Annotated in this window: 47 protein-coding genes, 1 tRNA gene, 1 pseudogene, 1 CRISPR repeat array and 2 other annotated features; of the genes and pseudogenes, 41 read left to right on the top strand and 8 right to left on the bottom strand. The window is 36.9% G+C overall.

The genetic code is table 11. The features are described from left to right. From KQI94_RS08135 to KQI94_RS08010, 26 genes and pseudogenes are all read left to right on the top strand, one after another. On the top strand, positions 1 to 426 hold a 426-nt coding region (locus tag KQI94_RS08135), incomplete at its 5' end, for a GW domain-containing glycosaminoglycan-binding protein (RefSeq protein ID WP_216454354.1). A 568-nt stretch (positions 427 to 994) separates the two neighbouring features. Next, positions 995 to 1,699: an IspD/TarI family cytidylyltransferase gene (locus tag KQI94_RS08130; protein ID WP_002378508.1), complete on the top strand. Its 705-nt coding sequence runs from the start codon at positions 995 to 997 to the stop codon at positions 1,697 to 1,699. Between the two features lie 13 nt (positions 1,700 to 1,712). Continuing rightward, positions 1,713 to 2,786 carry an NAD-dependent epimerase/dehydratase family protein gene (locus KQI94_RS08125; protein WP_002369104.1) on the top strand — a complete coding sequence of 358 codons (1,074 nt, stop codon included), beginning with the start codon at positions 1,713 to 1,715 and terminating at the stop codon, positions 2,784 to 2,786. After that, positions 2,773 to 3,747: a glycosyltransferase gene (locus tag KQI94_RS08120; RefSeq protein WP_002369106.1), complete on the top strand. Its 975-nt coding sequence runs from the start codon at positions 2,773 to 2,775 to the stop codon at positions 3,745 to 3,747. The genes KQI94_RS08125 and KQI94_RS08120 overlap by 14 nt, the downstream gene beginning before the upstream one ends. Before the next feature lie 40 nt (positions 3,748 to 3,787). After that, positions 3,788 to 5,218 (top strand): O-antigen ligase family protein, encoded by a 1,431-nt coding sequence (locus KQI94_RS08115; protein WP_002369109.1) that lies wholly within the window; start codon positions 3,788 to 3,790, stop codon positions 5,216 to 5,218. Positions 5,219 to 5,272: 54 nt separating this feature from the next. Beyond that, the gene (locus tag KQI94_RS08110; RefSeq protein ID WP_002369111.1) at positions 5,273 to 6,097 is read left to right on the top strand and encodes a LicD family protein; all 825 of its coding nucleotides are present in this window, start codon (positions 5,273 to 5,275) and stop codon (positions 6,095 to 6,097) included. 39 nt (positions 6,098 to 6,136) lie between these two features. Then, on the top strand, positions 6,137 to 7,108 hold the full coding sequence (locus tag KQI94_RS08105) for a glycosyltransferase family 2 protein (RefSeq protein ID WP_002369113.1): 972 nt from the start codon (positions 6,137 to 6,139) through the stop codon (positions 7,106 to 7,108). 10 nt (positions 7,109 to 7,118) lie between these two features. Then, complete coding sequence (locus KQI94_RS08100) at positions 7,119 to 8,540, top strand: hypothetical protein (RefSeq protein WP_002369114.1); 1,422 nt, start codon at positions 7,119 to 7,121, stop codon at positions 8,538 to 8,540. Between the two features lie 92 nt (positions 8,541 to 8,632). Then, a complete protein-coding gene (locus KQI94_RS08095) occupies positions 8,633 to 9,592 on the top strand; it encodes a GDP-mannose 4,6-dehydratase (RefSeq protein ID WP_002389762.1) in 960 nt (319 codons plus the stop codon). Positions 9,593 to 9,750: 158 nt separating this feature from the next. Continuing rightward, a complete protein-coding gene (locus KQI94_RS08090; protein WP_002362094.1) occupies positions 9,751 to 10,497 on the top strand; it encodes a glycerophosphodiester phosphodiesterase in 747 nt (248 codons plus the stop codon). Further along, a complete protein-coding gene (gene miaA / locus KQI94_RS08085) occupies positions 10,498 to 11,427 on the top strand; it encodes a tRNA (adenosine(37)-N6)-dimethylallyltransferase MiaA (RefSeq protein WP_002369119.1) in 930 nt (309 codons plus the stop codon). A 3-nt stretch (positions 11,428 to 11,430) separates the two neighbouring features. Then, the gene (hflX, locus tag KQI94_RS08080) at positions 11,431 to 12,672 is read left to right on the top strand and encodes a GTPase HflX (protein WP_002356926.1); all 1,242 of its coding nucleotides are present in this window, start codon (positions 11,431 to 11,433) and stop codon (positions 12,670 to 12,672) included. Between the two features lie 202 nt (positions 12,673 to 12,874). Beyond that, positions 12,875 to 13,258 (top strand): MerR family transcriptional regulator, encoded by a 384-nt coding sequence (locus tag KQI94_RS08075; RefSeq protein ID WP_002388239.1) that lies wholly within the window; start codon positions 12,875 to 12,877, stop codon positions 13,256 to 13,258. Positions 13,259 to 13,300: 42 nt separating this feature from the next. Continuing rightward, positions 13,301 to 14,641 carry a type I glutamate--ammonia ligase gene (glnA, locus tag KQI94_RS08070; protein ID WP_002356929.1) on the top strand — a complete coding sequence of 447 codons (1,341 nt, stop codon included), beginning with the start codon at positions 13,301 to 13,303 and terminating at the stop codon, positions 14,639 to 14,641. 257 nt (positions 14,642 to 14,898) lie between these two features. Beyond that, positions 14,899 to 18,630 (top strand): pyruvate:ferredoxin (flavodoxin) oxidoreductase, encoded by a 3,732-nt coding sequence (nifJ, locus tag KQI94_RS08065; RefSeq protein ID WP_002389760.1) that lies wholly within the window; start codon positions 14,899 to 14,901, stop codon positions 18,628 to 18,630. 202 nt (positions 18,631 to 18,832) lie between these two features. Next, a pseudogene (gene tnpA / locus KQI94_RS08060) lies at positions 18,833 to 19,288 on the top strand (IS200/IS605 family transposase). A 269-nt stretch (positions 19,289 to 19,557) separates the two neighbouring features. After that, complete coding sequence (gene cdaA, locus KQI94_RS08055; RefSeq protein ID WP_002389035.1) at positions 19,558 to 20,442, top strand: diadenylate cyclase CdaA; 885 nt, start codon at positions 19,558 to 19,560, stop codon at positions 20,440 to 20,442. After that, complete coding sequence (locus tag KQI94_RS08050; protein ID WP_002362088.1) at positions 20,439 to 21,602, top strand: CdaR family protein; 1,164 nt, start codon at positions 20,439 to 20,441, stop codon at positions 21,600 to 21,602. Before cdaA ends, KQI94_RS08050 begins: the two co-directional genes overlap by 4 nt. After that, entirely contained in the window at positions 21,595 to 22,950 is a 1,356-nt protein-coding gene (gene glmM, locus KQI94_RS08045) for a phosphoglucosamine mutase (protein WP_002356936.1), read from the top strand. The genes KQI94_RS08050 and glmM overlap by 8 nt, the downstream gene beginning before the upstream one ends. A gap of 229 nt (positions 22,951 to 23,179) precedes the next feature. Continuing rightward, a complete protein-coding gene (locus tag KQI94_RS08040; RefSeq protein ID WP_002356937.1) occupies positions 23,180 to 23,731 on the top strand; it encodes an ECF-type riboflavin transporter substrate-binding protein in 552 nt (183 codons plus the stop codon). Positions 23,732 to 23,831: 100 nt separating this feature from the next. After that, complete coding sequence (locus KQI94_RS08035; protein ID WP_002356938.1) at positions 23,832 to 25,538, top strand: ABC transporter ATP-binding protein; 1,707 nt, start codon at positions 23,832 to 23,834, stop codon at positions 25,536 to 25,538. Next, the gene (locus KQI94_RS08030) at positions 25,535 to 26,368 is read left to right on the top strand and encodes an energy-coupling factor transporter transmembrane component T (protein WP_002356939.1); all 834 of its coding nucleotides are present in this window, start codon (positions 25,535 to 25,537) and stop codon (positions 26,366 to 26,368) included. Before KQI94_RS08035 ends, KQI94_RS08030 begins: the two co-directional genes overlap by 4 nt. 442 nt (positions 26,369 to 26,810) lie before the next feature. Beyond that, entirely contained in the window at positions 26,811 to 28,619 is a 1,809-nt protein-coding gene (gene glmS / locus KQI94_RS08025; protein WP_002369132.1) for a glutamine--fructose-6-phosphate transaminase (isomerizing), read from the top strand. Between the two features lie 310 nt (positions 28,620 to 28,929). Continuing rightward, complete coding sequence (locus tag KQI94_RS08020) at positions 28,930 to 30,168, top strand: aminoacyltransferase (RefSeq protein ID WP_002369134.1); 1,239 nt, start codon at positions 28,930 to 28,932, stop codon at positions 30,166 to 30,168. 47 nt (positions 30,169 to 30,215) lie between these two features. After that, on the top strand, positions 30,216 to 30,506 hold the full coding sequence (locus tag KQI94_RS08015) for a hypothetical protein (protein ID WP_002359936.1): 291 nt from the start codon (positions 30,216 to 30,218) through the stop codon (positions 30,504 to 30,506). Positions 30,507 to 30,681: 175 nt separating this feature from the next. Then, positions 30,682 to 31,647 carry a hypothetical protein gene (locus KQI94_RS08010; protein ID WP_002369136.1) on the top strand — a complete coding sequence of 322 codons (966 nt, stop codon included), beginning with the start codon at positions 30,682 to 30,684 and terminating at the stop codon, positions 31,645 to 31,647. An 87-nt stretch (positions 31,648 to 31,734) separates the two neighbouring features. Here KQI94_RS08010 and KQI94_RS08005 read toward each other — a convergent pair whose 3' ends face one another. The 3 genes from KQI94_RS08005 to KQI94_RS07995 all read right to left on the bottom strand — a co-directional run bounded on the left by KQI94_RS08005 (position 31,735) and on the right by KQI94_RS07995 (position 33,848). Next, positions 31,735 to 31,914, bottom strand: a complete 180-nt coding sequence (locus KQI94_RS08005) for a hypothetical protein (protein ID WP_002383739.1) — start codon at positions 31,912 to 31,914, stop codon at positions 31,735 to 31,737. A gap of 213 nt (positions 31,915 to 32,127) precedes the next feature. Beyond that, positions 32,128 to 33,618 carry a glucosyltransferase domain-containing protein gene (locus KQI94_RS08000; RefSeq protein ID WP_002390283.1) on the bottom strand — a complete coding sequence of 497 codons (1,491 nt, stop codon included), beginning with the start codon at positions 33,616 to 33,618 and terminating at the stop codon, positions 32,128 to 32,130. Between the two features lie 157 nt (positions 33,619 to 33,775). Continuing rightward, positions 33,776 to 33,848, bottom strand: a tRNA-Thr gene (locus tag KQI94_RS07995). A gap of 263 nt (positions 33,849 to 34,111) precedes the next feature. Beyond that, positions 34,112 to 34,357: a binding site (T-box leader), on the top strand. 280 nt (positions 34,358 to 34,637) lie between these two features. After that, positions 34,638 to 34,888: a binding site (T-box leader), on the top strand. 85 nt (positions 34,889 to 34,973) lie between these two features. Between KQI94_RS07995 and KQI94_RS07990 the strand changes: the two genes are divergently transcribed. The 5 genes from KQI94_RS07990 to KQI94_RS07970 all read left to right on the top strand — a co-directional run bounded on the left by KQI94_RS07990 (position 34,974) and on the right by KQI94_RS07970 (position 40,712). Continuing rightward, positions 34,974 to 36,044 carry a methionine ABC transporter ATP-binding protein gene (locus KQI94_RS07990; RefSeq protein ID WP_002369140.1) on the top strand — a complete coding sequence of 357 codons (1,071 nt, stop codon included), beginning with the start codon at positions 34,974 to 34,976 and terminating at the stop codon, positions 36,042 to 36,044. An 18-nt stretch (positions 36,045 to 36,062) separates the two neighbouring features. Next, positions 36,063 to 36,743, top strand: coding sequence for a methionine ABC transporter permease (locus KQI94_RS07985; protein ID WP_002366918.1), 681 nt, complete (start codon positions 36,063 to 36,065; stop codon positions 36,741 to 36,743). Positions 36,744 to 36,762: 19 nt separating this feature from the next. Continuing rightward, positions 36,763 to 37,596 carry a MetQ/NlpA family ABC transporter substrate-binding protein gene (locus KQI94_RS07980; protein WP_002369141.1) on the top strand — a complete coding sequence of 278 codons (834 nt, stop codon included), beginning with the start codon at positions 36,763 to 36,765 and terminating at the stop codon, positions 37,594 to 37,596. A gap of 14 nt (positions 37,597 to 37,610) precedes the next feature. Next, positions 37,611 to 38,804: a M20 family metallopeptidase gene (locus tag KQI94_RS07975; protein WP_002369143.1), complete on the top strand. Its 1,194-nt coding sequence runs from the start codon at positions 37,611 to 37,613 to the stop codon at positions 38,802 to 38,804. A gap of 369 nt (positions 38,805 to 39,173) precedes the next feature. Next, the gene (locus KQI94_RS07970; protein WP_002362078.1) at positions 39,174 to 40,712 is read left to right on the top strand and encodes an ABC-F family ATP-binding cassette domain-containing protein; all 1,539 of its coding nucleotides are present in this window, start codon (positions 39,174 to 39,176) and stop codon (positions 40,710 to 40,712) included. Positions 40,713 to 40,766: 54 nt separating this feature from the next. On the opposite strand, the gene KQI94_RS07965 is transcribed toward KQI94_RS07970, so the two are convergent. Genes KQI94_RS07965 through KQI94_RS07955 form a run of 3 tightly spaced genes read right to left on the bottom strand, consistent with a single transcriptional unit; the run spans position 40,767 to position 43,295 of the window. Further along, entirely contained in the window at positions 40,767 to 41,693 is a 927-nt protein-coding gene (locus KQI94_RS07965; protein WP_002356954.1) for a metal ABC transporter substrate-binding protein, read from the bottom strand. Continuing rightward, the gene (locus KQI94_RS07960) at positions 41,680 to 42,549 is read right to left on the bottom strand and encodes a metal ABC transporter permease (protein WP_002369145.1); all 870 of its coding nucleotides are present in this window, start codon (positions 42,547 to 42,549) and stop codon (positions 41,680 to 41,682) included. Before KQI94_RS07960 ends, KQI94_RS07965 begins: the two co-directional genes overlap by 14 nt. Beyond that, on the bottom strand, positions 42,546 to 43,295 hold the full coding sequence (locus KQI94_RS07955; RefSeq protein WP_002369147.1) for a metal ABC transporter ATP-binding protein: 750 nt from the start codon (positions 43,293 to 43,295) through the stop codon (positions 42,546 to 42,548). Before KQI94_RS07955 ends, KQI94_RS07960 begins: the two co-directional genes overlap by 4 nt. Before the next feature lie 212 nt (positions 43,296 to 43,507). Here KQI94_RS07955 and KQI94_RS07950 point away from each other — a divergent pair, with 212 nt between their 5' ends. From KQI94_RS07950 to mnmA, 4 genes are all read left to right on the top strand, one after another. After that, positions 43,508 to 44,482, top strand: coding sequence for a ribose-phosphate diphosphokinase (locus KQI94_RS07950; protein WP_002362076.1), 975 nt, complete (start codon positions 43,508 to 43,510; stop codon positions 44,480 to 44,482). Between the two features lie 156 nt (positions 44,483 to 44,638). Further along, positions 44,639 to 45,784 carry a cysteine desulfurase family protein gene (locus KQI94_RS07945; protein WP_002360007.1) on the top strand — a complete coding sequence of 382 codons (1,146 nt, stop codon included), beginning with the start codon at positions 44,639 to 44,641 and terminating at the stop codon, positions 45,782 to 45,784. A 67-nt stretch (positions 45,785 to 45,851) separates the two neighbouring features. Further along, positions 45,852 to 46,196, top strand: coding sequence for a DUF1831 domain-containing protein (locus tag KQI94_RS07940; RefSeq protein ID WP_002356959.1), 345 nt, complete (start codon positions 45,852 to 45,854; stop codon positions 46,194 to 46,196). Positions 46,197 to 46,421: 225 nt separating this feature from the next. Next, entirely contained in the window at positions 46,422 to 47,546 is a 1,125-nt protein-coding gene (gene mnmA, locus KQI94_RS07935; RefSeq protein ID WP_002360009.1) for a tRNA 2-thiouridine(34) synthase MnmA, read from the top strand. A gap of 186 nt (positions 47,547 to 47,732) precedes the next feature. Here the strand turns inward: mnmA and KQI94_RS07930 are convergent, their stop codons facing one another. Together KQI94_RS07930 and KQI94_RS07925 are read right to left on the bottom strand one after the other, a co-directional pair. Further along, entirely contained in the window at positions 47,733 to 48,965 is a 1,233-nt protein-coding gene (locus tag KQI94_RS07930) for a multidrug efflux MFS transporter (protein WP_002369152.1), read from the bottom strand. Positions 48,966 to 48,981: 16 nt separating this feature from the next. Next, on the bottom strand, positions 48,982 to 49,497 hold the full coding sequence (locus tag KQI94_RS07925; RefSeq protein ID WP_002356963.1) for a YbhB/YbcL family Raf kinase inhibitor-like protein: 516 nt from the start codon (positions 49,495 to 49,497) through the stop codon (positions 48,982 to 48,984). Positions 49,498 to 49,629: 132 nt separating this feature from the next. Here KQI94_RS07925 and KQI94_RS07920 point away from each other — a divergent pair, with 132 nt between their 5' ends. The 6 genes from KQI94_RS07920 to cydB form a co-directional block, all read left to right on the top strand. Further along, positions 49,630 to 50,199, top strand: a complete 570-nt coding sequence (locus KQI94_RS07920; RefSeq protein WP_002356965.1) for a TetR/AcrR family transcriptional regulator — start codon at positions 49,630 to 49,632, stop codon at positions 50,197 to 50,199. A 97-nt stretch (positions 50,200 to 50,296) separates the two neighbouring features. Next, the gene (locus KQI94_RS07915; protein WP_002356966.1) at positions 50,297 to 50,662 is read left to right on the top strand and encodes a DUF1033 family protein; all 366 of its coding nucleotides are present in this window, start codon (positions 50,297 to 50,299) and stop codon (positions 50,660 to 50,662) included. 130 nt (positions 50,663 to 50,792) lie between these two features. Then, positions 50,793 to 52,874: a DNA topoisomerase III gene (locus tag KQI94_RS07910; RefSeq protein WP_002369154.1), complete on the top strand. Its 2,082-nt coding sequence runs from the start codon at positions 50,793 to 50,795 to the stop codon at positions 52,872 to 52,874. Between the two features lie 84 nt (positions 52,875 to 52,958). Further along, on the top strand, positions 52,959 to 53,822 hold the full coding sequence (locus KQI94_RS07905) for an AraC family transcriptional regulator (protein ID WP_002364371.1): 864 nt from the start codon (positions 52,959 to 52,961) through the stop codon (positions 53,820 to 53,822). A gap of 157 nt (positions 53,823 to 53,979) precedes the next feature. Continuing rightward, a CRISPR array of direct repeats spans positions 53,980 to 54,345; the repeat unit is 36 nt; unit sequence GTTTTAGAGTCATGTTGTTTAGAATGGTACCAAAAC. Positions 54,346 to 54,751: 406 nt separating this feature from the next. Then, positions 54,752 to 56,170 carry a cytochrome ubiquinol oxidase subunit I gene (locus tag KQI94_RS07900; protein ID WP_002356974.1) on the top strand — a complete coding sequence of 473 codons (1,419 nt, stop codon included), beginning with the start codon at positions 54,752 to 54,754 and terminating at the stop codon, positions 56,168 to 56,170. Beyond that, a partial coding sequence (cydB, locus tag KQI94_RS07895) for a cytochrome d ubiquinol oxidase subunit II (protein WP_216454353.1) occupies positions 56,167 to 56,616 on the top strand: 450 nt, incomplete at its 3' end. The genes KQI94_RS07900 and cydB, both read left to right, overlap by 4 nt.

Here is a 56,616-nt window from a genome sequence, read left to right as displayed (position 1 = left end):
ATTATGAATACAGCTCCTGGAATCGTTAATATCGGTATGGGAGATAAATATGCGAACCAAAGCGTTCATATCATAGGGTATGCCAAAACAAGCCGGACAGAGTTACTCCATTTTACAGTAGGTGGAAAAGATGCAGGCTGGATGGACAAACGAGCATTCACAGCTACACTAGATAAAGCCACGTATAGTAAAATGAGTCGAGGAGCCAAAATAGGCGATGCAGCAGTTTCATCGAAGCATGGATTATATACAAAACCAAATAATACAGCAGAAGATGGAGAAAAAATAGGTTTAGGCTCTCTATATGCGAATCAAAACGTGCAGATTATTCAATCCGCTAAACTATCAACAGGTGTTACGGCTTATCAATTTCAAATAAATGGTCGAACAATTGGTTGGTTGGATAGCCGCGCCTTTAAAATGTAGAATAAGTTTATAAAGGTAACGACCAAACAATCTATCGAGGTTCTTTGTCAAATAGTATTGCTAAATAAAAATAGTGAACATCGTGAAAGTCAGAGGAGAAAATCCTCTGGCTTCTTTATTTTTTATTAAGTGCTTCTTATTATGAAATTATTTTTTCTCAAACATATGGTCACGGTCTATTTAACGTATTTAAATAATAAATAGTATTTTCTGAAATACTTGTATCCGCGATAAATGGCATTGACATGCATGATATTTAAATCGATTTTTACTCACTTCTAAATACGGCTTGAGTTCTACTATTTGAATTCTACAGAATTTTGAGATGTTTTTTGTGAATCAAAAAGTATAGAGTTTTTATCGTTTGTCCGTAATTTTTTTATTAAAATAACGAACAAAAATATTTACAGTTCGATTAAGGTCTACGATAAATTATTGAAACTTACTGTTAGTTATGAGAAAATGTAAAAGATTGAATGCAGTTTTGGCTGTGTTGATGAATATATAAGTTAAACAAAATTGAAATAAAACTAGTTGTTGACTAGTTAGAGAAAGGATTTTGTATCAAATGATTACAGCTTTAATTATTGCCGGTGGGGTCGGTAAACGAATGGGGCAGGAAATTCCTAAACAATTTATTATGGTAGAGGAAAAACCGATAATTATCTACACATTGGAATCTTTTCAAAAGCATCCACTCATTGATCGAATCTTAGTTGTGTGTAAAAAAGGTTGGGAACAAACACTAGATGCCTATGCAAAAGAGTACCATATTGACAAATTACAATGGATTATTCCAGGAGGAAATTCTGGTCAAGAATCAATTAACAATGGGGTTAATTTCTTAAAAGAACATTCAAACCCAGAAGATACTATTGTTATCCATGACGGAATTCGCCCATTAGTTGATGAATTAGTTTTATCTGATGTAATTGTTAAGTGTCAAGAATACGGAAATGCAGTGACTTCGTTGCCATATAATGAACAAATTTTTGTAAAAGAAACTGAGGAAACAACTCGACAATATATTAATCGTGAAACATTACGTCGCGTGTCAACGCCACAAGCCTATAAATTTGAAAAATTAACTTGGGCTTACGAAAAAGCATTCCGTGAGAATATTGGTATTTCTGAATCGTCATATACGAATACTATGATGGTGGATTTAGGCGAAACATTGTATTTTGCTTTAGGCTCAGATAAAAACATTAAGTTAACCACACAAGATGACTTACAGTTATTTAAAGGCTTCTTGAAAATGAAAGAAGAGTAGTGGAGGGGATACCATGTTATTTACAGATGATAATTATTTATCAGACGTTGAACGAGTTTTAGAGAAGACACCAGATTGGACGAAAGTAACAAATAAATCTGTTTTTATAACTGGTGCTTCAGGCATGATTGGGACCTTTTTAATTGATGTACTTATGTACCAAAACAAAACGAGAAATGCGAATATTTCAATCTGGGCGATGGGACGAACATTGTCGCGTTTGGAAGAGCGATTTACTAGTTATTTAGAAGATCCGTTATTCCATATAGTTATCGGAGATGTGACAGAAGAAATTCAGGTAGCAGAAGCTTGTGACTATGTGTTGCATTGTGCTAGTAATACACATCCTAAATCATATGCCAGTGATCCAATTGGAACGATTATGACCAATATTGCTGGTACGCAGCATATTTTAGATTATGCGGTTAAAGCGAATAGTGAAAAAGTGTTATTTTTATCAACTGTTGAAATCTATGGAGAAAATCGTGGAGATCTTGATAAATTTACAGAAGACTATTGCGGTTATATTGACTGTAACACGCTACGGGCCGGTTATCCTGAAGGAAAACGAGCAAGTGAATCATTATGTCAAGCCTATATTCAAAAATATGGTATTGATGTTGTTATTCCAAGAATTAGTCGTACGTTTGGACCTACGATGTTACTTTCGGATAGTAAAGCTTCTTCTCAATTTATTATGAATGCAGTCCATAAAGAAAACATTGTGCTAAAAAGTGCAGGGACCCAACTATACTCTTATGCATACGTTGCAGATATTGTATCTGCTCTTCTGTTTTTATTAGTTAAAGGGCAAAAAGGGGAAGCTTACAATGTTTCAAACGAACATTGCGATATTACGTTACGTACTTTTGCGGAAACATTAGCCAATGTGGCTGGAACAAAAGTGATTCATGGTGAAGCCACCGCCCAAGAAAAACAAGGGTTTTCTAAAGCAACAAAAGCACTACTAGACAATCAAAAAATCTACGCATTAGGTTGGCGGCCACTGTACGACAGTATGGAAGAACCATTAAAACATACAATTAAAATTTTAGAAGGTAGCGGAAATTCATATGCCCAAAATTAGTATTATTGTTCCTGTATACAATGTAGAAAAATATTTAGAAAAATGTGTACGCTCTATTTTAGCTCAAACGTTTACTGACTTTGAATTAATCCTGGTGGACGATGGCTCCCCAGACAGTTCTGGAGCAATGTGTGATCAGTTTGCTGAACAAGATCAACGGGTAAAAGTTATCCATAAAGAAAATGGTGGGCTAAGCGATGCTCGCAATGCTGGAATTGAGATAGCGACAGGTGAGTATTTAGGTTTCGTAGATAGTGATGATTACATTGCGGATGATATGTATGAATTATTATATACAAATATCGTAAAAGAAGATGCCGATTTATCAATCTGTGGTATTTATGATGTCTATGAGGGGAAAGAGCCAATTGTAAAAAGTTTAATACAGGGAACTTTTTCCAGAGAAGAAGCATTATTGTTAATTTTACAAGGAAATATTATCTCCGTACATGCTGTAAATAAGTTATATAAACGAAAACTCTTTGCGGATCTAAGATATCCTAAAGGAAAGTATCATGAAGATTCATTTATTATAGTAGATTTGTTGTCTGAATGTCAGAAAGTTTCTATTGATTCAACACAAAAATATTACTATTATCATCGAATGGGCAGCATTAATACAGAAACATTTTCAGATAAACAATTTGAGTTTATAGAAGCTTGGGAGAAGAATGAACTTAAATTGAAAGGTAAGGGAGCAGTTATAGAAGAAGCTGCCCATCAAAGAGTTTGTTTTGCGAATTTTTTAGTATTAGATAAAATTTTGATTAGTAATGCTTCGAAGGAAAAAGAAACGAAACAAATTGTTCGCTATCTTCGGAAAAACTTTATTTTTATTATGAAAAATAAAGTTTTTACAAAAAGTCGTAAACTATCAATGATTTTACTTATGTTTGGTCTTCCTTTTTATAAAATACCAATTAAATTGAAAAGAAAATATATAGAAAAAACAATAGATTAACAAGTTGTAATCTAAAAGTTGTTTTAAATAATTGGAGGATATGATGATTATTAATTTATCACAGCAGATGCAAAAAATAGAAAAAAGGATAGCTATACCATATATTGTTTTTTTTGAGTTAGTTCTAATTTGTCGAATGGTTAGCATTTATTCGACTTTACCAACAAAAATAGATTCATTATTTACCTTGATAATTATGCTATTGTCAGGTGTTTACTTCATATGTCACTTCTTGCCAATTTTTATAGAAAAAAAACAAAGAAGAATAGAATACTGGCTAATTGCTTTTATAGGAATTTTATTTTTAACAACATTTATTAATCATACGTATGCTTTTTCAGAGAACATTAAGTTGATCATTTGGCAATGTATCTTTTTCTTTTCCGTTTACGAAGTAGGGCGTTCGAATGATAAATCTGTTTTTAAAGCTTTTGAGTATGTACTTTTAATTGTTTGGACTGCATTAGTCATCGTTGGGTTATACTTATTTTTTGCGCGAATCAGCTTTTCAAAACCAGTAGAGTCTTTGTATTACGGAATGAGAATCGGTTTTTTTGAAAATCGATTATATGGTGTTTTTGTGGAGCCTAACTATGCATGTACCATCTCATTAGTTTGTATTTTGGTTGGCGTGCGGAATTTTATTAATACCAATAGCAAATGGTTAAAAGTGGTTTGTGCAATGGTGATTTTTCTACAATTTAGTTATGTAGCATTGTCTGGATCAAGATCAGGAGTTATTCAGTTGATTTCAATGGTAATTTTCGGGATGTTCTTTACAATTTGGTTCTTTCAAAAAAATACATCCAAAGCAGTTATAAAAAAAGTTGTGCAAGCAGTATTAGTTTCTTTTTTCTGTGGTGCTATTGTTTTCGGGGGCTTACAGTTAATAGAAAAAGGGTATATTGCTGCTGCAAATTCAGTGAATATTGAAGTACCAAAAGTTTTAGATAATAAAGAAAATGAAATTCTAGGAAATAAGAAAATTACTACTAAGAGACCAGATGTTGAGGGGAAAGACGATATTTCAAATAGTCGATTTGCTCTTTGGCAAAGTGCGATAGATTTAATGAAATTAAATCCTATATTTGGCACTTCTCCAAAAGGTTTTGCAGATATAGCTAAAGATAAATTGCCTCAATCTCATATTGCTAAGACAGCTCAAACACCGCATAGTTTTTTCTTCTATTTATTAGCAGCTACAGGGATTTCAGGTACAATTGTATTTCTAATTTTCTTGCTATCTAAAATGTTTAACTCTGCTAAATTGCTGTTTAGCGTTCGAATTAAAAATTATATGGATTTTGTGTTAGATAACCAAATTGTGTTAGTCATTTTAATTTCTGGATTACTGATAACTGAAGTCATTTTAACAAGACGTTTTGCAACAGTTATCTTTTGGTTATACTTAGGTAAAATTCAGTATCGTACTGACATGGAAAATGATTTGATTAGAGGAAATGAGCAATGATGCTCATTTTTTCTACTCTACAATTGATTATTATATAAGTGGGAGAGTAATATCATGCAAAAACTTACGTTAAACGAAGTTCAGGCGAAGGCTGTTGAAATATTAGTGTATATCGATAATATTTGTCGATCTAACAACTTGCATTATACATTGTTTTATGGAACATTGATTGGTGTAGAACGTCATAAAGGTTTTATTCCTTGGGATGATGATATTGATATAGTTATGCCAAGGCCAGATTATGAATTGTTAATTAAAATCCTTAAAAACGATTCTAACTATCAATTACTTTCTTTTGAAACACGGAAACATTTTCGTTATCCTTTTGCAAAGTTAGTTGATCCTAATACTGTAGCTCATTCCAAACAATATTTTGGTGGAGAAGATAAGGACTTAGGAGTTTTTGTAGATATTTTTCCAATTGATGGTATCCCTGATACTCAAAAGGAGAGAAATGAACTAAGAAAGATAACGGAACAGTATCGGTTAAACTTAATGGATACTTTAGGTTTAAGCTATGCACGAAGTTTTCATCTTAGTAAGGCATTAATAAAATTAATAACTCGTTATCCTAATCATTTTAAAGTGAAAAAAGTAGGAAACAATCAATATTGGCGTGATTTATATCAAACAGAGGCAAAAAAAACCCCATTTGGAGCAACAAAACATTGTGGTTATCTAGAATGGATTCATATAGATTGGGGTGTATTTCCTAATGAATGGTTTTTGGAATATGAGGATGTAGAGTTTGAAGGACATAAATTTATGGCCATTAAAAACCGAAAACAATTTTTAACTTTACGTTATGGAGATTATATGGAAATGCCTCCAGTAGAAGAAAGAATCACTCATCATCCCTATGATTTTTACCAAAAATAAAGATTATTTATAGGTTTTTTAGAAAGAAGGCGTACTTAAATGAAGCAGCAATATACAGCAACTGTTGTTATGGCTACCTATAATGGAGAAAAAAATATCTTAGAACAGTTGGATTCCTTAAAAAATCAGTCGAAAAAAATTGATGAAGTATTAATTTGGGATGACTGCTCTACAGATTCTACAGTTAAAATAATTGAGAACTTTATTTCTGAAAATAAATTAGGTGAAACGTGGCATTTGAAAATCAACACGGAAAATTTAGGTTGGCGCAAAAATTTCTTTAATCTATTGAATGCTGCTACTAAAGAAATTGTTTTTACGTGTGATCAAGACGATATTTGGGATGCATCTAAAATTGAAGTGATGTGTGAAGCTTTTGCAAACACTGATGTTAAAGTTTTAGTAAGTGATTATACTGAATTAGTAGAACCTGGGGGATTAGCAGAGGAATTAAAAAAAATTGATTCAGTTAAATTGCCTAATCAAAAAGCAGAACAGATTATATTTAATGAGAACAATTTATTTTTACGTCGCCCGGGATGTGTATATGCAATTAGAAAGAGCTTCATTGCCAATGTTAATCTATACGCATCTGAAATGGAAAATCCTGTACATGATATGGCGATGTGGGGAAGTTCTTTATTAAGTGATGGGCTCTATATTGTTAGGGAAGAATTAATTAGATGGCGTAAACATGGACAAAGTTCCTTTAAAAAAGAAATTGATTTAGCTAAGAGACAAAATCACTTTGAGGAAAGATTGAATACTTTACGCCGGAGATTACAGCGTACAAAGGCTGCAAAGAATTATTTAAATAACCAACCACATGTTGAAGAATTTGAATATAAAGACAAAGTTCTTTCAAACTTGATTAAAGAGTTGAATATGCGAGTATCTTTATTAGAACGAAAAAAAATTATTCCGATTCTATGTGCCTTTTTTAAGTATCATCATAAATTTTATTTTAGCACAGACATCTACCATATCATGAAATATAAAATTAGAAAGTGAGCATAATGCTATGAATTCAAAAGCAAAAATGGTGGCTAAAAACCTTTATTATACTGTGGCTGCAAATTTTGCAACGTTGGGTATTTCGGTTCTCTTAAATTTATTTGTCCCTAAGTTGTTAGGCGTTACAGAATACAGTTATTGGCAACTTTATGTTTTTTATTCTTCATATGTTGGATTTCTCCACTTAGGCTGGATTGATGGTATCTATTTAAAAATTGGTGGAGAAGAATACGAAAATTTAGATAAAAGAAATCTCGGTTCTCAATTCTGGTATTTAGCGATTTTTGAATGTTGTATTTCTGCTTTTGTCATTCTTTGGGCTTACTTTTTCATGCCGAAAGAATATCAAGGGATTATTTTGATATTGACGGCCATTGTTTCAGTAATTACAATTGCAAAAACGTTTATTCTGTATGTTTTTCAGTCAACAAATCGTATTAAGGAATATGCTCAATTATCCAGAAATGATCGCTATTTATATGTCTTGTTCATTGCAATTTACTTTGCATTAGGAGGACGAGATTTTTATTGGCTAATCATTATGGACATACTTTCTAAACTGATTATTACGGTTTGGGGAATGTTTAGAGTTAAAGACATGTTGCGTGTGAACATGATGAGTTTGAAGGAAGTTACTCCTGAAATAGTTGATAATATTAACATAGGTAGTAAACTAATGCTCAGTAGTATAGCAAGTATGCTAATAATGGGAACCATTCGCTTTTTTGTTCAACAGCGTTGGACCATCGAAACCTTTGGTAAATTGTCCTTTACTTTAAGTTTATCAAATATGTTTTTAACTTTTATTAATGCTGTTGGAATTGTAATGTTTCCGTTGTTAAGACGGACAAATAAAGAGCGATTGCCGTCTTTATTTGTCACATTAAGAGGCGTTTTTGTTCCGTTGACGTATGCAATTCTGCTGTTATATGTACCCGTCAAATTTGTTTTAGGTATGTGGTTACCCGAATATAGCGAGAGTTTGAAATTTATGGGAATTCTATTTCCTATAGTTATTTATGAAGGTCGGATGTCTTTACTAATTAATACGTATTTAAAAACGTTGAGAAAAGAAAAAACAATTTTATTTGTTAACGTATTGACACTTGCCTTGTCGTTAATCCTATCGCTGTTTGTGATTTTCGTTGTTGGGAACTTGAATTTAACTGTTGGGTTGATATTAGTAAGTTTAGCATTTCGTTGTAATTTAGCGGAAATTTTTCTATGCAAAGATATGAATATTAAAATAGGAAATAGCACTGCATTGGAAACGTTGGTTACATTATTGTTTATCTTTAGTAATCTTTGGTTTGGCGGTAGTATTTATAGTTTCATTTCTTATGGAATTGTGTACATTATCTATTTCTTATTCATTCATAAGAGTTTTGTGAATAACGCAAAGAATTTAAAATATTTAGTAAAAGGTTGAGAAAGTTATTTTCTCTCCTTTTTTATTGAAAAAAACAAACGGTAGTCTTTGACACCTAAAAATGGTAAAATTAATGTATTATTTTAATTGGAGTGGGAAACTTGAGGAACTTTTTAATCACAGGCGGTGCCGGCTTTATCGGCTCAACCTTAGCAAATTATTATAGTAAAGACAATCAAGTTGTGGTCATTGATGATTTATCAATGGGTCAAACTGAAAATTTAAACACATCTGAAAATATCACGTTCATTGAAGGTAGCGTGATTGATCAACAATTAATGGAAAAAGTACTGCAAGAGTATCAGTTCGATTACATTTTTCACTTAGCCGCGATTGCTAGTGTAGCAGATTCAGTAGCACGTCCAGTGGAAACACACCAAGTGAATTTTGAGAGTGTGTTACAATTACTGGAATTAATTCGGAAATACCAGAAAGATTTAAAACGTTTGGTGTTTGCTTCTTCTGCAGCGGTTTACGGCGATGAGCCAACTTTACCAAAACAGGAAGAATCAGTAATTCGTCCATTAACGCCTTATGCAGTGGATAAATTTGCTTCTGAAAAATATGTGTTAAACTATTGTCATTTATATGATGTTCCAACAAGCGCTGTTCGCTTCTTTAACGTATACGGGCCAAACCAAAATCCTAATTCGCCTTATTCTGGCGTTATTTCGATTGTGATGGACTCTTACAAACGCTTATTAGCCAATCAAGAAGTGACATTCAATATCTTTGGCGATGGAAAACAATCTCGTGATTTTGTCTTTGTTGAGGACGTGGTTCAAGCATTGAATCTTGTCGCTCATTCTGACCAATCACTTGGGGAAGTGTATAATGTCGGAACAGGGAAAGCAACCGATTTAAATGAGTTAATTTCTTCTTTAAATGATATTATGAAAGTCGCTTTGCCAGTTGAATATAAAGAAGCGCGAGCTGGGGACATCAAAGATTCCTTAGCGGATATATCTAAATTACGTACTATTGGTTATGAACCGAAATATAGTATTCAGTCCGGTTTGGATAAATATGTTAAGTATGAACTAAAAGATTAAGAGAATAAAAAGACGAATTTGAGACTAAATTGTTTATAAGACTTAGAGAGTGGGACATCATCAGTCGCTTTGATTGATGTCTTGCTCTTTCTTTTCTTTTTCCCATATTTGAACCCACCTCACTCCAATGGTACAATAAACAAGATTGGAGTGAGAGCATGACAGATATTATTGCACATCGAGGAAGCAAAGGCACCCACCCTGAAAATACGTGTATTGCTTTCAGAGAGGCTGTTCGTGTTGGTGCTGAAGGAATTGAATTAGATGTTCACCTTTCTAAAGATGGTTATTTAATCGTTATGCACGATGAAACGGTGGATCGTACGACAGATGGTCATGGTGAAATCCAACAGTTAACATTAAACGAATTAAAACAACTAGATGCTGGAAGCTGGTTTCAGAAAAATCCTTCTGTTCAATGTGTTCCAACATTGGAAGATGTTTTAAATTGTCTTGTAGAAGAACAATTCAATGGTTTTTTGAATATTGAACTTAAAACGGATATTATCCATTATGAAGGAATTGAGAAAAAAGTCGTCCAACAAATGAAGCAAAAAAACTGGCCGTTTCGTTATTTATATTCCAGTTTTTATTTTCCGAGTTTAGTTAAATTAAAAAAAGCTGATCCTAAGACAGAAATTGCCTTTATTTATGAATCTGCAGAGGATTTAAGTCAAGCGGGACCGGCATTCGCGCTTGTCGATAGTTTACATCCAAAAATGTCTTGGGTGTTGGCTCATGAAAAAGAACTTATCGCAATTGGCAAACCGCTGCGGCCGTGGACTGTTAATCGGATGGAAGAAATGGAAAATTGTTTTCAGCTAAAATTGGCAGGCGTTCATACAGATTTTCCTGAGGAAGCAAAATTTGCTCGTCAAAATTGGCAAGAAGAAGGAGAAACATAATTGGAGAAAGTATTAGTTATTGTAGGACCCACTGCGGTGGGGAAAACAGCATTAAGTATTGCTTTAGCAAAAAAAATTAATGGTGAAATTATTAGCGGTGACTCCATGCAAGTTTATCGCTCGTTAGACATTGGCACCGCTAAAGTCACAGAAACAGAAAAAGAAGGAATTCCTCACTATTTAATTGATTGCCGTGAAGTCAGCGAAACATATTCTGCCGCTGATTTTCAGAAAGAGGGTCGTCAAAAAATCAAAGAAATTACTGAAAAAGGGAAACTACCAATTATCGTTGGAGGAACAGGTTTGTATATTCAATCACTCCTTTATGATTTTCAACTAGGAAGTCGTGAGATAGATGACTCGCCTGAAATTAGAGAAACGTATAATTTATTTGCGGAAGAAAAAGGGAATCAAGCCTTATGGCAGTTATTACAACAAAAGGATCCTCTAGCGGCTGACAGCATTCATTTTAATAATCGCAAAAAAGTCATTCGTGCGTTAGAGGTCTTTGATAAAACCGGTTATAGTATTTTGACCCCGAAGGAAAAACCAGCTCGTCTCTATGATTATTATTTGTTAGGTTTGGAAACAGATCGCGCTTTATTGTATGAGCGTATTAATCAGCGGGTGGATCAAATGATGACAGAAGGACTGTTGGAAGAAGCAAAACAGATGTTTCAGCAACCACATGCACAAGCAGCTCAAGGTATTGGCTATAAAGAATTTTTTCCGTATTTTTCCGGTGAACAATCATTAGAGATGGCGGTTGAAACAGTCAAACAGCAATCGCGGCGATATGCCAAACGTCAATTGACTTGGTTTAGAAATCGAATGGCTGCGCATTGGTGGGATTTGGTTCAACAGCCAACAGATTTGCCCAAGTTGGAAAAAGAAGTAGCGGAATGGCTACAACAGAAGGAGAGTGAGTAGGCGATGACCACTCATGAAAAAGTGATTCTAGTAGGAGTTGAAACGGAAAAAAATTATCAGACATTTTCTGCATCAATGGAAGAACTGGCAAATTTAACGGAAACCGCTAATGGAGAAGTGGTGTTTGTTTTAACGCAAAAACGACCACAAGTTGATCGACAAACCGTAATCGGTAAGGGGAAATTGGAAGAATTAATTCAATTAACAGATGCCTATGAAGCGGATCTTGTGATTTTTAATCATGAGCTCACACCGCGTCAAAATCAACTGTTATCTGAAGCATTAGCTGTGCGAGTAATTGATCGTGTACAATTAATTTTGGATATCTTTGCTTTGCGTGCGCGCTCCAAAGAAGGAAAGTTACAAGTTGAATTAGCGCAATTGGATTATTTATTGCCTCGCTTGGCTGGTCAAGGAAAACAGTTGTCACGACTTGGAGGAGGTATTGGGACACGCGGGCCTGGTGAAACGAAATTAGAGTCGGACCGCCGACACATTCGGAATAAAATCTTAGGCATCCGTCGTGAGTTAAAAGAAGTCACTGCTCATCGTGAACGAAGCCGCCAGAAAAGACAAAATTCAGAACTATTTCAAATTGGCTTGATTGGTTATACCAATGCTGGCAAATCAACCATTCTCAACATGTTGACAACAGCAGGAACTTATTCAGAGGATCAATTGTTTGCAACGTTAGATCCTTTAACCAAAAAATGGCAATTGCCTCAAGGCATGGAAGTTACTCTGACAGATACGGTTGGCTTCATTCAAGATTTACCAACACAACTGATTGAAGCCTTTCAGTCGACATTGGAAGAAAGCCGGACGATGGATTTACTGCTCCATGTGGTGGATGCAAGTGCGCCAGATCGGTTACAACATGAACGCACAGTTCAAACATTGATTAAAGAATTAGCGTTGGAAAATATTCCGTGCTTGACGGTTTATAATAAAAGAGATCAAGTGGACAGCAAAGAATTTGTCCCAACCTTATTTCCCAATGTATTGATCTCAACTAAAATTTCTGAAGATAAAGAACGACTGGTTCAAGCTATCCGTGCCCAAATGATGGAATTACTCGAGCCTTATCAATTAGAAATTAGCCCAACTGACGGACAACTATTAAGTGAACTTCGCCGGATGACACTAATGATTTCAGAAGAATATGCTGAAAATGAAAATCGGTATATCGTGAAAGGCTTTGCGAAAAAAGAGTCTAAATGGTTGGCTGAATCCGAAAAAGAATAAAAAATGGTAAGTTGATTAGAAATGATTTGTAAAAACAAATCATTTCTATTTTTTTGATTAGTAGGAGAAAATCAGCCGTGAAAAGATGGAAAAGTCCATATTTATCAGGTTTTTTGTTTTATGTTAGAAAATCTAACATAAGTTCTTGACAATTTGTCATTCTATTGTTATTCTAAGAAATAACTAAGAGAGGAGGATGGAGATGAGAGAAAAAGAGTTACGCCGTTCCATGTCAGTTTTTCCAATTGGTACAGTTATGAAACTAACGGATTTGACCGCTCGACAAATTCGCTACTATGAAGAACAGGGATTGATTCATCCAGAACGTAGTGAGGGCAACCGACGCATGTATTCTTTAAATGATATTGATGTTTTGTTAGAAATTAAAGATTATTTATCTGATGGATTGAACATGGCAGGGATTAAGCGTGTGTATGAAATGAAATTAGAGGAACAAAAAAACACCGCCGAGGCAACTCGTCCGTTAACCGATGCAGATGTTCGTCAGATTTTATACGACGAAATCCTTTCGCAAGGAGGACTTACTCAGCAAAATCCGTTCCAATCGAATGTACCAAGGCTTTAACGTTTCAGCAGCCAATAAAAATGAAGGATGGGGATCAGACCGATGACAAGAAAAGCCAAAACGGCAGAAGAGATTAAACATATTGCAGAAGAGGAAAACGTACGTTTTTTACGACTAATGTTTACCGACATTATGGGAACAATTAAAAATGTTGAAGTTCCTGTGAGTCAGCTAGATAAAGTATTAGATAATAAAATGATGTTTGATGGGTCATCCATTGAAGGATTCGTTCGTATCGAAGAAAGTGACATGTATTTATACCCTGATCTATCTACATGGATGATTTTTCCGTGGGAAAGCGACCATGGAAAAGTTGCGCGCTTAATTTGTGATATTTACAATCCTGATGGTACCCCTTTTGCCGGAGATCCCCGCGGTAATTTAAAACGCGCCTTAGCAGATATGAAAGAATTAGGCTTTACTTCTTTTAACTTAGGACCAGAACCAGAATTTTTCCTATTTAAATTAGATGAGAATGGTGAAATTACCACTGATTTGAATGATAAAGGTGGCTATTTTGATTTTGCACCAACCGATTTAGGTGAAAATTGTCGCCGTGATATTGTTTTAGAGTTAGAAAGTTTAGGCTTTGAAGTGGAAGCTTCGCATCATGAAGTAGCACCTGGTCAACATGAAATTGACTTTAAATATGCTGATGTAGTTGATGCTTGTGACAATATTCAAACATTCAAATTAGTTGTGAAAACTATTGCGCGCAAACATGGCTTGCATGCAACATTTATGCCAAAACCTTTGTTTGGAATTAATGGTTCTGGCATGCACTGCAATATGTCATTATTTAATGAAGAAGGTAATGTTTTTTATGACGAGTCAGGAGAGATGGGCTTAAGCCAAACTGCGTATCATTTCTTAGGTGGTTTATTAAAACATGCCCGTGCCTATACTGCGGTATGTAACCCAACAGTGAACTCTTATAAACGCTTGGTCCCAGGTTATGAAGCACCTGTTTATGTAGCTTGGAGCGGCAGAAATCGTTCACCACTCATTCGAGTTCCTGAATCTCGTGGTTTATCGACTCGTTTAGAGTTACGTTCTGTCGATCCTTCAGCGAATCCGTATTTAACAATGGCTGTCTTATTACAAGCAGGTTTGGATGGTATTCGTAATGAACTTACACCACCGCCAGCAGTTGATCGTAACATTTATGTGATGAATGAGGAAGAACGTCAACATGCACAAATTGAAGATTTGCCATCAACCTTACACAATGCCATCAAAGAATTACGTAAAGATCAAGTAATGATTGATGCATTAGGTCGTCACATTTTTGCCAATTTTGTAGAAGCAAAACGAATGGAATGGGCAGCCTTCCGTCAAACCGTTTCTGAATGGGAAAGAGAACAATATTTGGAGTTGTACTAAAAGCCGTTACTTTTAATAATCTTAATGTTTAGAAAGAGGGAGATAAGTCGAAACGCTTATCTCCCTCTTTCATTCTTTAGTTTGTGAACGAATAGATAATTTCTATTTCACAAAATAAAGTAATTTTAATTCAGTGAAATAGTTTGTTTATAGGGGATAAAGTGGTTTTTTCTCAATTTCTCTTTTATTTTTAAGCAAAAAAATTGACAAAATCTTTCATAATTTGTGAAATTCCGCTATAATAAACAAGAATATGCGTGCAACTATTCTATTTTTTAGATATAAAGGATGAGAAAAACATGCGGAAAATGAAAACAATGGATGGGAATGCTGCAGCAGCTTATATTTCCTACGCCTTTACAGAATTAGCAGCCATTTATCCAATAACACCAAGTTCAACAATGGCTGAGCTTGTTGATCAGTGGTCGGCCGAAGGTAAGAAAAATATCTTTGGTCAACCTGTGAAAGTAGTCGAAATGCAATCGGAAGCTGGTGCTGCCGGGGTGGTCCATGGCTCTTTAAAAACAGGCGCGCTTACCACGACCTATACGGCTTCACAAGGGTTACTTTTAATGATTCCTAATATGTACAAAATAGCTGGAGAACTATTACCATCTGTTTTTCATGTGGCGAGCCGAGCTTTAACTACGAATGCTTTAAATATTTTTGGTGATCAAGGAGACGTAATGGCCGCACGCCAAACAGGCTTTGCTATGTTGTCAGAAAGCAGTGTACAAGAAGTGATGGATTTGGCACCAGTGGCTCACTTGGCTTCGATTGAAGCGAGTGTTCCATTTATGAACTTTTTTGATGGCTTTAGAACAAGTCATGAAATTCAAAAAGTGGCAGTTCTTGACTATGAAGAATTAGCACCCTTAGTAAATCAAGAGAAATTAGCCGAATTTCGTCGTCGAAGCATGAACCCGAATCACCCTTCCGTTAGTGGAATGAACCAAAATCCAGATATTCACTTTCAACAACGAGAAACAATAAATCCTTATTATGAAAAATTACCTGGTATTGTTCAAAAATATATGACAGAAATAAACCGGTTACGGGGAACCAATTATGATTTGGTGACGTATTATGGCGCAGAAGATGCAGAAGAAGTGATCGTTACAATGGGTTCAGTTGCGCAAACAATTGAACAGACTGTTGATTATTTACAACAACAAGGAAGAAAAGTTGGCTTCCTTAATGTCCATCTTTATCGACCATTTCCAGTTGAAACATTTCTCGAAAAAATACCACAATCAGTTAAAGCAATTGCTGTTTTGGATCGGACGAAAGAGCCCGGTGCTGGTGGCGAACCGTTATTATTGGATGTCCAAAGTGCGATGTATGAAGCGGACATTCGCCCAACAATTATTGGTGGACGCTATGGTTTAGGTTCTAAAGATGTACTGCCAAATCAAATTGTTGCGGTTTTTGATGAATTAATGAAAGAACGTTCTGCCATGAAGAAGCGTTTTACAATTGGGATTGATGATGATTTAACTTATACTTCATTAGAAGTTGGCAAACCACTTGATTTGACGAATCCGAAAACCTATCAAGCTAAATTTTGGGGCTTTGGTTCTGATGGCACAGTAGGGGCGAACAAGTCAGCAATTAAGATTATCGGTGATCATACAGACAAGTATGCGCAAGGCTTTTTCTATTATGATTCAAAAAAATCAGGCGGGTTGACCGTTTCTCATTTACGTTTTGGCGAGACACCCATTCGTTCAACATACCTCATTGAACATTCTGATTTTGTGGCCTGTCATACAGCCGCTTATTTGCATACCTATGATTTAGTAAAAGGGTTAAAAAAAGGCGGGACTTTCCTCTTAAATACCATTTGGAATGATGAACAACTAGCACGATTTTTACCAAATCAATTAAAACGGTATCTAGCTGAAAATGAGATTCAGTTTTATACAATCAATGCAGTGAAATTAGCTAGTGAAGTCGGGCTAGGCGGGCGAATTAATACTGCGATGGAAACAGCTTTCTTCAAATTAGCGGAAATTATGCCTTTTGAGCAAGTGTTGCCAATTTTAAAAGAAGAAGCACTGAAAAGTTATGGTCATAAGTCCATGAAAGTTGTCGAAAAAAATATTCAAGCAATCGATAAGACCGTTGAATTGTTGCATCAGGTACCTGTTCCAGCAGAGTGGAGAACGCTTGAAGTTCAACCGCGAAAACGTTCAGAAAATGTTAGTGATTTTGTTCATGAAATTGTTGAACCGATTAATCGTCAAGAAGGCAATGCGTTATCTGTTGCGACACTAGCGAAAAATGGGATGACAGATGGGCGAATGCCTTTGGGAACTGCGGCAGTTGAAAAACGTGGAGTTGCATTAGAAGTACCTGAATGGATTAGCGATCGGTGTACCATGTGTAATGAATGCGCCTTTGTATGCCCCCATGCGGCGATACGACCATTCTTAGCCGATGAAGAAGAAATGACTGAAGCGCCAGAAGGATTCATTGTACGTGATCTACGTGGTGCCGACGGCTTGAAATATCGTATCCAAGTCTCAGTCAAAGATTGTACTGGCTGTGGTCTTTGTGTTGAAGCCTGTCCAGCTAAAGGGAAAGCTTTAGTAATGAAACCTTATGAAGAAGAAAAAGAGCAGGCTATGAACTGGGCGTTTGCTATGACGTTACGTCAAAAGGAAAACCCAGCAAAACCGAATACTGTTTTAGGTTCGCAATTTAATAAACCTTTATTAGAGTTTTCTGGTGCTTGTTCTGGTTGCGGCGAAACGCCTTATGTTAAATTATTGACGCAAATGTTTGGTGACCGAATGCTGATTGCTAATGCAACAGGTTGCTCATCGATTTGGGGTGCTGCAGCGGGTGTGACACCTTACACTACTAATGAACAAGGACAAGGTCCAGCTTGGTCAAATTCTCTTTTAGAGGATAATGCCGAGTTTGGTTACGGCATGTTGTTAGCAACGCAAGCCCGTCGCGAACGTTTAGCTAGTAAAATGACCAAAGCTTTTTCTGTAGCCAGTGACTCGTTGCGTCTATTGATGGAAGATTGGATAGCACATCTGTCCGAAAGTGAAGGTACGCAACAACGTGCAGCTAAATTACGTGCAGCTTTGCTTGAAGAAAAAACGAATCAACCTTTATTGGAAGCAATTTATGACGATCAAGATCTTTTTGTTAAACCAAGTCAGTGGATGATTGGTGGGGACGGCTGGGCTTACGATATTGGCTACGGCGGTATTGACCACGTGTTAGCTAGTGGCGCGGATGTAAATATGTTAGTTTTAGATAATGAAGTCTATTCCAATACAGGTGGCCAAACTTCCAAAGCAACTCCTGCATCAGCGATTGCGAAATTTGCTGCCAGTGGGAAGTATGCCTCTAAAAAAGATTTAGGGATGATGGCAATGACTTATGAAAATGTCTATGTCGCTCAAATTGCCTCAGGTGCAAACCAAATGCAGACGATTAAAGCTTTTGAAGAAGCAGAAAAATTCCCTGGACCATCGATTATTATTGCTTATACACCATGTATCACACATGGTTTAGCAGGTGGGATGAGTCAAACGTTGAAAGAAGCGAAAGACGCGGTTCATTCAGGTTACTGGTCTTTATATCGCTATAATCCATTATTGCGAGAAAAAGGCAAAGAACCAATGACATTGGATTTCAAAAAACCAGATTTTTCATTAATGAAAGAGTTTATGCGCCAACAAGTTCGCTTTGCATCCTTAGAATCTAGTCAACCAGATACAGCGGAATTGTTATTTAATAAAACAATTAATGATGCTAAGAGACGGTTCTATAATTATGCTCGTTTAGCTGGTCAAGAAGAAAAAATTCGAGCAAAACTTGAAAAACAAAGTGAACCAGAAATAAATACGCCAGAGAACGAGAAGCCACGAGTGAAAAAAGAACGCGTAGTTGATCCGGAAGCGGAAGCAAGAAGGGCTGCCCGCCGCGCAGAACGAGCAGCCAAGAGAAAACAACGTGAGCAAGATTAAATAGAAGTCAAAAAAACGTGTCTGAGCTTTTTGCTTAGACACGTTTTTTAGTTAATGACTTTAGTCAGTTGAAATCTCTAAAGAGATTTCGACAAAAAACCACGCGTACTGCGCGTGGAGGTCAGAGCTTTAGCGATAAAAACTCCTTTCGATATAATAGATAAAGGCTACCAACCGTTATCAAATCGAAAGGAGTTTTTGAATGTCGAACGACGATAAAAGTTTAGCACATACTCGTTGGAATTGTAAGTATTATCTTGTGTTTATACCAAAATATAGAAGAAAAGTAATCTATGGTCAATTGAGGCGAGATATAGGGAAAATACTAAGAAAATTGTGTGAGATGAAAGAAGTCGAAATCATTGAAGCGCATGCAATGACCGACCATATCCATATGTTGGTAAGAATTCCACCGAAGTTGAGTGTATCAGGTTTTATGGGTTTCTTAAAAGGAAGAAGTGCAGTAATCATTCATGAACGTCATGCGAATTTAAAATACAATTATGGAAATCGATCCTTTTGGTCAAAAGGCTATTATGTGAGCACTGTATGACTGAACCAAAAAACGATAGCAAAGTATATACGAGAACAAGAAGCAGAAGATCGAGTAAGGGATAGTATAAACAAAAGAGAGTATAAAGATCCATTTAGGAAGTAACAGCTAGATAAGAATAGAAAGGTAGCGGTTGGCGGTCTCTAAAAAAGCTCCCTTAAAGGGAGCAGCAGGTAGCGATCCCTTCTAGGGCTATTAAAAAGCCACCCGCTAGGCGGGTGGATAGTTACTAGAAATGCGATTTTTTGATGAAAAATTTCAAGTTATTTGAAAAAGTTCCTAAATTTTTTTGATGTTTCCGCTTGCGTTCTGTGATGAAAGAAAATAATGTGGTATACTTGTTAGGAAATCTTGAGAGAGAAGTGAGGGGTATGATGTCGTTTCAATTGAATCAATTATTAGATTTGAATTATTGGCAGCAAGTCATCTCAACGGATTTCTTATCTAAGGATTTTGTTATCAATATCATAGATATCCTAGTCGTATGGTACCTCGTTTACAAATTAATCATGCTTGTTCGTGGAACAAAAGCAGTCCAACTATTAAAAGGTGTCGCTGTTTTTATCATTATCCGCATTCTAAGTGAGATAATTGGTCTACATACATTATCTTGGTTAATGAATCAAGTCATCATGTATGGTGTAATCGCCGCGGTTGTTATTTTTCAACCAGAAGTGCGAAGAGGGCTGGAACATCTAGGGAGAAGTTCGTTTTTCCGCCCGAATAAAGGTGCGCAACAAGAAGATGAGCGTATTATTCAGGCCTTTGACAAAGCCATTCAGTACATGTCAAAACGGAAAATTGGTGCTTTGATAACCATTGAACGCAATACCGGTTTAGATGAATACATTGAGACAGGTATTGATTTGGATGCCGATATTACTGGTGAATTACTGATTAATATTTTCATTCCAAATACACCACTACATGATGGTGCAGTGATTATCAAAAATGAAAAAATTGCTGTTGCTAGTGCGTATTTACCGCTATCAGAGAGCAATTTAATTCCAAAAGAATTTGGAACGCGCCATAGAGCCGCAGTCGGTATCAGTGAAGTCAGTGACGCCATTACGATTGTTGTTTCTGAAGAAACTGGTGACGTTAGTTTGACGTTGAACAATGAATTAATTCCTGGACTAACGCAAGAAGAGTATTTAACAATTTTGCGTAAGGAGTTAATTTCGGAATCATCGGAAGATAAAAAAAGTGCTTTGCAGCATTTTATCGATGATGTAACAAAGGGGGTTAAACGCAAATGAGAAAAGCCTCCCAAAAAAGCTGGTTTAATGGTTTGCTTTCATTGCTGTTTGCATTGTTGTTATTTTTTAATGCCAATGCAACAGGCAATAATCCCTCCAATTCAGGTTCAAGCCAAACGTATAGTGAAACATTGAATAATATTCCTGTCCAAGTCCAATACGATAAAGACAAATATTATGTCTCTGGATTTGAAGAGAGTGTAAATGTTCATTTACGTAGTGCGAACCGCATTCAATTAAACATGGAATCAAATGCTGACACACGAAATTTCCAAGTGGTCGCAGACTTAACCAAATTGCCATTAGGGACTTCGGAAGTGCCTTTGACAGTTCGGGGACTAAGTTCAGCTGTTACAGCTGAAATTGAACCGAAAACAGTGACTGTAACGATTGAAAAGAGAGTAACAAAAAAATTCGATGTAGAAGCACAACTTTCTGATAACATTGAAAAAGAAGGCTACAAAGTAAAAAATATTTCTGTAGATCCAAAAACTGTAGAAGTAACAACTGGAGAAGAAACAGCGAAAGCAATTGACAAAGTGATTGCGCCAGTCTCAAGTGCCAAACAAACAATTGATACGATTAAACAAACGGTAAATGTTCAAGCGCTAGATGCCAAAGGTCAAGTCCTAAGTATCGAAAATCCAGCACCACAAGTCAAAGTAACAGTAGGCTTAACTGCGCCAACAAAAGATGTACCACTGAATGTTAGTATGACAGGTACGCCACCAGCTGGGATCGCTCATTACAATTATAGTTTATCAACGTACCAAGTTAGGGTCAGTGGCCCGCAATCAATTTTAGATACGCTAGAATCAATTGAGGTACCGGTAGATATTTCTGATATTCGCAAAGAAACAAAACAATCAGTGACTATTCCCGTTAATGGAGAATACGTAGTTACACCAGATGAGGTTGACGTTTCTTTGAGCCCCGTGTACAATCAACAACAGTCATCAAATACAAATGAAACTTCAGGGGAACCTGCAAGTTCAACAACGGCTGGCTCAGGTAGCCAAGCAGTACAACCAAGTACATCCAGTCAAGTAGAATCAAATACTTCTGAAACAACAAGTGAGGGATCAACAGTAGAAAGTACAACTGCTGGTTCAACTGAAAATACAGAGAATCAAGTGACTAAGGAGAATCAAAATGGGTAAATATTTTGGAACAGATGGTGTAAGAGGAATTGCAAATAAGGAGTTAACACCTGAATTAGCTTTTAAATTAGGGCGTTACGGTGGTTATGTGTTGAGTCAACATGAAGATAGTTCAAGAAAACCTCGTGTTCTCGTAGGCCGCGATACACGTATTTCAGGTGAGATGTTGGAACAAGCATTGATTGCTGGGTTATTATCAGTCGGGATTGAAGTTTTCCAATTAGGGGTGATTTCAACACCTGGTGTAGCATATCTTACTCGTTTACAAAAAGCATCCGCTGGCGTAATGATTTCAGCTTCACATAATCCTGCGGAAGACAATGGGATTAAGTTTTTTGGGGCAGACGGCTTCAAATTAGTAGACGATCAAGAAGCAGAAATTGAAGCATTGTTAGACGCAGAAGAAGACACCTTACCAAGACCTTCTGCTGAAGGCTTAGGCTCATTAGATGAATTTCCAGAAGGCTTACTAAAATATTCACAATTTTTAGTTCAAAGTATTCCTGGCGATTTAGCAGATATGACTGTTTGTTTAGATGCGGCCAACGGAGCAACTGCAACAGCAGTCAATCGTGTCTTCGCGGATTTAGAGACAGATTTCTATACAATGGGAACAAGTCCTAATGGATTGAATATCAATGATGGTGTGGGTTCCACTCATCCTGAAGCTTTGGCAGAAATGGTTGTTGAAAAAGGCGCCGATGCTGGTTTGGCTTTCGATGGCGACGGCGATAGAATTATTGCAGTCGATGAATTAGGACGAATTATCGATGGTGATAAAATCATGTATATTTGTGCTAAGTATTTAGCTGAGAAAAAACGTTTGAAAAAAGATACAATCGTTACAACGGTGATGAGTAATCTAGGTTTCCATAAAGCTGTAGAAGAAATTGGCTTAAAAGATGTGGTAACGCAAGTGGGTGATCGTTATGTTGTAGAAGAAATGCGTAAAAATGATTACAATTTTGGTGGCGAACAATCTGGTCACATGATCTTTTTAGATTACAACACAACAGGTGATGGCATGCTTTCAGGGATTCAATTGTTGAATGTTATGAAGCAAACGGGCAAAAAATTATCTGAATTAGCGGATGAAGTGACGATTTATCCACAAAAATTAGTCAATATTCGTGTCACAGATAAAAATGGTGCAATGGAAGTTCCGGCAATCAAAGCAGTTGTCGAACAAGCAGAAGCAGAAATGAATGGCGAAGGTCGTATTTTAGTTCGTCCTTCTGGAACAGAACCATTGTTACGTGTGATGGCCGAAGCGCCAACACAAGAAAAAGTTGATTATTACGTTGATAAAATTGCTGAAGTAGTACGTGCAGAAATCGGCGTTGAATAAGAACAAATTAGAAACCAGACACTTAATGCTAGCTTGCGTTAAGTGTCTGGTTTCTTTGTTGGAAATCAAAAAAAGAAAATAGCTAATAAGCTCCGTCTATCATTGACATAGAGCGGTTAAAAGGGTACTATTTTAGAAGTAAGATGCACCGCGTATCTTCTTTTTTTATTTGATAAAATCAAGAAGGGAGCGGCTGTAAATCAATGGAGTTATAGAATGGAGGAGCGAAATGAAAGAAAAAATGTCCGTCAAGACAATTGTAGCAATTGGAATTGGCTCTGCAGTTTTTGTTATTTTAGGTCGATTCGTTGTAATTCCAACTGGAATTCCTAATACGAACTTAGAAACGTCGTATCCATTTCTTGCTTTAATGTCAGTTGTTTTTGGACCAGTAGCTGGAGGGCTAATTGGTTTGATCGGTCACACGTTAAAAGATTTTACCACGTATGGTAGCGCTTGGTGGAGCTGGATTATTTGTTCAGGAATTATTGGTATTATTTTTGGCTTCGCTGGTCGTAAAATGGATCTTCAACATGGTGAATTTACAACAAATGACATGGTGCGTTTCAATATTTTCCAAGCGTTTGGTAATATCGTCGTTTGGGGCTTAATCGCGCCTAGTTTGGATATTTTGATTTATAGTGAACCCGCAAGTAAAGTGTTTACACAAGGCGTATTCGCGACTGTTTCAAATATTGTCGCTGTGGGGATTATTGGAACATTGTTGATGAAAGCTTATGCATCAACAAGAACAAAGAAAGGCAGTTTATCGAAAGATTAAGAAACTGTCGAAATAATTTAAATGGTTAAGGGTCTGCCCTAGTAATTACTTTGCTAATGCTCAGACCCTTTCTTTTATGGAGAAACTGAGGTGAGGCCGAATGAAAAAACCAATCATTACTTTTAATAATTTTTCCTTTCAATATCATAGCCAATCTGAACCGACATTAAAGGGGATTCAATTAACCATCTATGAAGGAGAAAAGGTTTTAATCGTTGGGCCTAGTGGTAGTGGTAAATCAACATTGGCGCAATGTATCAACGGGTTAATTCCCAATATTTATGAAGGTGAGATTCAAGGAACAGCTACGGTTGCTGGTAAAAATATCCAAGAAACAAGTCTATTTGATTTGTCTTTTGATGTAGGAACTGTTTTGCAAGATACCGATGGGCAGTTTATCGGTTTAACGGTTGCTGAGGATATTGCTTTTGCTTTAGAAAACGATGCAGTTGAACAAGCAGAAATGAAAAAAGCGGTCCACAAATGGTCCGAGATTGTTGAGCTGAATCAGTTATTGCAACACCGTCCACAAGATTTGTCAGGTGGTCAAAAACAACGTGTATCTATGGCGGGCGTTCTAATTAACCAATCAAAAATTTTACTTTTTGATGAACCTTTGGCTAATCTTGACCCACGAGCGGGACAAGAAACAATGACTTTGATTGACACCATTCAACAAGAAACAAAAGCGACTGTTTTAATAATAGAACATCGCTTAGAGGACGTTCTTTGCGAATCAGTTGATCGAATTATTGTCATGAATGAGGGCGCAATTATTTCTGATACAACGCCAGATGAATTGTTACGTCAAGATACGTTGACCCAACAAGGGATTCGTGAACCTCTGTACGTTACAGCCATGAAATATGCTGGGATTGATTTAACACAAGTTAGTCATTTAGACAAATTAGCCGAAGTATCAGGCGAAACGGTTTTGCCTAAAATGACACAGTGGTCTGTCCAACCTAGTTCAGTTAGTGCAGTCAAAGGAGCTGAACTATTACGTTTGGAACAAGTGTCCTATCAATATGATCGTCACGGTGAAAAAGTGTTAGATGACTTCTCAGTAACTATTCATCATGGAGAAATGATCAGCATTGTAGGAAAAAATGGTGCCGGGAAGTCTACGCTTTCTAAAATAATTTGCGGGTTCATCACGCCTCAATCGGGCAAGATTTTATGGGAAGGACAGGATTTTTCCAATTATTCAATCAAAGAACGTGCAGATAAAATTGGTTATGTGATGCAAAATCCCAATCAAATGATTTCTAAAAAAATGATTTTTGAAGAAGTAGCTTTAGGATTAGTTTTACGAGATGTGCCACAAGCAGAAATTGAGGAACGTGTGACGAATATTTTACATATTTGTGGGCTGTATCCCTTCCGGAACTGGCCGATTTCTGCATTGAGTTTTGGGCAGAAAAAACGGGTAACTATTGCATCGATCTTAGTTTTAGAACCTGAATTATTAATTTTAGATGAACCAACAGCTGGGCAAGATTTTAAACATTATACAGAAATGATGACATTTTTAGAAGAATTGAACCGCTTAGGTGTGACTATTTTAATGATCACTCACGATATGCACTTAATGTTGGAATATACAACACGTGCGTTAGTAGTTTGTGATGGACGTTTACTAGCAGATGCGACTCCAGTTGCTGTTTTAACAGATGAAAAATTAATTCAAGCAGCTTCTTTAAAAGAAACGAGCTTGTTTACCTTTGCTAAAGCGTTAGGCTTGGAAAATCCCTTGCTATTTACGGAAAAATTTGTTGCTTACGATCGTGAGGTGCGTTTTGGATGAGTGAACGACAAATGTTAGGCTATCATCCTGATTCAACCTGGATTCATCGCTTAAACGGCACAAGCAAATTAGTCTTTTTAATCGTTGTCTCTGTGGCTTGTATGACCACGTATGATACTCGTTATCTGTTAGGAATGTCTGTAGTTTCGCTTGTTTTGTTAAAATTATCAAATATTAAATGGCATCAAATATCTTTTGTTATTAAATTTATTGCTATTTTTTCTTTGTTAAATATCTTAACGGTTTACCTTTTTGCACCTGAATATGGGGTTGATTTATATCAATCACGTACCGTGATTTGGGAAGGAATCGGACGGTTTACTTTGACACAAGAAGAATTATTTTATGAATTTAATTTAGTTTTAAAATATTTCTGTACGATTCCGTTGGCATTAATCTTTTTATTAACAACAAATCCTAGTGAATTTGCCTCCAGCCTGAATCGAATTGGTGTGAGTTATCGGATTAGTTATGCAGTAGCGCTGGCTATTCGTTATATTCCCGATATCCAAGAAGATTTTTTTAATATTTCTTTAGCACAACAAGCGCGAGGTTATGAGATGTCTAAAAAGGGACGGTTAGGCCAACGAATCAAAGGCGTAGCACAAATCGTTTTACCCTTAATCCTATCTAGTTTAGATCGAATTGAAACTGTGAGTACCGCTATGGAATTAAGGCGTTTTGGTCAAAAGAAAAATCGAACGTGGTATGCGCAACAACCTTTTCATCTGCGTGATTTTTCGGTAATGATACTTGCCTTATGCTTATTAGGAATCAGTTTCTGGTTGTTCCATGTGAATGGTGGCCGGTTTTATAATCCATTCCAATAAATAACAAATTGATAAGGTTCTATAAATAGAACGGATATTTTTTTATTATTAAGAATCTAGTACTTTCTCTTACTATGAGTGTACTAGATTCTTTTTTTACAACTTTAAAGAACTAGACCAATTTTCGGTTTTTAGATTTTTGTTGACAAGTACCTACTTTTAATTGTATGATTGTTTATGTTTCTACGGAATATATTTACAAAGGAGGTATATAGACCAATATCGGATAGCGCCAGACCTGAACGTTCAGGTGACGAGGAGAGAGCTTATCGAAGATTCGGCGGGTGGCTCTAGGGACTGCACTCTACAGATAACAAAGAAAAACTAATTGTGAAGTTAGAACAAAGCGGTTATCACGCAGGTAGAAACATATAATGGGATTTGCTAGTTAAACAGGACCTAGTAAATACAGAATTTCAATTGGAAAGTAGGAATTAGCATTATGTGTGGAATTGTCGGAATGATTGGAAAAGAAAATGTCACGGAAAGTTTGATTCAAGGATTAACAAAATTGGAATATAGAGGTTATGATTCTGCTGGGATTTGTGTGAATGATCAAAGCCAACAGCCCCATGTAGTTAAGGCAGTTGGGGGCATTGCCGATTTAGCAGCAAAATTAACGCCAGAAATCGATGGAACAGTTGGTATTGGTCATACTCGTTGGGCCACTCATGGCGAACCAACTGTCGCCAATGCACATCCCCATGTTTCAAGCGATCAACGCTTTGCATTAGTGCATAATGGTGTCATTGAAAACTTTGAAGAATTAAAAGAACAATTTTTAAGTGGTGCTCACTTAATTGGTGATACAGATACTGAAATCGTCGTTCAATTAATTGCTCATTTTGCTGAAAATGGTTTTTCAACAAAAGATGCTTTTAAAGCGGCTTTAGCCGAAATTAAAGGTTCATACGCTTTTGCATTAATGGATAAAATGGACCCCAATACTATCTACGTAGCGAAAAATAAAAGCCCGTTACTTATCGGTCTAGGTGAAGGCTTTAATGTTATTTGTAGTGATGCGATGGCGATGATTAAAGAAACCAATCAATTTGTTGAGATTGTTGATGGTGAAATTGTAACTGTTACAGCGGACAAAGTAGTAATCGAAACGCCAGAAGGACAAGTAATCAACCGAGAACCTTTTGAAGCGCAATTAGATTTAAATGACATTGAAAAAGGAACATATCCGTTTTATATGCTCAAAGAAATTGATGAACAACCTGCAGTGATGCGCAAAATTGTTCAAGCGTATACTCAAGGTGAAAAAGTGACTTTTGATGAGGCGTTACTGGAAAAAATTAATCAATGTGACCGAATTTACATTATTGCTTGTGGGACAAGTTATAATGCAGGTTGGGTCGGAAAATCTTTAATTGAAACGATTGCCAGTATTCCTGTGGAAGTTCATTTATCAAGCGAATTTGGCTACAACATGCCTATTTTATCTGAAAAACCGTTCTTCATTTTCTTAAGTCAAAGTGGTGAAACGGCAGATAGTCGCCAAGTACTGGTACAGGTTAATGAATTAGGGCATCCATCACTTACATTAACAAATGTTGCTGGCTCAACATTATCACGTGAAGCGGACGATACCTTGTTATTACACGCAGGACCAGAAATTGCTGTCGCTTCCACCAAAGCTTATACTGCTCAAATCGCTGTCTTAGCTATTTTAGCAAAAGCAATTGGCGAAGAACGCCAAACATTAGCAGCCGTCTCATTTGATGTGGCTCACGAATTGAGCGTGGTAGCAGCTGTCATGGAAACCTTGATTGATGAAAAACAACAAATGAAAGCCTTGGTGGAAGATTATCTGACGTATACTCGAAATGCCTTCTATATTGGGCGAGGAGTCGACTATTATGTGTCGATGGAAGCGGCCTTGAAGTTGAAAGAAATTTCCTACATTCAAGCAGAAGGCTTTGCGGCAGGTGAATTGAAGCATGGAACGATTGCCTTAATTGAAGAAGGAACACCTGTGATTGGGATTGTGACAGATGCCAAAGTCGCAGCCCATACAAGAGGCAATTTAAAGGAAGTCGAAAGTCGTGGAGCAAGAAATATTGTGATTGCCTTGGAATCCTTGGCAAAACCACAGGACCAACTGATTATTCCGGATGTTCATCCGTTACTTTCTGCCTTAGTTAGCATTGTTCCAGGTCAATTATTAGCGTACTATGCAACCTTACAAAGAGGCTACGATGTTGATAAACCAAGGAACTTAGCCAAAAGTGTAACTGTTGAGTAAATCAAGAACCTGAGAGAAAGATGTTCAACGGGTTTTCATGAGTTTTAATATCTGAGACAAAAATCACTTTAGATTTTTGTCTCAGATATTTTTTATAAAAGAAAGATATTCAGTCAAAAATGAAAGATTCCAAAGAAATTCTTTTTTTCCGTTGAAAACTGTTTGCATTTTAGCAAAATTAGATATAATTAATAAGAACCGAAAAATAAGAATTAGCCAGTGAGGTAACTTTGTTTGAAAGAAAGCAAAAAGTAGGTTAAGCTGAAAAGTGCTAATTTATTTAACAAAAAAAGATTGTGAGTTGTTTGATATGGATCAGTTTAGTACATTAACTGAACAAGAATTTACTACCTTTGCAATGACACATCCTGCAGGTAACTTTTTAGAAACACCCGAAATGAAACATTTATTGGAACGACGTGGCTGGCATTGTGAATACGTTGGCGTCAAACGAGAAGGCCAACTAATTGCTGCGTGTATCCTAAGCAAGAAAAAAGTCAAAATTGGTTATGCTTTCGACATTGACGGCGGGATTTTGATGGATTATACAGATAAAAAATGTGTAGAAGCCTTTTTCACAGGCTTAAAAAAATATGTGAAAAAAAATGATGGCCTTTATTTAACCTTTACTCCCAATAAACAAATTTGTTTACGTGATTTTAATGGCGGTGAAGTTGAAAAGGTCAATCAAGAAACATTTGACTATTTCACATCAATTGGTTTTGAACACCAAGGGTTTGATGTGCACAATTTTGATGGCGCGCCACGTTGGCTGTTTGTCAAAGATATGGCTGGATTAACAGAAGAAGATCTTTGGAAATCTTATGGAAAAGATGCTAAATATGACATCAAGAAAACATGGGAATATGGAGTAACAACCCGAGAACTTCGTTACGAAGAGCTACCTCTGTTTAAGAAATTAACGGAAGAAACAAGTGCACGGCGTAATTTTGAAGATAAGGATTTAGCTTATTACCAAGCTGTTTATGAAGAGTTTGGCGAACGAGCGAAATTTATGGTGGCGGAACTAAACTTTGCTACTTATTTAGAAAATCTTCATGAGAAATTACGCAAATTACAAGAGACGCTCAACGAAGTCAATGAAGCGTTAATTGCCAATCCTAAAAGCCGTAAAAAAAATAACCAGAAACGTGAATTTGAAGATGAAGTTCGTACCGTGCGCAAACGGATTGACGAGGCTAAAGAAATGAAAACATCAGATGAACCTGAAATTTTAGCAGGCGCCTTATTCATTGTTCATCCACAAGAAGTGGTTTACTTGTTTAGTGGTACGTATGAAAAATATAAACAATACTATGCACCGTATTTAATTCAACATAAAATGTTAACTTACACAGTAGAAAATAACATTCCCAAATATAATTTTTATGGCGTTGACGGTGTCTTTGATGGAAGTGATGGGGTTCTTAAATTCAAACAATCCTTTGGCGGTCATGTCGAAGAATTAATGGGCAATTTCCACTGGAAAGCCAAACCGATGAAATATGCCTTATACCACGCATTAAAAACGATTAAAGAAAAAGTCTAAAATTAAAACCTAATCCTTAAAAGGAATGGACGAAGTGAGGCGTTTAAATGGAAAATCAAGTTGAGGTTATGACGTATGCACAGTTAAAAGAAATTATGCAGGCGTTAGAAGCAAACGAAGCGATTACAGAAGATACAAAAGTCTTTATTGATACAGGCTGGGATAGCGTGCAAGAAGTAGCACCAGATGCAGTCAGTATTGAAAAAGTTGCTAAATTTACAGTAGCAGATGTTTTAACAAACGAAAGTTTTGCTGGGTATAGTTTAGAAGAAAAGGCGGAGAAGATGAACGCTGAAGGCGACCTAGAAACGGCAATTATTATTCGTAATCTTTACTAAAAAAGTCCGTTTGAATAGTTAAAATCGAGGTCGGGACAGAAGTGTATAGCTCCGAGCAACGCGTAGTGTTGGTTCTGTTCCCGCTGGTTATCAGGTTTTGAGCCTGGAGCAAAAATCCAAAGTGATTTTTGTCCCAGGCTCATCTGCTTTAAATAAGAAATAAAGGAGGTTAGATATGAGTACCATTCATGAATTTCCAAAAAACTATGAACGTTTTATTGCACAAGGAGAAGAAGCACTTGTAGAACATAATCAGATCGCCGCTTTAGAAAATTTTCAACAAGCCTATCAGCTACAACAAACGCCGCCAGTAAACCAAAAAATTGTCCAATTATTGTTGGAAATGGGTGAAGCTGACGAAGCACTAGCATTGGCAGAAGCGTTCCAAGAGACTTATTTTGAGAACCTTGAAACAGCGGCAATTTATATGCAAATTTATAGTCAAAGTCGTCGCTTTATTGAAGGGTATATTTTATTGAAGCAATTACTTCAAACTAAAAAAATAACGCTAGCACAACAAAAAACGTTAGAACAGCAATTAATGCAAGTGGAAGAGGCGTATCAACAATTAGAAACGCAGCAAATTCAAGCAATTAAAAGGAACTTGTTAGTAAGCGATCAATTGCCCGTTTATCAACAATTAGCGAACATTAAAACCAGTTTATATTTGCCTAAACCAGTATTTGTGGAAGTCGCAAAAGATTTAGTTATGAACCAAGCACTTAGTTATTTTGCTCGGGAATGGTTCATTGAAGAATTAGCACTGTTGCAATTTTCAGAACCACTGACTTTTCTTTGGTATGACAATCAGCCTCAGACAGTCTTACTAGAAGGAAAAACTGGACCGTTAAATACGCCAATCTATTCCGAAATTTATACTGAACTTAGGAATCGTTTAGAAAATGATGATCCAATTATGCTGCAGCATTTGGAAGAAGAAATTCGGTTGCATCTTGCCTATTTGTATCCATTAGCAGAGAAGGTTATTTCAGATCCAACTATCTGGGTCTTGGGTTATTTGGCAACCTACTATCCTGAATATATTGAAAAAGAATTGACTGAAGCAAAAGGTCATCAAATCGATGCTGTTCAAAAAGTTCAACAGGCGATACGAACGGCTTTTACACAAATAATGCTTTAAAAAATGGCACGTCCTAAAAACGAGGACGTGCCATTTTTTCGGTTTCAGAAATTTGCTGAATCTGCTCTAATTGCTTTTCTTGACTGATTATTGCGGATAATAGAAAAAAGCAAGACAGAAATAAGTAAAAAGGATTCCTTGAATCAAGCAAATCACAACGAACAATGGCGTTGCTCCTGGAAAAGAATCAGAAATCCGTGTAATTAAAAATTCAACTAACCATAAAATCATTGAAAATAAAAATAATTTTTTCTGACGAGTTCTCATAGTCCGCAACAACCTTTCTGGTGATTTTCACTTCTCTATCATAACATAGAAAACGAGCTATTTTTTCTCAAAAATTTTGTTACTTCATAAGAAAAATGGGAAATAAACAAGTTTCAGGAAGTAATAAATGTACCCGAAAAGAATACTTAATCCATCTTAATCAAACCATACAGTCACGTTTATTGCAAAAGAAGTGTTTTTGGATGGAACAAATTATTTCATAAACACAAATATTTCTTTGTTGTTTGTATAAATGTCATAAAAGTGATTACTTACTACTTTTTGATTTTTAGACATATCCGTATCGGTCAGTGGTGCCATCTCTACTCCTAAATTCGATGAAGTATTGAACCAAACGTAATTAGGGAAGTATAGACCGTCATTTGGTGGCACAATTTTTGAAAGAATTGGGTAGTTTCGACTTGTATTAGCATAAACAGTTGAATTTTTGAAAAACGTATTTAAATAAACTTTTTTTCGTTCGTTTGTTACAACATTTTTTAAATCATCTGTTAAAACAGCTGCTTGGCGATTAAATGCTTCTTTTTGATAGTTTAATGTGGAAGAATACACCAAAACAAACGATAAAATATAATAAGATAACAAGCTGGCCACAAGTAACGAAGTTAGATAAATTGCTTTCACTTGTCGATTGTTAAATAAACTTAACATGCTGATTGTAACGAAAACAGCAAATCCGTAAATATAGCGAGGCGCATCACCTGCGATATTTCTTGAATAGACAATAAAAATACCAAAACTTAAGAGAGAAGCAAGTCCTAAATACAAGATACAATAAAGGAAACTTAGGCCTAAGTTGATTTTGCTATTTGCTAGATGACTAATAAAAAATAAAACAAGCAGTAGGAGCAGTAATAAAAGCCATAAACGATTACTTTGGTTCAATAGCTCTGAAAAATAATGGTAACTATTTTGATAAGCCACACTGGGAATATCATGCAAACTTGGTAAGGCCTGACTGCCCCCAATGTTGTTTGTTGCGGAAGGTACAAATTTTAACTCAATAAGGTAGCTGACTATAGAAAGTAGATAAGCGATAGCAGCAAGTGCGACTTTTTTACAAAGAGCAATGAAATTTTCTCCAGCAAGTAACTGCTTGAAAGTAAGGAATAAGACGATAACTATATAAATTCCTGACGAGGCTTGGTAAGTATTAAACATAACAAACAGTGAAAAGACAGAAACCAAGAAAAACGTAAAAGAATTACGCTGCCACCAATAAAAAGGAAGAAACGAACAAAAAATACTCAGTGCCATATAGGGACTATCAAACCTGAAACTAAGACATTGGAGGAACCAAGGATTGAGGCCAATTAAAGTAGCTACTAAAGAGGAACCCCAGCTAATTTTTTGGTCATTGATGATATAAATAGCCAGTATGCTTGTGAGAGATAAGATAAGACCTGTTAGAATAGGTGTGGTCAAGCCCAGATCTGTCAAATGACGACTTCCTTGAACAAACCATGAGAGAAATTCACTGCCCCAACGTGCGTAAGTCGTACCAAAATCTGTCATTCCAGCGACTTGGCGAGCATTATCATCTAAGTAAGGGAAATTGATAATGCCGATGGATAAAACTGCCACTTGATAAATTAAAATGATCAATAGAAGATAGGCTTTATTTTCAATACACCAATTCTTTAAATCAAATTTTTTTGATTCTGTAGGTAATTGTTTCATCATTGTACTCCACTCCAATAATTATTTAACAATTAAAATATACCATAACGAGTGGAATGAAGAAATTGCTTTTGTTATTTTCTCATCTTGACAGAACACTAAGGGTAGGCAAAACAAAAAAATCCCAACTCTTTATTAAAGAGTTGGGATTTTACCAAAAAGCCACCTGCCGGGCTTGAACCGGCGACCCCCACCTTACCATGGTGGTGCTCTACCAACTGAGCTAAGGCGGCACTTTCAAAGGCTAAACTAACTCGAGGATTGCAACGAAGTGAAACCCATAGAGTTCATTTTCAAAGGCTACACTGCGACGAGTAATCGTCAAAGTTCCTTTTGAAAAATCGTACAAATCTCGTGCACAAGAAATAGAATAACGTATAGACGAAAGTTTGTCAATTGCTCTTTCGTAAAAAAAGAAAAATGATTTTTTTCTAAGAAAAACTGTTGACAATCTCTTTTTTCTCTAGTAAAGTGTAAATCAACATCACAGATAACTATTCATTCGTTGAAGAGAAGAGTAAATTTTGATGACCTTCAAAAGAGAGTCCTGATTGGTGAAAAGGGACAAGGTTCAGAAAAGTTGAAGATGGCCTCTGAGAATAAATTGCTGATAAGTAAGCAATTTCGGCTAAGCACCCGTTACCATGTGCACCAAGTTAATAAAGACTTGGATAAGAGATGAGATATAAAGAATCAGTTATATTTCGAAAAAAGGTGGTACCGCGAATCATTCGCCCTTTACTAGCAAAACGCTAGTGAAGGGCTTTTTGCTGTGAATCACTACGACTGGCGCGAAGCGACAGAGTAGATGATGAACAGTACAAGGTGACCGAAGGGCAGGTTGTATCATTTACACGAAAGTGTTCCTACGATTCTCGCCACAGTCAAATCCTGTTGAGCACTACGACTGATGCATAGAGAGAGCAGCTATTATCTGCGATTACTCGATGCTTGAAGGGGTAGGAACTCTAGTCTGTTTGATTTTGAAAATAAACGAAAATCAGTTTAAAATGAATAGAAATAAAAAAGCAGTGATATAGTAAGTACAAGACTTGATTTGTCTAACAGAGAGCCTAGGTAGCTGAGAATAGGTGACAAAGACGTTTTGGAAAATGGCTATTGAGCAAGCGCTCCGAGTGTTAAACACAAGGCGGCGACGGGGGCTCCCGTTATCGAGCTAGGGTATCGAACATGTTGTTCCGTACTTGAAAAGGGAATTTGTGTGAGCAAATTCTGAACATGAGGTGGTAACACGCAAAAAAGCGTCCTCAACGATACAACTCGAGTTGTGTCGTTGAGGATGCTTTTTTCTTTTTTATGAAAAAATGCAGGTTGGTAAGAATGAAGGGGGATAAAGAATGATTGAACTAAAAAATATCAGTGTGACATTTCAACAAAAAAAACAAGAAATTCAGGCTGTCCAAGATGTTTCTTTGACGATTGATAAAGGGGATATCTACGGAATCGTTGGGTATTCCGGTGCTGGAAAAAGTACGTTAGTACGGGTAATTAATTTATTGCAACGACCAACAGCGGGCACCGTTATTATTAACAAAGAAAATATTTTAACTTTTTCTAAAAAGGAATTACGACAACAACGAAAAAAGATTGGAATGATTTTTCAACATTTTAATTTGATGAAAGAGCGGACCATATTTAGTAATATCGATTTTTCATTAAAATATTCTGGGCTAAGTAAAAGTGAACGGCGTCAAAAAATCAGCCATTTATTAGAGCTAGTTGGACTAAGTGAAAAACGGGACGCTTACCCCAGTCAACTATCAGGAGGGCAAAAACAGCGGGTTGCGATTGCCCGCGCTTTAGCAAATGATCCTGAAATTTTACTTTGTGATGAAGCGACGAGTGCGTTAGATCCAAAAACAACGGGACAGATTTTAGCCTTGTTAAAAAAGTTAAATCAAGAACTGAATTTGACGATTGTCTTAATCACCCATGAAATGCAAGTGGTTAAAGAAATTTGTAATAAAGTCGCGGTGATGGAAAATGGCTGCGTTGTCGAATCAAACGATATTGTTTCGATTTTTAGTCAACCCCAACAACCTTTAACCAAAGATTTTATTCGGACAGCAACTCATATTGACCAAGCATTAACCACGATTCTTGAACATCCTAAATTAGCTGATTTAGATAAAAATCAAGAATTAATTGAATTTTCTTATGTGGGAGATCAAACGAACGAGCCATTAATTGCACAATTGTATAGCCAATATCAGGTGTATACGAATATCCTTTATGGCAATGTCGAAATTGTTCAAAACGTTCCTATTGGCCATTTAATTGTGGTGCTTTCTGGCGATGAGGCCCAGCGTCAACAAGCCCTTGCTTATTTAGCGAAACAAGGCGTGCGAACCAATGTTTTGAAAACCTATCAGCAAACGAAGCAAAAGCAGAATTTACAGGTGATTTAAAAAAGGAGTGAACTGAGAATGTATCAATTATTTGAGAAATATTTTCCGAATGTTGTCCAATTAAAACAAGAGTTTCTTCAAAGTACATGGGAAACAGTATACATGGTTTTTTGGACAGCATTGATTGCTGGTGTGTTAGGAGTCTTGTTGGGTGTCGTGCTTGTTAGTACTGGGCCCAGTGGTGTTTTGAAAAATCCACCCCTGTATAGTGTCTTAGAAAAAATTATTAATGTTTGCCGCTCTATTCCTTTCATCATTATGCTCGCACTGATTCAACCATTAACACGAATTTTGGCAGGAACGACAATTGGTACAACCGCAGCGTTAGTCCCATTAGTTATTGGCGTAATCCCGTTCTTCGCGCGCCAAATTGAAAATGCGTTATTAGAAGTGGATCCTGGCGTTATCGAAGCGGCAGAAGCTATGGGGACGAGTCCCTTAGGGATTATTTTTCGGGTTTATCTAATTGAAGGGTTACCAAGTATTATTCGTGTTTCAGCAGTGACAATTATTAATTTAATTGGATTAACAGCCATGGCAGGAGCGATTGGGGCCGGTGGTCTGGGCAACTTAGCGATTACTCGAGGCTACAATCGGTTTCAAACCGATGTGACATTTATGGCCACGTTAATTATTTTAATTATGGTATTTATCAGTCAAGCCATTAGTAATCAATTAATCAAAAAAACATCACATTAGAAAAAAGGAGAAATGACAAATGAAAAAATTTAGTAAATTAATTGGACTTATTGGGGTATTAGCTTTTACGATTGCAGGTTGTGCATCGGGGGCTGCGAAGGATACTAAGACAGAAACCGTTAAACTAGGGGTTGTAGGAACAAAAAATGATGAATGGGAATCGGTCAAAGACCGTTTGAAAAAGAAAAATATTGATCTACAATTGGTAGAATTTACAGACTATACGCAACCCAATGCAGCATTAGCAGAAAAAGAAATTGATTTAAATGCCTTTCAGCATCAAATCTTTTTAGACAATTACAATAAAGAACATGGGACGAAATTAGTATCAATTGGCAATACAGTCAATGCACCATTGGGAATTTACGCTAATAAATTGAAAGATATTACGAAAATTAAAGACGGCGGAGAAATTGCTATTCCTAATGACCCAACGAATGGCGGGCGGGCGTTAATTTTATTACAAACTGCAGGACTGATAAAAGTTGATCCTGCGAAACAGCAACTACCGACTGTCAGTGATATTACTGAAAATAAACGCCAATTGAAAATAACTGAATTAGATGCTACGCAAACAGCGCGCGCTTTACAAGATGTCGATGCTTCAGTGATCAATAGCGGCATGGCTGTCGATGCTGGGTATACACCAGATAAAGATGCAATTTTCTTAGAACCTGTAAACGAAAAAGCGAAACCTTATGTGAACATTATCGTGGCCCGAGAAGAAGATCAAGAGAATAAACTTTATCAAAAAGTTGTAGAAGAATATCAACAAGAAGAAACGAAAAAGGTCATTGCAGAAACATCAAAAGGCGCCAATGTTCCAGCCTGGGAAACATTTGGTAAAAAATAAAGGAGGCATTTATAATGAGTACAACAACGATTCAAACAATCCAAGAAGCTATTGCTACAGAAAAGGAATGGATAATCCATTTAAGACGTCATTTTCATCAATATCCTGAAGCAAGTTTAAAAGAATATGAAACGATTAAGCGAATTAAAGAAGAACTACTAGCCTTAGCTATTCCTTTTGTAGAAGTAGGGGGAACGGGTGTTTTAGCAACCATTGAAGGAGGTCTTGGCGCTGGCAAAACGATTTTATTACGTGCAGATATTGATGCGTTGGAATTACCAGATGCAACAGGTACTGCCTATGCTTCTAAAAATCCAGGACTCAATCATGCTTGTGGACACGATGGTCATGCGGCAGCATTGCTAGGTGCAGCTAAAGTGCTCAAAAAACATCAGGATACCTTTTCAGGAACGATTAAACTGGCCTTCCAGCCAGCTGAAGAAATTGGTGCAGGCGCTCGACAATTTGTGGAAGGAAATTATTTAGAAGCAATCGACCAAGTGTTTGGGATTCATTTAGATTCTAGTGTGCCGGTCGGGAAATTAGTCGCTACCAAAGGCGCCACCAACGCCTCTTGTGATATTTTTAAAATTGAAGTCAGTGGTCAAAGTAGTCACGTCGCCCAACCACAGAATGGCCGAGATGCTGTTTTAGCAGCGGCCAGTATTGTTGTGGAATTACAAAAAATTGTAGCGCGCGAGATTGATCCTTTAGATTCTGTCGTAGTAGGAATTGGCGTTTTACAAGCAGGAACACGCTATAATATTGTAGCAAACCAGGCAACCATTGAAGGTACTGTTCGAACATTTAGTCAGGAAACGCGCCAATTTGTTTTACAACGAGTCGAAGAAATTGCTCATGAAATTGCCCAGTCTCATCGCACAGAAATTGCTGATTTTTCTGTTTATGCGGCAGCGAATCCATTAATTAATGAAGAACAAGCAACCAACCGTGCACAGCAGGTAGCCAGTGAAATTGTTGGTTTTGAAAATGTTGTGACCGATCATCCTAAAAGTTTAGGGGCGGATGATTTTGCTGATTACTTAGCGGTAATTCCTGGTATCTATGGACGGGTCGGTTCACGAAACCCTGAAAATCCTGCTACTCATTTTGGGCACCATCATGAACAATTTGATATTGATGAACGTGCCTTACTTTTAGCAGCAGAGTACCACGTACGCTATGCATTAAACTATTTGTCAGAATAATAGGGATAGGGAGCCGACAAAATGATTGTTTGTGGGCTCCTTTCGTTATAAACCAACGTGGCTTGCTTTCTTGTCATTCTATGGTAAAATACAAGCATAAGAAAGGTGATTCACATGTTTTTTGTTTTAACTGATAAATTAACAAGAAAAGTAGCTCCCGATAGTTTAAGAACAGATGAAGCACTGTTGTGGAGCCGAGCAATTAATTTCTTCATCGCTTGATAGGACATTTTTTGACTAGAAAAGCTAGTCTTATTTGAGTGTACGTACAAGCGGTTGTCGGGATTTCTGTCAGGATGGACGACGTGCAGACGTGGTTCTTTTTTTGTTGTCCCAAAATAATCAGTTAACAAGAAAGAAGTGACGAAAATGAGTATTTTAACTATTGAACATTTAACGCATCGATTTGGCGAAAAGGTCTTGTATGAAGAGGCTTCATTGCAAGTGAATAAAGGGGATCATTTAGGCTTAACTGGTCAAAATGGTGTCGGCAAATCCACCTTAATTAAAATTTTAACGGGGGAAGTATTGCCAGACGAAGGAACGATTCAGTGGCAAAAAAATTGCAAGATTGGGTACTTGGATCAGCACGTTTCTGTAGAACAATCACTAACGATGGTTGATTTTTTGAAACAAGCCTTTCAAGAACTTTTTGATAAAGAAGCGAAACTGACAAAACTTTATGAAGAATACAGTCAAACGGCTTCGGAAAAACTTTTAGAACAAGCAGGCAAGTTACAAACAGATTTAGATGAAAGTAATTTTTACCAAATCGACACGATTATTCAGGATTTAGCCAATGGGTTAGGACTACAAGCAATTGGTTTGGATAAAAAGTTAGGGGAGCTAAGCGGTGGTCAACGTTCAAAAGTGATTTTAGCAAAATTATTGTTAGAGGCCCCTGATGTGTTACTTTTAGATGAACCCACCAACTATTTAGATGATACACATATTCAATGGCTTGTTCGCTATCTGAATAATTTTGAAGGAAGCTTTCTATTAGTCTCCCATGATTATCAATTTTTAAATGAAGTGACGAATTGCATCGCAGATATTGAGTTTGGCAAATTAACCAAATATACTGGAAATGTAGAAAAATCTTTTGCACAAAAAGAGCAGAATAAACAAACCTATTTGAAACAGTATCAGGCCCAACAAGAAAAAATTGAAAAAATGGAAGCCTATATTCGTAAATACAAAGCTGGAAATCGAGCAACGATGGCTAAAAGTCGACAAAAACAATTGGACCGGTTGGAACGATTGACTCCGCCAGGTTCCTTGACTAAGCCAGCGATTGAATTTCCTTATCAAGGGTTAGTTGCAACGCAAGCACTAACGACCCAGAAGTTAGTTGTTGGCTATCGGGAACCTTTGTTAGAACCGTTAGATTTAATGGTTCATGTCGGTGAAAAAGTCGCATTGAAAGGTTTCAATGGGATTGGCAAATCAACATTAATTAAAACGTTGACGAAAGTGATTCCTTCATTAGATGGAGAATTTCATTATCCGCTGAATACAAAAATTGCTTATTTTACCCAAGACTTAGCGTGGCCTAATGAGCAGTTAACGCCGCTAGACTATTTATCAGATCGTTTTCCAGATACAACGATTAAAGAGCGAAGAAGTCATTTGGCTAGAGCAGGTTTACCAGATAAGTTAGCAATGCAGTCGTTAGCCCTGTTAAGTGGTGGTGAGCAAACAAAAGTAAAACTAGCGGAACTAATGATGCAAACTAGTAATTTGTTATTTTTAGATGAGCCAACCAATCATATTGATGAAGCGGCCAAAAAAAGTTTACAAGAAGCAATTCACGTTTACCCAGGAACGGTTTTTCTGGTTTCCCATGAAGCAGATTTTTATGAAGAAATTGTGGATCGAGTAATAGATATTGAGGAATTAGTTAAATAAAGAAGAAAGAACCAAGTTGAGGGGGAGTCAACTTGGTTCTTTCTTCTTTATTATTTATTTACTCATTAAGCCATCATGGATTTTTGTTAAATTCCAGTTCATCATGCTGTAGTACGTATCGCCTTCTGTTCCTTCTTTGGCAAGAGAGTCTGTGAAAAGTGTATCGTAAATTGGTCGTTTCACTTCTTTTGAGACCCGTTCCATACTACGTTTATCGACACTGGTTTCAACAAATAACACAGGTGCTTTTGATTTCTTAATGGTATCAATAATCGTGGTCATTTGTTCAGGTGTTCCTTGACTTTCTGTGTTAATTTCCCAAATATAAGCGGCATTTAAATCATAAGCTTTGGAGAAATATTTAAAGGCACCTTCACTTGTAACTAATAATTTTTTATCATCAGGAATATCAGCAAATTTAGCTTTGGCTTCCTCATGTAGTTTGCTAAGTTTTTCGGTATAATTTTTCGCGTTTTCTGTATAGAAATCTTTATTTTTTGGATCTTTTTCTACTAACACGTCACGAATGTTTTCTACATATTTAATGCCATTTTCAATGTCTAACCAAGCATGCGGATCTTCTGTTTGTTCTTGACCGGCACTTGTTAAATATTGTGGCGTAACATTTTTGCTTGTAGAAAAGTAATCTTTATTCTCAACTTTTTTGGCCGTTTTCATTAATTTGTTAAACCAGCCATTTCCGCCTGTTTCTAAGTTCAAGCCGTTAAAGAATAAAATGTCCGCTTCAGAAGCTTTCGCAATGTCTTCTGGTAACGGTTCATATTCGTGAGGGTCTGTCCCAATTGGCACAATACTATGCAGCTCAATTTTGTCTTGCCCAACATTTTTCACTAAATCAGATAGGATCGAGTTCGTTGTCACAATTGCTAATTTTTCTTTCTTTTCAGCGGCTTGATTCCCGCAAGCAGCTAACGTTAACCCTGCTAAAAGTGTTAAAAAAAATAAACTAAATTTTTTCATTCGTTGATTCCTCCATTTCTTTCTCACGGTTTACAAATACTAGGCCTTTCTTTGGTGAGAAAAAGAAAGCCAATAAAAAGAATAAGGCGGCGGTTAAAACAATCGTCGCACCAGAAGCTAAGTTATAAGAATAACTGAAGAATAGGCCAATCACTGAACTTAAAATCCCAAAAGTAGAGGCTAAGCCAATCATTGTCGGTAAGTGATTTGTTAATAGATAAGCTGTTGCCGCTGGTGTAATCAGCATGGCAATGACTAAAATAGTTCCGACGGTTTGCAAAGAAGAAACAGCGACTAGTGTTAGTAAAAACATCAATGCATAGTGGAAAAATTGAATATTTAAACCATAGGCCTGAGCCATTGTGGGATCAAAAGAAGTGAGTTGCAACTCTTTATAAAACAATGCCACAAAAATCAAAACAATCACGCCGACGACACAAGTAATTAAAATATCGGTATCTGCGACCGCTAATACATTTCCAAACAGAATATGATATAAATCGGTGGAACTTTTTGCAAAAGAGATAAAAATAATCCCTAAAGCAAAAAAAGAACTAAAGACAACACCAATGGCAGTATCATTTTTTAGTGGACTTTTTTGGGTAATAAAGCCGATCGATAATGCAGCTAGTAAGCCAAAAATAGAAGCGCCAAAAATATAATTGAAACCAAACATATAAGAAACAGCGACTCCTGGTAAAACGGCATGGGAAATCGCATCACCCATCAAAGACATCCCACGTAAAATAATGAATGAACCAATTACCCCTGAAATGAGTCCGACAATTACAGACGTCAAAAGGGCATTTTGTAAAAATTGATAACGGAATAAACCATCAATAAATGCAGCAATCATTTTGCAACCCCCTGTATTAATAAATCACCTAACAAATCACCGTATGCTTCTTGGAGCGTTTCTGCAGTAAATGTTTGTTCAACAGGACCCGCAGCAATTAGCCGGTTTTTCAAAACGATTAATTCATCAAAATAGTGGGACACTTTGTGCAAATCATGGTGAACAATGATAATCATTTTACCTTGATTTTTTAATGATTTGAGAATATCCATAATCACTTTTTCACTAGACATATCAATGCCGACGAAAGGTTCATCTAAAAAAATCACCTCAGCACCTTGGGCCAAAACACGGGCGATAAACACACGTTGTAATTGGCCACCAGAAAGTTCGCCAATCTGGTGTTGCGCATAGTCTTCTAATTGCACCATTTTTAATGCAGCCATGGCTGCTTGCTTTTCTTTCTTTCCTGGGCGTTTTAATAGTCCCAAGTTTGGATAGGTTCCTAGCAAGACCGTTTCAAAAACGCTAATGGGGAAACTAAGATCCAAGGCGCTACGTTGTTCTACATAGGCAATGGTTGTTTTTTGTTGGTCAATCGCTTGATTATTTAACAAAACATCACGTTCCTTTGTTTTAATCAAGCCTAATAGCCCTTTAATAAATGTTGACTTTCCAGCACCATTTGGTCCGATAATTCCAGTAATTTTACCGGAGGGAATAGTAACGTGGATATTATTTAAAGCGGTCCGTCCTTGATATTGAACGGTTAACGCTTGAACAGCTAAGTTAAAGCTTTTTCTCATGAAATTCCTCCTTTTTAGGTTTACCTTAAAATCATTATAAGGGATAGTTTAAAAAAATGCAAACAATTTTTAGGTGCACCTAAATACAAGCGCTTTTTTCACAAAGAAAACCGTTTCTTTCAATAAATTAAGGAGTATCCCATGATTTTTATGACAAAAAATGGTAGAATATGAATGAAAACGACTATTATTTTATATTGACGGAGGATATCATGACCGAAAACTATCAAGATGACACCTTACGCATCTTCAGTTTAAATGCAAATCGACCACTTGCTGAAAAAATCGCAGCATCAGTAGGAACAGAATTAGGAAAAAGCACCGTGCGCCAATTTAGTGATGGCGAAATTCAAATTAATATTGAAGAAAGTATTCGTGGCGATCATGTCTACATCATCCAAGCAACGAATGCCCCTGTAAATGATCATTTGATGGAATTGCTTATTTTAATTGATGCATTAAAACGTGCTAGCGCAAAAACAATTAATGTTATTTTGCCTTACTATGGTTATGCTCGCCAAGACCGCACAGCGAAACCAAGAGAACCCATTACTGCGAAATTAGTTGCTAATATGTTAGTAGAGGCAGGCGCAACACGTTTGTTAACATTAGACTTGCATACTGTTCAAGTCCAAGGATTTTTTGATATCCCAGTAGATAATTTATTTACAATGCCTTTGTTTGCTCATTATTATCGTCAACAAGCATTAGTAGGGGAAGAAATTGTGATTGTTTCGCCTAAAAACAGTGGCGTCCAACGCGCACGTAGTTTATCGGAGTACTTAGATGCGACCTTAGCAATTGTAGACCATGAAGAGATTGATGGGGTGCGCCAAGAAGGTTACGTTATTGGGAATGTCGCTGGAAAAAAATGTATTCTTGTTGATGACATTTTGAATACTGGTCAAACGTTAGCCACAGCGGCGGAAGTTTTAATGAAAAATGGTGCGCAAGAAGTATATGCTTGCGCCTCGCATGGTTTGTTATCAGAAGGCGCAAAAGCAACCTTAGAAAATGCGCCAATTAAGGAAATTAGTATTACTGACTCTGTTTATACGACAGCAGACCGCCAACCAGCAACCTTGAATATTATTTCTTGCGCTGAGTTAATGGGGGAAGCGTTACTTCGTATCCATGAAAATAAACCAATGAGTCCATTATTCCGTTTAGAACCAAAAGGAGAATAAGTGATTCCTTAAACTAGAAATAGGTCTAACAACTTTAATAGTGTTGGGCCTATTTTTCTTATCTCTTTTATAAATAGAAGAGAAAGTATTCTGATTTTGTGTTTTAAGCTTTTTATGCTAGAATAACGCCAGAACATAAGGAAAGGGACGAGTCATTTGGAACCCATTTATTTAGATCATGCGGCAACAACGCCGCTTCATCCAACGGTCATTCAAGCGATGACTGAAAATATGCAAACGACTTTTGGCAATCCATCAAGTATTCATCAGTTTGGACGAAAGGCACACGGTCTTCTGGAAGAAGTGCGTCAAACGATTGCCGAGAGCTTACAAGCCAAACCCCACGAAATTATTTTTAATAGTGGTGGCACAGAAGGGGATAACACAGCCATCTTGGCAGTTGCTTTTTCTCGTCAAAAGGAAGGAAAACATATTATTACTACGGCAATTGAACATCCCGCTGTGTTACGAACGATGGAATACTTAGAAACGTTAGGCTTTGAAGTGACTTACTTGCCTGTGAATGAAAATGGTCAGATTTCAATGGATCAATTCAAAAAGTCTTTACGCGAAGAAACGATCTTGGTTTCAATGATGTATGGCAATAATGAAATTGGAAATCGATTACCGATTGCTGAAGTTGGTGCAATTCTTAAAAATCATTCGGCGATTTTTCATACAGATGCCGTCCAAGCTTATGGAAGTGAAGTCATTTTACCTCATGAATTAGGGATCGACTTATTAAGTATTTCCGCTCATAAAATCAATGGTCCAAAAGGCGTAGGTTTTTTATTTAAAAGCGATGCAATCCAATTACCACCTCTTTTACATGGTGGGGAACAAGAAGAAAAACGACGTGCGGGCACGGAAAACTTAGCTGGAATTATTGGTATGGGTACTGCCGTTTCATTACTAACTTCTGCAGAAAAGCAAGCAAGAAAAACAGCCTATCAAAGTTTTCAAACGATTATTTTAAAAGCGTTAGAAGAAGCCAATATTGATTTTTCAATTAATGGTGAACCAACCAATCGTTTAGCGCATGTCTTAAATCTTCATTTAAAAGGAATTCCCAGTGATTTGCTCTTAATGCATTTGGACTTAAGAGGTATTGCGATTTCAACAGGCTCGGCTTGTACAGCGGGAACTGTGGATCCCTCACACGTGTTGACAGCGATGTATGGAGAAAATTCCTCAGCTATTAAAGAATCAATCCGGATTAGTTTTGGCTACGGGAACACACCAGAAGAAATTGCGACTTTTTCTGAAGTGCTAGTTGCAGTGATTCAACAATTGAAAAAATAATCTGATTGCGGCAGCTACAGGTTTTCGCTATAATGAAGATAACAATGAAAATAACGAGGTGGAACCCATGGCATTTACAACAACGGCTGCTGTTGAAGGCTCAACAGTTTTTTACAAAGTACATCCTAGTGCAAAACGCTATACATTAAAAGATAACGGCTTTACTGAAACAAAATCAGGGAACTTTCAATTGATTCGTTCCTTAGATCCAACGCCTCAGAGAAATGAAGGCTTCAAATTAAAAATTACGATCACTGCTGATCTAAAAGAGTTGAAAATGTCCATTACAACGGCAAATGGTTTAAAACCAATGAATATTTTCAAGAATGAACAACATGAAATGAGTAAAGAAAAATACTTCTTCTTAATGGATGGCTTAATTAGCCGTGGTGTATTAGAGAAAGTAGAATAATTTAGAGAAACCTGAAGAAACAAGTGAAAGTAGCTTGTTCCTTCAGGTTTTCTGTTTATTTGAAAGCAATAGCTTGTTGGCTGTGTCTTTGTTCCAAGTGTTTTCTCATTATACGCCCGGCTTGCTTTACTTATTTCAAAAAAATAGTATAATGAAAAGCACTGAAAAGTTACGACCTTCAAATCGTGGATGATTTCAGAATCTAATTGAAATGATGGTGATAAAATGGCAGATAACAGCAAAACGCGTGTCGTGGTAGGCATGAGTGGCGGTGTCGATTCATCTGTCACAGCGTTGCTTTTAAAAGAGCAAGGCTATGATGTAATTGGGATCTTTATGAAAAATTGGGACGATACAGACGAAAATGGTGTCTGTACCGCAACTGAGGATTATAAAGATGTCGCAAAAGTAGCGGATCAAATTGGGATTCCGTATTATTCGGTCAATTTTGAAAAAGAATATTGGGACCGTGTGTTTGAATATTTTTTAGCAGAATATCGGTTAGGACGGACACCAAATCCAGATGTCATGTGTAATAAAGAAATTAAATTTAAAGCATTCCTAGATTATGCTATGCAACTAGGCGCTGACTATGTTGCAACTGGCCACTATGCGCAAGTAGAAACGGATGAAAATGGCGTAGTGCATATGTTACGTGGAATTGACAATAATAAAGACCAAACTTATTTTTTAAGCCAATTATCACAAACCCAATTGGCAAAAACAATGTTTCCATTGGGTGGCATGGAAAAATCAGAAGTTCGTGCAATTGCTGAACGTGCTGGATTAGCCACAGCCAAGAAAAAAGACTCAACGGGCGTTTGTTTTATTGGTGAAAAGAATTTCAAAGAATTTTTGAGTAATTATTTACCAGCTAAAAAAGGCAACATGGTGACAGAAGATGGCGAAATCAAAGGACAACATGATGGTCTGATGTATTATACTATCGGTCAACGCCAAGGCTTAGGAATTGGTGGCGGCGGTAAAACACAAGAACCATGGTTTGTAATTGGGAAAGATTTAACTACCAATACATTATATGTGGGACAAGGATTTCACCATGAAAAACTATATGCAACACATTTAGAAGCTAGTGAGGTTCATTTTACTGTTGATACGCCAATGCCAAAAGAGTTTGACTGTACGGCTAAATTCCGTTATCGTCAAGCAGATATCCCAGTGCATGTTTCCTTATCTGAAGATGGCACAAAAGCAACCGTTACGTTTAAGGAACCAGCGCGCGCAGTCACTCCAGGTCAAGCTGTTGTTTTTTATGATGGAATGGAATGCTTAGGGGGCGGCTTAATTGATCGCGCCTACCAAGATGAAAAAGAACTACAATACGTCTAAAAAGTTTCACGAGTTGTGAAACAAAAAGGATGAAGTTAACCAAAAGAAAAGCGGATATGCTGGTCATAAAACCAGTAAATATCCGCTTTTCTTTTTTGTTTTATAGGCCTATTTTTTTTAAAATAAGAAAAAGAGAAAAATTAAAAATTCAAATTGTGGATAACTTTTCTGTGTATAACTTAGTCATCATTTTTCTCTTTTTTTTAATTCGGCGGTGCTTCGACGAACCCATAGAAGGTTAAGGAGAACCAGACAAGAAGTGGAAATAAAGACTCCACGATAACCGAAAGCGGCAGATACGCTTGAACCAATCATAGGACCAATCACATTTCCTGTCGCTTGGAAAGATTGATTGTAACTGAAAATACGACCTGCAGCGTCACTTGGGGAATAACGAGTGATCAACGTTTGAACAGCTGGTAGTAAACAGGCATCGGAAATCCCAACTAAGAAACGAAGCATGGCAAGCTGCCAGACATTTTGAACAAAGGCCATTGGTAGGTAAACGAAAATGGCTAAAATTAAGCCAATTGTCAAGATGCGTTCACTGCCAATACGATCGCCTAACCGGCCGAAACGAGGGGCGGCTATTAACGTTGCAATCCCTGGAATAGAAGCAATGACTCCGCTAATTAAGGTGACATTTCCGTGACCACCCAACAATTGTTGAATATATAAACTGATGATGGGACTAATTGAATTATTGGAAGCTTGAATGATTAATGTCGTAATAAACATTCCAAGAATCACGTGGGGATGTTCTAGTTTTTTTAAAATTTGTTTCCCAGATGCGGCTTGATTTTTTTCAATTGGCACAAACTCTTCATGGACAAAGACGAGACTCAAAACAAAAACGAGTAATAAAATCGTACCAGTAATGAAAAAGGTTGGCCGATAACCGAAAATAGACGCAGTGACACCGCCCAAAAGAGGACCAAGCAACGTGCCGGTAACAGAACCAGTGGCTAAAGTACCAAGCACTTGACCGCTTTTTTCCTTAGGTGTGCCTGTAGCAACTAACGCAGTTGCATTACTGATATAACCGGAAAAAACACCTTGTAATAAGCGCAAGCCAATCAATTGATAAACACTTGTGACTGCGCCCATTAAACTAATGACGATAGCCATCCCTAATGAAGCACGTAATAACATTAACTTGCGTCCTTTTCGGTCGGCTAAACGGCCCCACCAAGGTGAAACAATGGTCGTGACTAAAAAAGTGGAAGAGAACGTGATTCCGCTCCAAAAATTCAATTGTTGGTGGGTAAAAGTACCTAATGTGTTGATATAAAGAGGCATAAATGGCATCACTAAGCTAAAGCCAATACCAGCCATAAATGTGCCAAACCATAAAACGAGCAGATTTTTTTCCCAAGGTTGTCTTGGACGGAAAATTTTACTTTTAATTAATTCATACATTCTATTTCCTCACTTTCTAGTAAAGAAATTCAAATTTGGCTTTGGCGAGTAGTTGATCATTCAATGCTTGATGCAATTCATTCGCAAAAAAGCCTTCTTTTAAATTTAGTGGATTTTTTGTAGCGTACACATATAACGTATAGGTGTGCACACCAGAGCGAGGGCTTAACCCCAGATAACGTTCGGTTAACTCAGGTAACGTTTCAGTGGCAAGCGCAGGAATCATCTGTTTCCCCAAAGGAGAAGCAAGACTATTTTTTCCTTGAATGGTAGGCTTGAGTGCTGTTCGACTAAAGTCTTCAGGAATCTCATTGGTTACAGGAACATTGGCAGCTAACCAATGAATAAAAGGGAAACCGATTAGAGGAATCGTGTCATAATCAATTAATTCCCAGGATAAATAACGGGCTTCTTTAGGAATGGCCGCTAAAGAAATAGGAAAAGATAAAATAGGACGTTCGTGTAATAAAAATTCTGCACTGGTTCGTTTGCCATAACGATCGGCCAAATGAGAACGGTTGGTAATATGCATGCCAAACAGCCTTCTTTCAAAAATGATGTTTACAAATTATTATTATAAACTATAATTTATAGTTTAAAAAGAGTCAATAGATATGATAAACTAATAATTGTCCAAAATTTAAGAATTGGAGGCGTCAGAAAGATGGCAAAAAAACGGAATTTAACGAAAGCCAAAATCCTTGAAAGTGCCCGCAATCTAGCGGAAGAATTGGGCGTTCAACAATTAACCTTTCAAAATTTAGCCGTTGATTTAGGCATCAAGTATCCTTCACTCTATAATCACTTTAAAAATATTGCTGAAGTAAAAAATGCTCTAGTGGACTTGTTAATTCAAGAATTAAATGATGCATTGCGAAGAGCCTTAGTGGGTAAGAGTGGCGCAGAAGCAATTCGGATATATGCTGAAACGTACCAACAATTTGCTTTTGAAAATTCTGCAGTCTATGAATTACTTATCAGTGTGCCGAAAACGCAAAACCAACAATTAATTGAAGGCATCCATGAAACCAATCAAATTATCTTACAACTTTTAGCTTTTTATCCATTTAATAATGAAGAACGACTGCATAAAAGTCGAGAATTACGTAGCTTAATCCATGGTTATATTACCTTACGTTTTTTAGGTTATTTTCAACGCGAAGAAGCCACGCCGGAAGAAAGTTATCGTCGCATGATTGAAGATTTTATTGCTTCTTTAGAAGTGGCAGGATAAAATAAATTTCAAAAATTTCTCAGTCCGAAACCAAATCCTTGCAACTTTTTCAGAAAGTGACTATGATACCTACAGTAGCAAAAAAAGGAGCGGTTCAATGTATCAAGTAATTACAATGTATGGCGACAATGAACCTTGGTGGTTTTTTGATGATTGGCAAGAGGACATTGTTCAAGAAAAAACCTTCGATAACTTGACCGATGCAGAGACATATTATGTGGAAGTTTGGCAAAAACTTTCTCAGAATTATACATACGTCAACACAAAGCCTAATTATTTAACGGCTTTCTGGAATGATGGGGAAGAACGCTGGTGTGAAGAATGCGATGAAGATTTACAACAATACTTCGGTTTAGCATTACTAGAAAATCATCATGCGGTTACTTTTGAAAATAAAGCTGAGTTTACCACAATATCCAATCATTTTGGCAAAACAAAATTCTGCAAACGGAAAGTTATTTGAAACGCATGAGTTTAAAGAAAAACCTCAGGGAATTTTCTTTAAACTCTTTTTCTATTCTCGGAATTTAGAGAAAATCGAACCAATATTTGGTATAATACGAAAAGATAGCACTCAAAAAGGAGCGAAACTAGTGGTTGCAAAACAATTAATTATTGCTGAAAAACCTAGCGTAGCAAAAGATTTAAGCCGCGTTTTAGGAGCAAATCAAAAAAATAAGAATTATTATGAAGGACCCAACGTGATTGTCACCTGGGCTTTAGGCCATCTCTTAGGACTAAAAATGCCAGAAGATTTAAACAAAGAATGGCAAACGTGGCAAATGGAAACTTTACCGATGATTCCTAAGAATTTAGGGATTAAACCGTTACCGAAAACGGGACATCAATTAAAAGCGATTAAACAATTAGCCAATCGTAAAGATGTTTCTGAAGCCGTGATTGCCACTGATGCTGGTCGTGAAGGTGAATTAGTGGCCCGCTGGATTTTAGAATATGTCCGTTTTAACAAACCAGTCAAACGCTTATGGATTTCATCTCAAACAGACAAAGCCATTAAAGACGGGTTTAAGAAAATTCGCCCAGCGAAAGACTACGATAATTTGTATTACTCTGCCTTGGCGCGCGCAAAAGCTGACTGGTTAGTGGGGCTAAACGTCACACGGGCCTTGACAGTGAAATATCAAGATAACTTATCCGCAGGTCGTGTTCAAACACCAACTTTAGCAATGGTGCGCCAACAAGAAAAAACGATTGAACAATTTAAGCCTCAAACTTATTTTACTATCTCGTTAACTGTTGAATCAGAAAAAGCAAAGATGACCCAAAAAAATCCATACGCTTTAAAAGAACGGCAGGAAGCAGAACAATTAGTCAAAGAACTCTCAAAACAAAAGGGCTTAGTTACCGATATTCAAGAAAAAGTTAAAACAGAAAATGCGCCGTTACCATATGATTTAACCGAAATCCAGCGTGAAGCCAACCAGCGATTCCAATTTTCTGCAAAGAAAACGTTGTCTCTTGTACAAAGTTTATACGAAACCCATAAAATTGTTTCCTATCCTCGAACTGACAGCAAATATCTAACAACGGATATGAAAGGAACGATGAAAGAACGACTTCAAGCCATTGCTGATTTTTCACCAGAAGTGAAAGGCTACCTTAAAAATGGGGCCGTTGTTAAACAACAAAAAGTTTTCCAAAATGCAAAAGTCACAGATCACCATGGGTTGATTCCAACTGAACAACGTCCTCGTTATGAAAAGCTAAGTAATGATGAACAAAAAATCTATCAAATGATTGTTCAACGATTCTTAGGTTTGTTTGCTGAGCCAAATCAAACCAAACAAACAAAAGTTACAGTCGCTTTTGGAAAAGAAACATTTGTCTTTCATCAAAATAAAGTAGTTGTTGCTGGCTGGAAAACAACAGCCGAACAGCCGCTGTCCATTGTCCAATGGCAAAAAGGCATGACCGTTGCGCCAAACTTTACCATTAACAAAGAATTAACGTCGCCGCCAAAACCATTAACCGAAGGAACGTTGTTAGGAAAAATGGAGAAACACAGTTTAGGCACACCGGCAACGCGAGCTGAAATCATTGAAAAACTGATTAAATCAGAATTGATGGAACGAACCAATAGCGGTTTAAGTGTCTCTGCCAAAGGAAAGCAACTATTAGACTTGGTGAATCCATCACTTGTGACACCTGAACTAACGGAAAAATGGGAAAAGTCGCTCGAAGCAATCTCTTCGGGTCAACAAAAGAGTCAACTTTTCTTAAAGGATATTGAAGAGGATACGAAAAAATTAGTCCGTGAAATTAAACAAAGCGAGAAAAAATATCAAGATTTTTCCATTACGCAAAAAAAATGTCCAGATTGTGGCTCAAACTTACGGGAAAAAAATACGAAAGATGGGAAGATTTACGTTTGTACAAACCAAGAATGTTCTTATCGTCGGCGAAAAGATCCTAAAGTATCCAATCACCGTTGCCCACAATGCCATAAAAAAATGGTCATCATAGAAGGAAAAAATGGTCGTTCTTTCAAATGTAAATTCTGTTCGATTACTGAAAAAATTCCCGATAAAAAAGAACGAAAACAAAAAATGACTAAACATGAAGAACGTCGTTTGATGAAAAAATATTCACAACCAGACGAACCAGAAGAAAGTGCTTTAGCGCAGGCCTTAAAAGCCGCTATGAATCAAGAGTAGCGACTTGACGAATGTTGGCTCTAAATAATCAAGTCATCCTTGTTGGTCTTTAGTAAACTTTCAAATAGAAAGAGAGGGACACGGATGCTCGCAAATTTAAATCAAGCAATGGATTATATTGAAGAACATTTAACGGAAGAAGTATCCTTCGATGAATTGGCGAAAAAGACAGGGATTTCTGTTTACCATTTTAAACGAACTTTTTCGTTTATTACGGGGATGAGTCTGGCTGAGTATATTAAAAAGAGACGTTTGGCGGAAGCAAATTTAGCATTACTTGCTGGTGAAAAAGTGACAGATGTAGCTTTTAAATATGGTTATCAAAGTATTGAAGGATTCTCAAGAGCTTTTCGCGATTGGTCAGGACAAGCCCCTTCTGAAGTAATGAAAACACAAATCCAAAAAACGTTTCCTAAATTCTCTTTCTATATTGATATTAAAGGAGGACAATCAATGGATGTTAAATTGATTGAAAAACCAGCGTTTCAAATAGTCGGAGTTAGTCAGAAGGTTCCCTTGCAGTATCAAGGGGAAAATCAAGCAATCATGGAATTAGCACAGCGCATTACACCACAACAACGAGCGGAAATGCATACATTTGATGACATATATCCTCATCAAGTAGTAAATGCTTCTTTTGACTTTCAAGAGGGACGAACAACAGAAGGTGGAGAAATGACACACATGATTGGCTTTGCCACTTCGCAAGAAAATACCTATGAAGATTTGGAGCAACTAAGCGTACCTGCTCATACATGGGCGGTTTTTCCAAATGAAGGTCCTTTCCCACAAACTTTACAAGAAACCTGGGCAAGGATATTCTCTGAATGGTTGCCTTCATCTGGTTACCAAGTCGTTGCAGCACCAGAAATTTCGTTTACGCAATATCAAGGACCAGCAGAAGCTAAGTATAGTGAAATCTGGCTCGCTGTTACAGCTACTAAATAAAGAAAACCCACCATTGAAAAATGGTGGGTTTTTCCGCCAAGAAGGAGAAAGTTTGGTATAATAAACGTGAAGAAAAAAATCAGACCTTCTAAACTGAAATCTAGCTATGGATAAGTGATGCGAATACGGAATCATGGAGAAAAAATAATTCTCCGAGGTTTTAGAGTCATGTTGTTTAGAATGGTACCAAAACCGCCACTATAATCGGTATAGACACCTTTATGTTTTAGAGTCATGTTGTTTAGAATGGTACCAAAACGGACTACGCCATCGTAGCAACCTCGTCCGAGTTTTAGAGTCATGTTGTTTAGAATGGTACCAAAACGAATACGGAGCCTTTAGAGATGCAGTTCTAGTTTTAGAGTCATGTTGTTTAGAATGGTACCAAAACTGGGTTGACTAAAGAGCCGTCAAAAGTTTTGTTTTAGAGTCATGTTGTTTAGAATGGTACCAAAACTCAAGAAATTGCATTAAGTTCAAAAAATTTGTTTTAGAGCCATGTTGTTAAAAAACAAACTATCACCACAAGCAATCCGTAATTTTCATCACAAGATTAGAATTTTTATCATCAAAGACGAGCTGCTTCGATTTTCGAAAACTAATCAAGTGATAAGTCAAAATGTTGATAGATTGAGATTAGTTCTTCCTTTTTTTAGGAAGGGCTTTTTTTATTGATAGAAGAAAGGGAAGAAATCTTGGGAGCACCTAAAAAAATTGTGAGAAATGCTTCTGTATTGTTTGGTTTCTGCCTCAGAAAGTTGTATACTTAGATTGGAATTATTCTATATTACATGCATTTTCACACTTTTTGGAAAAGTTCACTTGAATTTTCTTTTAGTTTCGTAGATAAAAGGAGTCATCACTAATGGAAATGAACAATTCAGGTAAGCTTGTTTCTTTGTGTGGAGGCAAATCAGGGAGGAAATAATATGTTTGATATTGTAACATTGGCGAGAATCCAATTTGCGATGACAACAGTTTTCCACTTTTTCTTCGTACCGTTTTCAATAGGATTAGCACTTGTTGTAGCAATTATGGAAACAATGTACGTTGTGAAAAAAGAGGAACGTTATCGTAAAATGGCCAAGTTTTGGGGAAATATATTCCTATTAAGCTTCGCTGTTGGGGTTGTAACCGGGATTATTCAAGAATTTCAGTTTGGGATGAACTGGTCTGATTATTCTCGATTCGTCGGAGATATTTTTGGGGCACCGTTGGCGGTAGAAGCGCTCTTAGCTTTCTTCTTAGAGTCAACATTCTTAGGTTTATGGATCTTCACTTGGGATAAAATGAATCCGAAAGTTCACGTAACGTTTATCTGGTTAGTCGTATTCGGTTCAATGATGTCTGCTTTCTGGATTCTAGTTGCCAATAGTTTTATGCAACATCCAGTAGGTTATGTCATCAATAATGGCCGTGCTGAAATGGTGGACTTTGTAGCTGTCATCAGCAATCCAAAAGTTTGGTATGAATTTTCACACGTTATCATGGGCGCCTTTACATTGGGCGGCATGGCAGTAGCTGGTATGGCTGCTTTCCAATTGTTGAAAAAACGGGATATTTCATTCCACAAAGCATCTATGCGCATTGGCTTATGGGTTACTTTGTTCGGTTCAATCGGCGTTTTATTAGCTGGCGACTTGCAAATGAAAGCTCTAATTGAAGGACAACCAATGAAATTTGCGGCGATGGAGGGGGCCTATGAAGACTCTGATGATCCTGCTGCTTGGACATTGATTGCTTGGGCAGATGAACGAGAACATAAACAAGTTTTTGGTATCGATATTCCGTATATGCTAAGTATTTTATCGTATAATAAATTATCAGGTTCGGTTGATGGGATGGATACAGTCAACAAGCGCTTGGTAGAAAAATATGGGGATGATAAAAATTATTATCCACCAGTTAACACTTTATTCTGGAGCTTCCGTATCATGGCTGGTTTTGGTGCCTTAATGTTATTGGTTGCTGCCTTAGGACTATTCTTTACAAGGAAGAAAAAACCATCGCTGTACGAGAAGAAATGGATGCTGTGGATTGTTGCTTTATGTACGTTCGCACCATTCCTTGCCAATACAACAGGTTGGTTAGTCACTGAATTAGGTCGTTATCCGTGGACTGTCTATGGATTATTTACGATTGAACAAAGTGTTTCGCCAAATGTATCGGTTGCTTCATTAATTACGTCAAATGTCATTTATTTCTTATTATTTGCTGGTTTAGGTAGTGTCATGGTTTACTTGGTTATTTTAGAATTACGTAAAGGACCAGACTATGAAGCGAAAAAATTAGCGAAAGAAAATGAACCAGCGTTGGATCCATTTGATAAGGGGGTATTTGGCGAATGAGTACACTACAATTATTATGGTTTGTCCTTATCGGCGTCTTGTTCTCAGGTTTCTTCTTCTTAGAAGGATTTGACTTTGGTGTTGGAATGGCCGTTCAAACGTTGGCACACAATGACGACGAAAAAGATCAAGTCGTTGCAACAATTGGACCTGTTTGGGACGGAAACGAAGTTTGGCTATTAACAGCGGGCGGCGCAATGTTTGCCTCTTTCCCATATTGGTATGCTTCATTATTTAGTGGCTACTATTTAATTCTATTTACGATTTTATTTGGCTTAATTATTCGCGGAGTTTCCTTTGAATTCCGCCATAACATGCCGGAAGGTAAACGTCGTCGGATGTGGAACTGGACACTATCAATTGGTAGTTTCCTTGTACCGTTCTTCTTTGGTATTTTGTTTATCAGCTTAGTCCAAGGGATGCCTTTAGATGCAAACGGCAATATG

Source organism: Enterococcus sp. S183_ASV_20 (genome assembly GCF_018919685.1).
In the GTDB taxonomy this organism is placed as follows: Bacteria; Bacillota; Bacilli; order Lactobacillales; family Enterococcaceae; genus Enterococcus; species Enterococcus faecalis.
This window is presented reverse-complemented; position numbering and strand designations above follow the sequence as displayed.

Bases quoted from the DNA above. Each gene is read 5' to 3' on its own strand.
- KQI94_RS08020 (WP_002369134.1), top strand. From the start codon at position 28,930: ATGGATCAGTTTAGTACATTAACTGAACAAGAATTTACTACCTTTGCA.
- KQI94_RS07920 (WP_002356965.1), top strand. From the start codon at position 49,630: ATGGCAAAAAAACGGAATTTAACGAAAGCCAAAATCCTTGAAAGTGCC.
- KQI94_RS08115 (WP_002369109.1), top strand. From the start codon at position 3,788: ATGATGATTATTAATTTATCACAGCAGATGCAAAAAATAGAAAAAAGG.
- KQI94_RS08090 (WP_002362094.1), top strand. From the start codon at position 9,751: ATGACAGATATTATTGCACATCGAGGAAGCAAAGGCACCCACCCTGAA.
- KQI94_RS08075 (WP_002388239.1), top strand. From the start codon at position 12,875: ATGAGAGAAAAAGAGTTACGCCGTTCCATGTCAGTTTTTCCAATTGGT.
- KQI94_RS08100 (WP_002369114.1), top strand. From the start codon at position 7,119: ATGAATTCAAAAGCAAAAATGGTGGCTAAAAACCTTTATTATACTGTG.
- KQI94_RS07915 (WP_002356966.1), top strand. From the start codon at position 50,297: ATGTATCAAGTAATTACAATGTATGGCGACAATGAACCTTGGTGGTTT.
- hflX (WP_002356926.1), top strand. From the start codon at position 11,431: ATGACCACTCATGAAAAAGTGATTCTAGTAGGAGTTGAAACGGAAAAA.
- KQI94_RS07960 (WP_002369145.1), bottom strand. From the start codon at position 42,549: ATGATTGCTGCATTTATTGATGGTTTATTCCGTTATCAATTTTTACAA.
- KQI94_RS08005 (WP_002383739.1), bottom strand. From the start codon at position 31,914: ATGAGAACTCGTCAGAAAAAATTATTTTTATTTTCAATGATTTTATGG.
- KQI94_RS07905 (WP_002364371.1), top strand. From the start codon at position 52,959: ATGCTCGCAAATTTAAATCAAGCAATGGATTATATTGAAGAACATTTA.
- KQI94_RS08125 (WP_002369104.1), top strand. From the start codon at position 1,713: ATGTTATTTACAGATGATAATTATTTATCAGACGTTGAACGAGTTTTA.
- KQI94_RS07980 (WP_002369141.1), top strand. From the start codon at position 36,763: ATGAAAAAATTTAGTAAATTAATTGGACTTATTGGGGTATTAGCTTTT.
- glmM (WP_002356936.1), top strand. From the start codon at position 21,595: ATGGGTAAATATTTTGGAACAGATGGTGTAAGAGGAATTGCAAATAAG.
- KQI94_RS07940 (WP_002356959.1), top strand. From the start codon at position 45,852: ATGGCATTTACAACAACGGCTGCTGTTGAAGGCTCAACAGTTTTTTAC.
- KQI94_RS08105 (WP_002369113.1), top strand. From the start codon at position 6,137: ATGAAGCAGCAATATACAGCAACTGTTGTTATGGCTACCTATAATGGA.
- KQI94_RS08040 (WP_002356937.1), top strand. From the start codon at position 23,180: ATGAAAGAAAAAATGTCCGTCAAGACAATTGTAGCAATTGGAATTGGC.
- KQI94_RS08015 (WP_002359936.1), top strand. From the start codon at position 30,216: ATGGAAAATCAAGTTGAGGTTATGACGTATGCACAGTTAAAAGAAATT.
- KQI94_RS07955 (WP_002369147.1), bottom strand. From the start codon at position 43,295: ATGAGAAAAAGCTTTAACTTAGCTGTTCAAGCGTTAACCGTTCAATAT.
- cdaA (WP_002389035.1), top strand. From the start codon at position 19,558: ATGTCGTTTCAATTGAATCAATTATTAGATTTGAATTATTGGCAGCAA.
- KQI94_RS08035 (WP_002356938.1), top strand. From the start codon at position 23,832: ATGAAAAAACCAATCATTACTTTTAATAATTTTTCCTTTCAATATCAT.
- KQI94_RS07930 (WP_002369152.1), bottom strand. From the start codon at position 48,965: ATGTATGAATTAATTAAAAGTAAAATTTTCCGTCCAAGACAACCTTGG.
- KQI94_RS08120 (WP_002369106.1), top strand. From the start codon at position 2,773: ATGCCCAAAATTAGTATTATTGTTCCTGTATACAATGTAGAAAAATAT.
- glnA (WP_002356929.1), top strand. From the start codon at position 13,301: ATGACAAGAAAAGCCAAAACGGCAGAAGAGATTAAACATATTGCAGAA.
- KQI94_RS08010 (WP_002369136.1), top strand. From the start codon at position 30,682: ATGAGTACCATTCATGAATTTCCAAAAAACTATGAACGTTTTATTGCA.
- KQI94_RS07970 (WP_002362078.1), top strand. From the start codon at position 39,174: ATGAGTATTTTAACTATTGAACATTTAACGCATCGATTTGGCGAAAAG.
- mnmA (WP_002360009.1), top strand. From the start codon at position 46,422: ATGGCAGATAACAGCAAAACGCGTGTCGTGGTAGGCATGAGTGGCGGT.
- KQI94_RS07965 (WP_002356954.1), bottom strand. From the start codon at position 41,693: ATGAAAAAATTTAGTTTATTTTTTTTAACACTTTTAGCAGGGTTAACG.
- KQI94_RS08130 (WP_002378508.1), top strand. From the start codon at position 995: ATGATTACAGCTTTAATTATTGCCGGTGGGGTCGGTAAACGAATGGGG.
- KQI94_RS07925 (WP_002356963.1), bottom strand. From the start codon at position 49,497: ATGCATATTACCAACCGTTCTCATTTGGCCGATCGTTATGGCAAACGA.
- KQI94_RS08030 (WP_002356939.1), top strand. From the start codon at position 25,535: ATGAGTGAACGACAAATGTTAGGCTATCATCCTGATTCAACCTGGATT.
- KQI94_RS07975 (WP_002369143.1), top strand. From the start codon at position 37,611: ATGAGTACAACAACGATTCAAACAATCCAAGAAGCTATTGCTACAGAA.
- KQI94_RS08050 (WP_002362088.1), top strand. From the start codon at position 20,439: ATGAGAAAAGCCTCCCAAAAAAGCTGGTTTAATGGTTTGCTTTCATTG.
- KQI94_RS08000 (WP_002390283.1), bottom strand. From the start codon at position 33,618: ATGATGAAACAATTACCTACAGAATCAAAAAAATTTGATTTAAAGAAT.
- glmS (WP_002369132.1), top strand. From the start codon at position 26,811: ATGTGTGGAATTGTCGGAATGATTGGAAAAGAAAATGTCACGGAAAGT.
- KQI94_RS07950 (WP_002362076.1), top strand. From the start codon at position 43,508: ATGACCGAAAACTATCAAGATGACACCTTACGCATCTTCAGTTTAAAT.
- KQI94_RS07990 (WP_002369140.1), top strand. From the start codon at position 34,974: ATGATTGAACTAAAAAATATCAGTGTGACATTTCAACAAAAAAAACAA.
- KQI94_RS07985 (WP_002366918.1), top strand. From the start codon at position 36,063: ATGTATCAATTATTTGAGAAATATTTTCCGAATGTTGTCCAATTAAAA.
- KQI94_RS07900 (WP_002356974.1), top strand. From the start codon at position 54,752: ATGTTTGATATTGTAACATTGGCGAGAATCCAATTTGCGATGACAACA.
- KQI94_RS08110 (WP_002369111.1), top strand. From the start codon at position 5,273: ATGCAAAAACTTACGTTAAACGAAGTTCAGGCGAAGGCTGTTGAAATA.